We start from the raw sequence: 57,671 nt of genomic DNA, 5'->3' as shown, positions 1-57,671 counted from the left end.
GCCGCGCGCGATGTTCATCCAGGCCGCCGTTCGTGGGCCGCGGCCGCTCGCGGTTCGGCGCCCATCTCGGGTGCCAGCCGTGCCACTTCGTGCTCGACGGAGTCGGGAGGCGTGGCGAGTTGCAGTCGTCGGTCGGCGTCGGCCGACCAGCATCGACCGGGGTGACGGTCGGCGGGTCCGGGTGCGGGCACACCGAGCCGAGTGCGGTCGCTCGCCTCCGACACGGTGCCGACCAGGCGATCGCCCGAGAGACGCACCAGCGGTCCGAGGTCGTCGACCCGGGTGGTGATGCACACGAGGTTGACGCCGAGGGCCGGGCCGTCGCTGCCGATCGTGGCGAGCGTTTCGAGCACGTCGTCGCGCTGGTCGTCGGGGAGCCAGCGGATGAGCCGTGCGAGGTCGCCGATCACGAGCAGCACCGCGGCCTCCTCGGCCAGTTCGCCGCTTCGTCGCATCTCGAGCAGTTCGGCGACGGTCGAGACGACCCGCTGCGCGGCGTGGTGTTCGTCGGTCGACACCGCGGCGACGGTGTGCGGCAGCGCGTCGTACGCGCGGCGTCGCTGCGGGAGCGGCTCGATCACGAAGACGCGCAGGTCGTCGGTCGAGAGCCGCGCCGCGATTCCGACGGCGAGCAGGTCGGCCAGTTGGGTCATGCCCGAACGGGGCGAACCGATGGCGAGCAGCGAACCGTGCGGACCCGGCGCCCACCAGTACGCCTCGTTGTCGGCCTGCTCGGGCCGGTCGAGGAGCCCGAGAGGAATGCCGTCGCCGTCGTGTGTGGCGAGCAGGCTGCCGAGGTCGACCGACGTGGGCAGTGGCGGCGGGAGCAGACCTCCTTCGGGGAGCCCGCTGCCGTCGTCGAGCGTGGTGGTCTCGGCGGCGATCCGCTGCGCGATCTGTTGCGTCGCCGGGTCGTACTGATCTGACGAAGCGGCACGCGGCGCGCTACGTCCGACCCGACGTTCGAGCGGGGTCATCGCTCGGCCGTGGACGCACGGTCGGATGAGCAGTGCGTTGGCGTCGAGGATCGGTGTCACGTCGAGTTCGCTCGGTCCACCCAGGCGGGTCGGGGCGACGAAGCGGACCTCGGCATGCTCGCTGGTGACCGTGCCTCGCGGTTCGTCGGCCGAGCCACCGACGTCGATCGTGATGCCGCAGCGGTTGCGGATCGAATCGGGGAGCGACGCGACCGGGTGTTCGGTCGTGATGAGGAGGTGCACGCGAGAGAGCGACTCGGCGAGTTCGAGCATGCCGGTGAGGAGGCTGTTGGGCACCACACGGTCGTCGCTGCCCGACGGCTGCGGCGTGGTGAAAGCGTCTTCGATCACCACGAGGACCTCGAGTCCCGGCTGCTGGGTGAGCACGTGCGCGACCCGGTGGACGAGGCGGGCCGGGTCGTCGGGGGTGGAACGGTCGACGTGTCCGGCGATGTGAGGGATCTCGCCGTGCCACGATGGACGCCGGGAGCCGACCGTGAGGACCGACAGTTGCTCGGTGCGGCGCACGGCGGTGGCGCCGAGGATGGCGGCGGCGACGAGCGTGTCGTGCGTTTCGCGGTCTGGCGCGCTCACCAGCGTGACCCTCGACTCGGCGAGGTCGACTCGCACGGGACGGCGTTCGGCGACCACCGAACCGATGCCGGCGGGACCGGACTGCTCGACGAGGCCGAGCGCCACGGTGAGGCCGTTCGCCTGCGCGTCGGTGGCGGCCTGGATGTCGATGAGTTCGGCGAGCGATGGCGGCGCGAACCGCGTCGGAATCTGCGGCGGGCGGGTGACGTCGAGGTCGTCGAGCGGTGCCAGCGATCGTGCGATCTCGGTGGCGAGCACCGGTTCGACGAACGCCGGGCGGATGTCGGAGACCTCTTCGGGGGACTGACCGATCCGCAGGTGCAACGTGGCGAGCGACCCGTAGAGCGACGTGCTGCCCAGGTCGTCGCCGGCGTCGGCGACCACGTCGACCGGCAGCCGTTCTTCGACGAGCGCCGAGCACATGCCCGGCGCCTCGTGCATGCCGCCGCACAAGGCGATGATTCGAAGGTGGGCCGGTGGGTCGACGAGCACGTTGCGCAGCGGCGAGTCGCGACGGCTCCAGAGGCTGATGTCGTCGAGGACGAGCAGCGTGGTCACGGCGGCCGCGGTGACGCTGCTCGGCGCCGTCCAGCGGTTCGGGGTGCCGTCGTCGGACGCAGCGGCCGCTTCGCGGCGTGCGCTGAACGCGTCGACCTGGGGGCGTCCGGTGATCGATGCTGCCCAGGTCTCGAGGTCGAGCCGTTCGGCGAACAGCGCCGGGGGAGCGCTCGGGTCGCCGTGTCGGAGGTGTGGCAGCCACTTCGCCCAGTCCCACTGACCGAGCCGTTCGGGCGTGGAGGCGATGACGATCTCGAGGTCGGATGGCCCGTACTGCGTGGCGGCTTCGACCAGCAGCGTCCGGGCGAGGCCGGCACCGAATCGGTCGGAACCGACGAGCGCCGCACCTCGATGCCGGAGGAAGTCGACGACGGCGACGGTGTGGTCGTCGGGCAGGATGCCGAACGGCAGCGTGTACGCGCCCGGATCGGTTCGGCGGCGCGCCCAGAGCCCTTGCCCGGCCGACGCCGCGCGGCGTTTCGCCGACACGGCCAGCAGTTCGGGGATGCCTGCGATGCGGGGTTGTCGCTGGAACGGGACGGCGCCTCGGTGGTCGGGGTCGGGGAGGGTGCGGCGCGGCGGAGCGAGTGCCGGGTTCTCCAACTCGAAGAGTCGACCGCCGACGCTCAGTCGACCGGATGTCCACGGCAGTTCGCGGTCGAACAACTTCTGGTCGAGCGTCGGCGTCATCACGCCGAGCGCACCACCCACGCGCGGTCCCGGGGTGACCTCGACCGAACCGTTGCGTTGGACGTCGATCTCGAAGGCCTCGGTCTCGACCGGTGCCTCGATCATCTCGGAGGCGTTGAGGCGCCGTCCGGGTCCGATCCGGAATCGACCCGACGACAACGAGCGGATCGACCCGGCACCGCGGCCCGTCAACTGCTGCAGGTTGACGCGGACGTCATCGGGCTTGGTGTCGTGCGGATCGGGGGCGTTGGCGTCGATGACCGATCCGACCATCAGGCCGAGCGAGGTGAGCGTCTGCGACGCGTTGACCGTGCGGTCGTCGACGCGGGCCACCGCCGGCGGTGCCTGACCGGTGACCGCGGTGATGAGGTCGCCGAGCGTGGTGGTGCCGGGTGCCGAGACGATGTCGATGTCGGCATCACCATGGGGAGTTCGCACCACGACGTCCATCGACTGAGAGACTACGAGGATCCGGGGTGCCATGGAGGCTCATGCGATGTTCGAGCACGGACGAGCAGAATTTCTCGAGAAATCGCTCAAGTCGGCGCGACGAGATGCCGATGGGAGGGACGTGGGGATCCATCCGCCTACCCCGCTGCCAGTTCAAGCCACACCGCCCGGCGTAGCGTTGAGGGCGCCATGCCCATGACGTCGACGCCGAGCACTGTCACCTGGAAACAGGTCGTGGCCGCGATGGTGGCCACCGTGATGTGCTTGAGCGCGCTCGTGGTGGTGTTCCGCTCCGACGGTCTGCCGGCGGTCGACGCCGCATCGTCGCGAGCCACACGCTGGTTCGTTCACGAACCGAGTGGTCGTGCCGTGCTGGTCGACGGTTTCGGCGGCCGTGCACTCGCCAGTCGAGAGGCCGGTGTGCCCGGCGACGATCTCTTCGTCGCGGAAGGTGGTGGACAGGCCTACCTGCTCAACGACACCACCGGCGAAGTCCGCTCGATCGACACCGCCGAACTCCGCCTCGGCCCGCCGCAGGGACTGGCCTCGCTCGGCTCAGGGCTCGCCATCGCCCGCTCGGGAGCATCGGGACTGCTCGTCGCGAACCCGCTCGCCGGTGAGGCCACGCTGTCGCCGGCCGGCGCCGACTCCGTCGAGATCGCGTTCGACGCCGACCAGATCGCCGGCGTCGAGACCTTCGGCACCATCGCCCTCGGACCCGACGGATCGGTCTGGACCCTCGTCGACGGCACCCTCGATCGCGCCACGTCGGCATCGACCACCTCGGAGGACCTCGGCATCGCCGGCGGTCCCGACGGCGGATCGCTGTCGCTCGTCGGCAACCTGCCGCTCGTCCTCGACCGGGAAGGACGCCGTGTGCGTCTCGGCGGCGGCTCCTGGCAGGAGTTGCCCACGCAGATCGACGGCAGCGAGATCGTGCTGCAGCAGCCCGGACCGCAGCACTCGTGCGGCTGGGTCGGCGCCGACGACGACCTCTGGTGTGTGAGCGAAGACGGCATCGAGGTGTCGTCGACCGTGCCCGGCCTCGACGTCGACGGCAGCAGCCTGCTGGGCATCGCCGGCGATGCCGCGGCGCTCGTCCGGCGTGGTCCGACCCAGGTCGTCCAGTTCGACTGGCGCAGCCAGGAGATCCTCGACTCGCAACCGGCCACGGTGCTGAGCGACGCCGTTCTCAATGTCACCGTCACGACCGACATCGTGTGGGTCGACGACACCAACGGTGATTTCGTGTGGACGGTGCACCCGTGGGGCATCCAGCGGGTCAACAAGAACGATGCATCGCTGCTCGTGCTCGGGGCCGACGGCGACGTCGTGCAAGACGGCGATTCGGCCAAGGGCGACTCGGCCGGCGCCGACGACGGGGTCAGCACCACGCCCGACCTCCTCGAAGCCGACAACAACGGCACCGACGACCCGCCGCGAGCGGTCGACGACCAGGTCACCGCACGTTCCGGCAACTCGGTGCCGATCGCCGTCACGGCCAACGACTACGACCCCGACGGCGAAGCGATCGCGATCGTCGATGTGGCCACCCCTGGTCATGGCCTCGTCGAGATCGGCACGGCGTCGACCATCGTGTTCACGCCCGACGCCGGCTACGTCGGCCTCGATCAGTTCGAGTACACGATCGCCGACGGCGACGGCACGCGCGCGTCGGCGACGGTCAGCGTCGAGCTCCTGCCGCCCGGCGCGACCAACCAGTCGCCGATCGGTGCGCCCGACACGGCGCAGACCGGTCCCGGTCGCCCGGTCGTGGTCGAGGTGCTGCTCAACGACGTCGACCCGGAGCGCGACTCGTTGCGTATCGACACGTTCCTGCCACCAGCGAGCGGCGGCGATGTCGCCATCGTCGAAGGTCCGTCGGGCGCACCGGCGCTGCAGTTCACCCCGACCAACGGGTTCGAAGGCACCGCGACATTCTCGTACCGGCCGATCGACACGTTCGAGGCCGTCGGCGAAGACGTCGAGGTGCGTGTCGAAGTTGCCCGCCTCGGCGACGACAACCGTCCCCCCGTCGTGCGTCCCGACGCCGTTCGCACGCGTCGCAACACCGAGACGCCGCTCCCGGTGCTCGTCAACGACAAGGATCCCGACGGCGACCCGCTGTCGCTCTCGGTGGTTCGCCCGCTGCCCGACGGCCTCGACGTCGTCGTGCAGGGAGAACAGCTGGGCATCACTGCGCGAGCTGGTGCTGCCGACCAGGTTCCGTTCCAGTACGAGGTCGACGACGGCAACGGCAACGTCGTGCGCGGTGCCGTACTCGTGGTCGTGATCGACGACATCGAACCGAACCGGCCACCCGTCGTCTCCCCCGACATCGAGACCGCGGTCGTGGGTCAGACGATCCTCATCGACGTCACCGCCAACGACTCCGATCCCGACGGTGATCCGCTCGCCGTCGTCGCCACCAGCCAACCCGAGGGCCGGGGGACCGTCGCGTTGGCTGGTCGCAACCAGGTCGAGTTCATTGCGGCCGCGTTCGACGACGAGGAAGAATCCAACGCCCGCTTCACCTACACGGTGTCGGACGGCAACGGTCACGAGGTGGTCGGCGACGTCACGGTGACCGTGTTGGCGCAGGCGCTGCCCGAGCCTCCGTACGCCCAAGACGACTCCACGTTCACCTTCATGAACGAACCGGTCACGATCGACGTGCTGCGCAACGACGGCGACCCCTCGGGTGAACGTCCGACGCTGATCGGCCGACCCGGCTGTCCGGGAGGCGGCGTCGCCACCGTCACCGCCGACAGCCAGGTGCGGTACGACCCGCCGGCGAACGGCACCGGGGCCTACCGGTGCACCTACGAAGTCACCAACACCCAGGGGCTGCGCGACTCGGCGGCCATCATCATCTCGGTTCGCGAACCCGAGGTCACCAACGAGCCGCCGCGAGCCCTCGACGATCTCGTGTTCGTCGAGGTCAACGACTCGATCCCCGTCGACGTGTCGGCGAACGACACCGATCCCGACGGCAGCGACCTCGCGCTCAAGGTGACCTCGTCGACTCGCCCGATCGTCGGCTCCGCCGTGCGCAACGGCAACGTCATCACCTACACCGCCGGTCCCAACGTCGGAACCGCCACGATCGAGTACCAGATCGAAGACGAAGGCGGAGCGATCGCCACCGGCTTCATGCAGGTTCGGATCACCGAGGTGCAGAACCTCGCCCCGGTGGCGCGGATCGACACGCGGACCATTCCCGGTCCGGGCGTGCCGACCACGATCGACCTGCTCGACAACGACAGCGATCCCGACGACACCCCCGGTGGCCTCACCCTCGAAACGGCGTCGCTCACCTCGGGCGGCGGCACCCTGTCGCTGGTCGGTGGTGGAGTGGTCCAGATCAGCCCCGCCCCCGACTTCGTCGGAGCGATCACCGGCGTCTACTCGATCAGCGACGGCGACGGACTCACGTCGTCGTCGTCGTTCACGCTCAATGTGCTCGAACCGATCAACCGCGCACCGCTGGCAGCCGACGACGCTGCCTCGGTGGTCAACGGCGGCTCGGTCACCACCCCCGTGCTGTTCAACGACAGCGATCCCGACGGTGACTCGTTGAGTCTGTCGATCATCGGCGGCCCCGACCCGGCGCTGGGGTCAGCCAGCGTCACCGGCGATCAGAGCATCTCGTTCAGCGCGACCCCCGGCCAGTCGGGCGTGGCGATCGTCAACTACCAGGTCAGCGACGGCGAGCTCACCGACACCGCGTCGTTGCGCATCTCGATCGCCTCGTGCGCTCAATCGGCGCCGACCGCCGGCGACGCATTCCTCGAAACGGGCTACCAACAACCCATCGCCATCAACCTCGCCAACTACGCGAGCAACGGAACCGTCACCGAGGTCAACGGTCCGCCCACGTACCAGAACGGCACGTACACGCCGCCCGCCGGTACCAACGGCAACATCACGATCACCTACGCCGTCGTCAACGACTGCCGTCAGCGGGCCACCGGCACCATCACCGTCGACGTCAACCAGGATCCGGTCGGGCAGAACCAGTCGGTCACCCTCGGACGCGGCGAGGTCCGTGAGATCCCGGTCGGGGCAATCGCCAGCGACGACGAAGGGCTCATCATCTCGGGTTCGAGTGGTGCGCCCGGCTGGGTCACCACGGGGCCCGACCGCGTCGTGATCGCTCCGACGCAGGCCGTCGCCGACGGTGCGTACTCGTGGTCGGTCACGGTCACCGACCCAGGTGGTCTCACGGCCACGGTCGGTCTCACCGCGGTCGTCACCAACGAAGGCCCGCGAGCCGAGCCCGACACGATCGACGTCTCCGGTGGCGCCGCCACGGTCGACATCGTGGCGAACGACTCCGACCCCGACGGCCCCAACAGTGCGCTGCGAGTGCAGTCGGTGCCGTCGAGCATCACGTTCACCAACGGCAGCACGGGGACGGTGGCGTTGCAGCCCGACGGTCGCAGCATCAGAGTGACCCCAGGGTCCGGGCGAGGTCAGGCAACCTTCCAGTACACGATCGTCGACGGGTCGGGCGCGCTGTCGGCAGCGGCGACCGTCACGGTCAACGGTCAGGCGGTCAACCGGCCGCCGGTCGCGATCGACAAGACCGTCTCGGTGCTCGTCGGCATCCCGACGCCGATCCTGCTCGAGGCCAACGATCCCGACGGCGACAGTTTCACGGTCGAGAATCTCAACGATCCGTCCGGCATGGTCGTCCTCGGTCCGATCGGTCTGATCATCGACGTCCTCGCCCTCGAGGTCGGGACGTTCAACGTGACCTTCAACGTGGTCGATTCGCACGGAGCGGTGTCGGGAACCGCCACCGTCACGATCAACGCGTCGTTCCCGTTGGTCACGACCACCACCACGACGACCACGACGACCACGGTCCCCGTCGACACCACGACCACGACGGTGCCGGTCGACACCACCACCACGACCACGTCGAGCACCACGACCACCACGGTCGCGCCGACCACCACGACGACGACCACCACCACGACGGTGGCGCCGACCACGACGGCCCCACCGGATCCCGGCGGCTAGCGCCGGTTCGTTGCCGGTCTCAGCGAGTTGGAGACCGCCGAGGTGTTCGAGGTTGCGCAGGGAACAGTGAAGGCGCGCACCTCGCAACGCGCTCGGTCGGCTCCGACACGTTTTCGATTTCGGCGGATCAGTGGAGGACCGAAGTCGAAGGCTTCGTCGAGCTCGCCGACGCGCTCGGCTTCGTCAACATGGGAACCTGACCCTGGTCCGCGGTGTCGGAACAGACATGGCACCGAAATCGCACGACCGAATCGCCCGACTCACCGCCACGCTCGCGACAGTGATCACTCTCCTGATCTGCGTCAGCGCGCCCGCGTCAGCTGGAGGCTGGGCCGTTGGATCGCTCGACGCCGTCCCGGCACCGTCGGCGGGTGAAACCGTCGAGATCGGTTTCACGATCCTTCAGCACGGCGTCACCCCCGCTGACCTCGCCGACGATGTCGGCATCGAGATCATCGGTACGGACGGCATGGTCAGCTACTTCGCTGCCGAGCAAGACGACACCGTCGGTCATTACACCGCGTCAGTCACGTTCCCGACCACGGCGGGCGAGTACGAATGGAACATCCGCATGGGCTGGTTCGGTCCCCAAGAACTCGGAAGCCTGAACATCGCCCCCGACAACGACTCCACAACGATCACGACGGCGTGGCCGACGGTCAGGTGGATCATGGTGGCGCTCATCGTTGCGCTTGGCGCCGTGGCTGTCTCCAGTCTGGCAATGTCGCGTCGAAACACGCCAGCAGTTTCGTCGTGAGCCGAGTCGGCCAGTGGTCCGCCCCGGCCCCCGCCGAAGCTCGACCCGACGGAGCCCGGGGACCTGATGCGAGCGATCTGGAGCGTGTGGCCGAGCGCCGACGTGCCGATCCAGCCCAGGTCGACCCGCTTCACCGCAAGGGTGATCACGGGCGCGAAGTCAGATGGCGACGACGTCGACCAGCCCGTCCAGCGCCGCGAAGTCGCTGGGGTTCCGCGTGTAGAGCGGGACCTCGACCGAACACGCGATCGCTGCGATCATCAGGTCGACTGCCCGTGCTCCTCGGGCGTTGCCACCGGCAGTCGTGACTGCCGCATAGACCCGCCCATACGCGCGGGCTGCGTCAGCGTCGAACGGCAACGGCGCAAACGCTGCCTCGGTTCGCTGCAGTCGGTCTTGGCGTCTCGCTCGTTCCGCCGGGTCCGTGGTGGCGTGGGGGCCGGCGGCGAGTTCGGCCATGGTGAGCGCGGTCACGGCAACCTCGGCCGGGAGCACGCTGACGTCGATGGTGTCGAGGTCGATGACGACCGACGTGTCGACCACGCCGCGAGCCACGCGCTGGTCAGGCACGCGGTTCGATGCTCTGGTCGGCGACTGCGTCGAGGTCTCGTCGGAACTGTTCGCTGTCGACGCCCGGAGCTGCCTGGAAGAGCTGGGCAATGGATGCTGCCGTCACGAACCGAAGGCGACGAAGTGGAGTGAGTTCACCGACCGGGACGCCGTTGCGGGTGACGACGAAGGACTCGCCCTGGTCGAGGCGGCGCATGATCTCTCCGCTGCCGTTGCGCAGTTCTCGTTGGGTGACCACCTGGCTCATCACGACATCGTAGCACGACGTGCTACAACGGCTCGGAAGGGTTCATCGGGGTACCGATACACCCCGCTCGGGAAGCGGCCGGTCAGACGGGCGAACGGGTCGAGCTGCGCAGGCTCCGAAGGCTGAGTCGCCAACGAATCCGCTGCCAACGCGTTCGTTCGGCTGCGAGCGAGTGCTCGACCTGGCCCAGGCAGGCGTTGGCGTCCTCGGCGAGCAGATCTGGTCGCGCGGGTCGACCGAACGTCGCAGCGCTCGCCAGCACGGCGAGCCGATGCAGTTCGCGATCGGCGGTCGGAGCGAACTCGACGCCGCCATCGGCGATCTCGTTGTTGGTCGCCGCCGGACCGATCGACATGCCGGCGTCGACGAGTTGGTTGGTGGCCACCGTCCACGCGCCGCGGATCCGGGTGTCGGGCGGACCACTCAGGCGTCGGCGTCGACGGCGCCACTTGACGCCCAGAATCAGCGCGACGAGGAGGAGCAGCGGCACGAGCAGCGCACCGACCACCGCCGCGGCCTGGAGACCGACCCGAACGACCGTCGGCAGCGCGTCGTCGTCGGTGGCGATGTCGTCGGCCTCGGTCACCACCGGGTCGTCGGTCGACTCCGGCGGGGGAGCGATCGGAGGTTGCGGCGCGGCCGGAGTCTGGACCTGTTCCTCTGGCGGCTCCTCGGTGGCCTCCGACACCTCCTCGTCGGGAACCGGGTCGAACGCCAGCCACTCGCCATCGACGCTCACCTCGGGCCACACGGCCGCATCGCTCGACGACAACACGATCGACGCGCCGTTGTCATCACGCTCCACACGGTCGGGTGAGACCTCGAAGCCGGTGGCGACTCGGGCATCGACGCCCAGCGATCGAGCGAGCAACACGAACGAGGTCGCGAACTGCTCGCTGTTGCCGCGTCGCGTGTCACGGATGAAGCGGACGATGAGCGTTCGCTGCAGACCGCCACCGGAAGCGACGGGGTCGAGCAGGAAGTCGTTGCGCATCGCCGACTCGATCAACTGGAGCCGGCCGAGCACGTCGGCCGGTGGCGCCCCGTCGGCCTCGTCGGCGATGATGGCCTCGGCGAACTCGGTGAGACCCGACACGGTCTCGTCGAGCTCGCGTGTGCCGATCGATCCCGGCGCCACCGCGGACGGGCGTGGCTCGACCCGCGCGCTGAAGCGCACCTCCTGCCCAGCCGTCGGGCGATCGGCCAAGCGCACGATGGTGCGGTCGGGATCGGTCTCGATCGCAGTGTCGACGGTGATCGCTCCACCGGGCAGCGGAATCAGTTGGAGATCGTCGTCGAGGAAGCTGAGGGTTCCGGAGATCGCGTCGTCGGCGTCGGGAGCGAGGCGGCGACCGATCGGTCGAAGTGTGAGCGCCGGCGCCCACCGTCGCCCGTCGTACGCGACGAGCGCAGCGGTTCGCCAGCGCGCCGGGGCGGCATCCGTCCCATCGATGCGGATCTCGTGAAGGTCGACCGGTGGGTCGATGTTCTGGAGTGCGAGCGTCGCCTCGATCGGATCGAGCAGGGTGAGCGCACTCTCGGGTTGGTCGTTGCGTCGCGGGTCGGCGCGGTCGGCGAAGGCGAGGGGGAGTGCGATCGCTGCCGCGAGTCCGACGGCGATCGCCGTCAGCGGAACGAGCCGACGCTCGCCGGCGAGCAGCGTCCATCGTTCACCCAGACCGAGCTCGGGACGGAACAGGGCGAACACCGCGGCCAGCAGCCCGATGGGCACGAGCCAGTGCAGCCCGACGCCGTTGGGCGCGCTGAGCGCGATGACGAGCACGTGCGCCACCCCCATCGGCATCAGCGGTACGAGGTGCAGCCGACGGAGCCGGGCGAGTTCGGCCGCGACCCACACGAGCGCACCGACACCCATCGCCGTCGTGGCGAGCAGGTCGGGACGAATCGGACTCGGCCAGTCGGTCGAGAGCAGCCGCTGCGGCCCCGACGAGAACGCGACGCGCACGTCGGAGCCGTCGCCGCCGTCGAGCAACGCAGCACCCGCGACACCGCCGACCAGGGCGACCAGACCGCCGACGACGCGCGCCACCGCGTTGCGCTCGAGCAGCGCGAGCGCGACGAGCGCCACGGCCGCCGGAGCGATCAACAGTTCCCAGCGAACCTGGTCGAAGATGTCGCCGGCGGCGATCGCCAGCACCACGCCCATCAGACCGAGCACCACCACACGGAGCCGCAACACACCCATGCCGATCAGCTCCAGGCCCGCCATCGGTTGACGAAGTCGGCGGCGTCGATCGCCGCGAGTGCGATGCCGCTCTGCGCTTCGGCACCCTCGCCGATGCGTACCGTCGCCATCTGTTCGATCGACGGCACGCGGCTCGACGGCCCGGTCGGGCCGGTGACCATCACGATCGACGTGTGGTCGAACCCGTGCGCGAACAACGAGGGAAGCTGCAACAGGTCGTCGCCGTTCGACCGCTGCACCGGCGTGAGCAGATCGAGCACCTGGGCTTCCTCGACGAGCGGCCTGGCGACGCCCGGATACTGGCGGTGCGTGGTGCGCACGACGACGTCGAGGTCGGAGCGCAACGCATGGACCGCCATGGTCGCGGCCACGTCGACCGCTTCCTCGAAGTCGTCGTCGCTGCAGGTGTCGGCGCCGGTGTCGAGCACGATCGTGAACTCGGGGCGCCGCACCTCGACGTTCTCCCTCACCATCAGGGTGCCGGTGCGAGCGGTCGTCGGCCAGTGGATCATGCGGGGGTCGTCACCGGCGACGTACTCGCGCATCGACACGAACCCCGACATCGGGTCGGTCGCCGCCCGTCTGATCACCGACTCGTTCTCGACGACGCGGGCCGTGCCCTGCGGGCCGACGAGGTCGTACACCTTCGGATGCACCGTGACCGAGGTGGGTGTGGCCGCATCACGCTCGTCACGCCACCGTCCGATGGCCAGGTAGAACGGGTCGATACGGACCACGTCGAGTGGACCGACCGGAAAGACGCCGCGACGGCGCGTCGGGATCGTGGCGTGGACGTCGTCGACGCGATCGGGTCCCACCGGGTCGATGGTCATCTCGGTCGTCTGCTCGTCGCACCGATCGATCAACGTCGCCCGCGACGACCGGTACTTCGTGTCGTTGCGAACCCGGTACGTGAGCCGGATCGGGTCGCCGCGCGGCACCCGGATCGTGTCGACCCGGCGCCGCACCTTGGCACGCAGTGGCCGCTGCGCGATCCAGATCGCCATCGTGAGCACCGCAGCGATCGCGACGGCTCCGATGACGAGTTCTTCGTACCCCCACCACCAGCCGAGCGCGGCGAGGACGAGAGCGACGATCAGCGCGCCGAGGCCCGATCGGGTCAGCACAGCGGCGTCGACCTCACCCGCCGCTGGTGCGCGGAACCGGAACGGAGTCGGTGATGTCGGCGAGCAACGACTGAGCGGTCTGCCCGCGCAGCTCGGCCTCGGCGGTCAACTGCACGCGGTGCCCGAACACCGGCCCGACCAACGTCTTCACGTCGTCGGGGGTGACGAAGTCCCGCTCGTCGGTCGCGGCGAATGCCCGAGCGACGCGCAGGAGCGCGAGGGTGCCGCGCGTCGACACCCCGAGGCGCAGATCGGGATGCGATCGAGTCGCGGCGGCGATCGCCACGATGTACTCGTGGACCATGTGCGCCACCGACAACCCGTCGATCTCGGCGATGATCGCATCGAGTTCGGCGGTGTCGGTGACCGGTTCGAGTTCGTCGTCGCGCTGTGTCCGGCTGAACGATTCGAGGATCGACACCTCGGTGTCCTTGTCGGCGTAGCCGAGGCTCAGACGCATCGAGAATCGGTCGAGCTGCACGTCGGGGAGCGGGAACGTGCCCTGGAAGTCGCGAGGGTTCTGCGTGGCGATCACGAAGAACGGTCGGGGGACCGGGCGTGACACGCCGTCGGCGGTGACCTGCCGCTCTTCCATCACCTCGAGCAGCGCCGATTGCGTCTTCGGGCTGCCGCGGTTGATCTCGTCACCGATCATCACGTTGGTGAAGACCGGACCCTCACGGAAGTTGAAGTGACCGCTGCGCTGATCGAACACCATGACGCCCGTGATGTCGGTGGGGAGCAGGTCGGGCGTGAACTGCACACGTTTCCAGGTGCCGGCGATCGAGTTGGCGATCGACTTCGCGAGGAGGGTCTTGCCGGTGCCGGGCACGTCGTCGAGCAGGAGGTGCCCTTCGGTGAGCAGGCAGCACAGCGCGAGCCGGATCTCGGCGCGCTTGCCGCGGATCACCTGATCGATGTTGTCGATGAGCGCATTGACGACAACTGAGGTGTTCCCTGCCACAGCCCGAGTGTAGATGGTGGGCGTCGGGCACCGACGGAGCCTCGATTCAGTCTTGCTGTGCTCTTGACAATCGTTCGAGATACGCGGCGACACCGTGATCGTCGTGGGCGCCGATCACCTCGTCGGCGGCGTCGCGCACGCTCGGGTCGGCGTTCGACACGGCGACCCCCGTGCCCGCCCACTCGATCATGGTGAGATCGTTGAGCTCGTCGCCGATCGCGATCACGTCGGTGCGCGCGACGTCGAGATGGGCGCACAGCCACCGCAGCCCGGCTCGCTTGTCGGTGCTCGCCGGGCCGATCTCGACTGCGTCGGCGCCCATGTGCCCGACCGCGAACGGTTCGTCGGTCGAGCGGGCGTTGACGATCGGTGGGAGCCGTTCGAGCAGTGTGTGCGCGTCGATCTCGGCGTGGAAGGCGAACAGCTTGAATGCGGCCGTGCCGCCGAGTGCCAGGACGTCGGGAATCGGCGCGTCGTGCACCGCGGCGGGCATGCGTTCGGCGAAGCCGGGTTCGTGCGCGAATCCGGCGTCGGTCGCATAGGCGAAGCCGTAGCCGGGCTGCGACGCTCGGATGTCGACGACCATCCGGCGCGCTCGGTCGGCGTCGAAGCTCAGGAGGTGGAGGAGTTCGGGGTCGCCGTGCTCGTCGGCCGGGTACGTCGAGATCAGCGAACCGTTGGTGGCGACGACGTGCGACACGGCGCCGCCGAGCTGATCGACGAACTCCGTGACGAGGTGTGGCGGGCGCCCGGTGGCGATGACGACTCGATGGCCAGCGGTGCTCGCGGCGTGAACCGCGTCGGCGGTACGTGCGGTGAGGCGACCGGAAGCGTCGAGCAGCGTGCCGTCCATGTCGATGGCGATCAGAGCCATGGTCAGTCCCAGTCGATGCGCACGTTGGCGTAGGCGTCGCGCAGCACGGCGGCGAGTTCGGAGCGGCGCGGTGGCCGCGGCTCGACGCGATCGAGCTGCGGGATGTCGGGGAGCGACGCGCCGTCGGGGAGCGACAGGTACTCGGCGATCGGGTCGATCACCGGTTCGGGTTCGGGCACGCGGTCGCGGGCCGATCGCGCCCGGTCGACGCCGTCGCGGACGAGTTCGAGATGACGCTTGCGGCGAGGCGCACGATCGCGATCGACGTCGGTCTCATCGTCGTCGGACCCGTCACCGTCATGGTCGGCCCCGTCACCGATGTCGTTCGGCCACGGTTCGTCGTCGCCGCCCACGTCGGTCGCCTCGTCGACGTCGTTGCCACGCCAGTCGTCGAGCAACACCGGCTCCATGAGGAGTTCGTCGGCGAACGTGAACATGGCGGCGATGACGTGCTTGCACGCGTAGTCGTCCCAGTTGTCGTCGTCGGGGCACGTGCACACGGCCCGCACGTCACGCTTGAGCGGCATGCCGTCGCCCTGGCTCACCTCGAGTTGTGCGATGTACGGGGTCGACCGTGAACCCTGGACCTCGCAGGTGACCACACCGGGTTCGATGACGATGTCGAGCACCGAACCGTCACGGGCGTACTGCTTGCCGCGACGCAGACGCGCCGGGTCGCTCATCTCGGCAGCGAGGACCTTCATCATCGTCGACTGGAGCCGGCCGGGCTGCTGGGCGCCGAACGGTTTGCGCGGTCTGCTCATGATCCGTCGGCCTCCAGTACGACGAGGTCGCGGAGATCGTCGGTCGAGAGTTCGGTCATCCACGAATCGCCCTCGCCGGTACCGATGACCTGCTCGGCGAGCTTGCGCTTGTCGTCGATGACCTGACTGACCTTCTCCTCGATCGTGCCTTCGCACACGAGCTTGTGGACGTTGACCGTCTGGGTCTGGCCGAGTCGCCACGCTCGGTCGGTGGCCTGATCCTCGACGGCGGGGTTCCACCAACGGTCGTAGTGGATGACCTGGCTCGCGGCGGTGAGGTTGAGGCCGGTGCCGCCCGCTTTGAGCGACACGAGCAACAGCGGGGCGCCCGAGCCGTCTTGGAACTCGTCGACCATCTGGTCGCGCTTCGATCGAGACACGCCGCCGTGGAGGAACGGCGCCTGGAACGTGAACTGCTCGGCCACGTGGCGCTGCAGCAGATCGCCCATCTCGCGGAACTGCGTGAAGACGAGCGCCCGCTCACCGTTGTCGAGCAGATCGGTGACCAACTCGTCGAAGCGCGTCAGCTTGCCCGAACGCCCGGCGAGACGAGAGTTGTCTTTGAGCGCGTGCGCGGGGTGGTTGCAGATCTGCTTGAGCCGCATCAACGCGGCGAGCACCAGACCGCGGCGACGCATGCCCGAGGTCTGCTCGGCGTCGTGGAGCAACTGATCGACGACCTGCTGGTACAGCGTCGCCTGCTCGCGTGTGAGCTTGGCGTAGGCGATCTGCTCGATCTTGTCGGGCAGGTCGGGGAGCAGGCGCCGGTCGGCTTTGGTCCGGCGCAGGATGAACGGCCCGGTCACCCGACGAAGGCGAGCGGCGGCGTCGGGATCGTGGTTGCGTTCGATCGGCGACGCATAGGTTTTGCGGAACCGTTCGAGCGAGCCGAGCATGCCGGTGTTGGTGGCGTCGAGGATCGACCACAGCTCGCTGAGCCGGTTCTCGACCGGGGTGCCGGTGAGCGCGAGTTTCTGATCGGCGCGGAGCTGGCGAACCGCTCGCGCCGCCTTGGTGTTCGGGTTCTTCACCATCTGTGCTTCGTCGAGCACGACGGTGGTCCAGTCGATCGCCCCGAGGTGTTCGAGGTCGCGGGGGAGCAGCCCGTAGGTGGTGATGACCAGTTGGCGCTCGGGGTCGACCGCGAACATCTGGTCGGGTCCGTCGTCGCCGACGTTCATCGCGGCGGCGATCGCCTCGATCTGCTGGTTGCGAGCGTTGCCGTGGTGAACGGTGACGTCGAGCTTCGGCGTGAACCGGTTGGCTTCGGTGCGCCAGTTGCGCACGACCGACAGCGGGCACACGACGAGGTGCGGGCCGGGGCGTTCGAGCAGGTGGGCCAACGTGGTGGCGGTCTTGCCGAGGCCCATGTCGTCGGCGAGCACACCGCCGAGACCGAGCTTGGCGAGGAACTGCATCCAGCCGAGCCCGCGCCGTTGGTAGTGACGCAGTTCGCCGACGAAATCGGATGCTTCGACGACCTCCTCGAGTCGCTCGTCGGGCAGGCCGTCGAGCAGATTGCGCATCCAGTCGATCGCGTTGGGGCCGAGGTCGCTGAAGTCGCTGCCGATCTCGGTGCCGTCGACGGTGTCGCCGGTTTCGCGGATCGTGATCGTGGTCTCGTGCTCGGTCGCGTCGTCGTCGTTCGCCAACTGCAGCAGCTCGAGCGGCGTCACCTTGCTCTTGGTGGCCTGGAGGTCACGGACCTTGTCGCGTTTGCGGCGGAGTTCGTCGGCGTTGATGCGCACCCACCGTTCGCCGGTGTGGAGCAGCGTGGCGCCCGCCTCCTCGGCTCGGGTGAGTTCGGCTTCGGAGATCTCCTCGTCACCGACCACGAGTTTCCACTCGACGAGCGCCTCGCGGCCGAACTGCTTCTTGCGATCGTCGGCCGGTGACGGCGTCGCCTCGCCCGTCACGCGCGTCGACTGGCGGATGAGCTTCTCCGGGCCGATCAGGTCGATGCCCAGTTTCTCCAACTCGAACGGAGCAATGTCGATGAAGTCTTCGGCCGCGTCGAGGTCGAGGTCGACCCCGGTGGGTTCGTGTTCGAACGCGAGATCGGCCATGCCGGGAATCACGGGCGCGACACGGGTGACGAGGTCGGCGATCAGGTCGGTGAGCACGTCGAGGTGTTGTTCGCCGCCGGCGACGTCGATCGCCGTCGGGCTGCGCTCCCACACGTCGTTCGCGGTGCACCAGCGCAGCGAGTCGGAGTCGTCGACCAGTTCGATGCGCACCTCCCAGTCGTCGTGTGGGTCGTCGGACATGAGGAGTCGGAGACGGGGGATGAGGACGGGTTCGCCGTTGAGACGTTGGCGATGTCGATCGAGCTCGTCGCGCAGGTGGCCGATCGCCACGTCGAACTCGTCGGTGCCGCCACGCACGACGTGATCGGGCTTCGACAGTGCGCCAAAGGTGGCGCGGAGCGCTTGGATCGGCGGCTTGCGTTGGCGCCCGAGGTCGGCTTTCCACCCGTTGTTGGCGAGCGTCGAGCGGGCGATGCCGTCGACGAGCAGATCGAAGATCTTGTGGGTGTCGTGCCCAGACCCCGCGGTGCACACGTAGGGCTTGGCGGCGTGAAGGGCATCGAGCGTGCCGACGATCGCGGACGGCTCGCCAGGACCATCGCTGAGCGCCGGAACCCACCGGGCCACGGTGAACGGCCCCTCGTCGGTGATGATCGGTGTGACGCGCCCCGTCGACACCGTGCGGCGAGCCAGTTCGGCCATTCGTGCGAACCAGGCGACCGAGTCGGACACGAACTCGGGTTCGTCAGGCAGTTCGGAGAGCCAGACGGCGATGCCGAGCGGATCGAGCTGCACCGACGCGGAGGTGATCGCCGGCTGACCCGGCAGATCGATCGAGATGCGGCCGAGGGCACCGTACGAGATCGGCGAATCGTGCCAGCCCGTCCGCATGCCGTCGGCGCCCACCTTGCGGAACCCGGAGTACATCCAGGCCATCGAGGCCGTGTCGAAGCCGTTCCATCCCCAGATGTGCAGCGCTCCCGAGCGCCACGTGGCCTGCGCCACGTAGGGCGGCCGGTGTCGGGAACGATGCATCACCTGACCACGCTACCGAGAGGGTGTCACGACGTTCCCGCGGCGGCATCGACACGCGAGCATCGACCGATCGGCGAGGTTCTACAATCTCGACGTGCCGTTGGTGGGCGAGCTTCCGTACCGGCCGTGGGCGCAGCGTGGCCAGGTCGTCGAGGGCGAGTTCCGCTGGCGTCTCGGCACGCATCCGCTCGACCTGGCGAACTGGATCGAGTGGGGGCCCGACGCACCGGGCTGGATCGACGAGAAACCGGCCCTGCTCGCCGCCCACCGCGACACGGTGTTCTCGGTGCTCGACGGCATCGAGCCCGAGGCCGACGAGGTGGCGACAGCGATCGCTCACCACGTCGGTGCCGACCTCGACACGTCGATGCACCCGCTCGAGGCGGCGGCGCGTCTCGTCCCCGACGACCTGGTGCTGATGGTCGAGCGCGACGATCGATTCGTGTTCGGAGGCGGTTCGGTGTGTTTCCCCAACCGGTGGGACCTCCCGTCGAAGATCGGTCGCACGATGGCCGAGGTCCACGCGCCCGTCGCCGACCTCAACCGGCAGCTCGAGCCGGCGATCGACGCGTTCTTCGACCGGCTTCGGCCCGAACGGTCGTTCTGGCGGCTGGGCTGGGGACTCATCGACAGCCCCGACGGGTTCGAGCCGCCGCGCTCGTCGCCCCGACCGTCGGTGCATCCCGACGACGACGATGTCTACGTGCGCGTCGAGCGCGAAACGCTCCGGCGATTCCCGGTGACGAACTGCGTGCTGTTCACGATCCGCACGTATCTCGCACCGATCACGACGCTGTCGGCCGACGACCGATCTCGCGTCCGAGCAGCGGTTGCCGCGATGGCGCCCGGCGTGCGCGCCTACAAGGACGTCGTCAGCGGTTGAGGACGTCGTCAACGGTTGAGGACGTCGCCGACGGTTGAGGGCGTCGCCAGCGGTTAACGGCTCATTGACGCGACACGACGAGTGTCATCTCCGACGGGCGCGGACTGCGGCCGCACCCGACCCAAGGAGAAACACGATGAAGAAGCACCTGACCTCGATCTCGATGGTGGCCATGCTGACACTCGCCGCATGCGGCGGTTCCGACGAAGACGGAGGCGGCGACGCCGACGGTGGTGGTGATGCCTCGGCGCAACCCGCAGCCACGATGACGTCGGCCGAGATCTGCACCGCCGTCCCCGGCGCCCAGTTCGTGTCGATCGTCGACGATGCGACGGGCGTGATCGACACACCGTCCGGCATCAACGTGGGGTGTAGCTACCAGTTCGCCAACCTCGGGGGATCGGTGCTCGACGCGCAGGTGATGATCGAGAACGAAGGCGGGCAGGCCGGGTACGACGCGGTGGTCGCCGACTGGTCGAGTCGCGGAGACGCGAGCGACGTGCCCGGCCTGGGCGACGCCGCAACGCTGGTCGAGAACGGAAGCAACCGTCGACTGATCGTGCTCGACGACGACCGCGTGCTGGCCATCAACGGGCCGTCGAGGGACTCGTTCCCCTTCACCGTCGACGTCGCCACGGCCATCGCTGCAGGAGCCGCCGAGGCCCTCTGAGCGTGTGGGGGTGCGTGACCCGAATTTCAGGGTCACGCACCGTTCACGCGTCGATGGTTGCTTGAGGGCATGCGCTTCCTCTCTCGTCGCCTCCGGCACCATCGGCACGATCGCAACGATCGGCGAGCACGACTGCTGCTCGTCATGGCGATGGCGATCAGCTCCGTCGTGACCGTCGGAGTGCTCTCTGCTCCGGCGACGCCCGCGCAAGCGGCCGGCCCCGGCGTACTGGCGGTGGGAAGCGGTCACGCCTGTGCGCTTCTGGTCGACGGCACCGTCGAGTGCTGGGGCGAGAACGACGATGGTCAGCTCGGCGACGGCACGACGACGTCGTCGGCGACGCCGGTCGCGGTCGCCGGACTGACCGACGTGGTCGATCTCGGGCTCGGCAACAGCCACAGTTGCGCCGTCAAGACCGACGGCACCGCCTGGTGCTGGGGCAAGGACACCGCCGGCCAGATCGGAGACGGTGGGCTCTCCACCTCGCAGACGACGCCAGCACAGGTCGTCGGACTCACCGACATCGTCCGTGTCGCGGCGGGAGGTTCGCACAGTTGCGCGATCGACAGCACCGGTGACTCGTGGTGCTGGGGGTCGAACTCAGCCGGTCAACTCGGCATCGGAACGCTCGGTGGAGCGGTGGCCACGCCAACGGCGACCGACACGACGAGCGCGTACGTCGCGATCGACGCGTCGACGTTCTGGACGTGCGGACTGATCGCCGGAGGCACCGTCGACTGCTGGGGCAACGATGCCTTCGATCTGCTCGGAGAAGTCGCCAGCGACCAGGCGAGCCCGATCGCCCGCGTCGGGCTGGCCGACGTGACGCAGCTCGCCCTCGGCGAGAACCACGCGTGCGTGCTCGTCTCCGACGGCACGGTGCAGTGCTGGGGCAGTGGAGCCAACGGGGCACTCGGCAACGGCTTCGGAGGAACGGACGGCGCACCCACGACGGTCGCCGGGCTCACCGGTGTCATCAGGATCGCGACGGGTCAAGCTCACACCTGCGTCGTTCTCGACTCCGGACACGGTCGTTGTTGGGGCGAGAACCTCTACGGCCAACTCGGCGACGACAGCACCGTCCCACGGAGCACGCCCGCCGGTCTCGACCTCGTGAGCACCGGCACAGCGATCGCGGCCGGCGGACAGAACACGTGCGTGCTGCTCGCGGACGGCAACGTGCGCTGCGCCGGCCAGAACATCGGCGGTGTCACGGGGACGCCACCGACCTACGAGATCCGAACACCGACGGTCGCCACGACCGCGTCGGCCGACGACGTCGCGACCTCCGGGTTCCACACGTGCATCGCGGTGTTCGACGGCAGCGTCGACTGCTACGGCCGCAACGAGAACGGCCAACTCGGCATCGGTTCGACCGTGTCGCCGATCATCGACCCGACCGAGGCCGGCACGCTGACCAATGCCGATCGCATCGAAGCCGGAACCGCGCACACGTGCGCGCTGCTCACCGACGACACGGTGTCGTGTTGGGGTTTCAACGGTGGCGGCCAGATCGGCACGGGTTCGTTCGGTGGCAACGTGACCGTGCCGACGGCGGTGACGGGACTCACCGGCGTCGACGAACTCTCGACCGGTGGCGAGACGAACTGCGTACGGACCGGCGGCACCGTGTCGTGCTGGGGGCGCGGCAACGTCGGCCAGCTCGGCAACGGCGCGTCGTCGAACTCGGCGTCGCCCGTCGCCGTGAGCTCGCTGACCAACGTGATCGACGTCGACGTCGCCCGCGCCCACGCGTGCGCAGCCAAGAGCGATGGCACCGTCTGGTGCTGGGGGTTCAACGGCAACGGTCGGCTGGGCGACGGCACCACCACCACGTCGAACTCGCCGGTGCAGGTGAGCGGGCTGACCGGCGTGGTCGACGTCGGCGTCGGTGAGACCCACTCCTGCGCCGTCAAGAGCGACGACACGGTGTGGTGCTGGGGCGTCGGCACCTCGGGGCAGCTCGGCAACGGCGCCACGAGCTCGTCGACCACACCGGTGCAGGTCACCGGACTCGGTGCGAACATCGTGGTCGACGTGGAAGCCGGCGAGGCGTTCACGTGCGGCCTTCTGAGCTCGGGCAGCGTGCTCTGCTGGGGTCGCAACGGACTCGGTGAGATCGGCAACGGGACCACGACCTCGAACTTCAGTTCCCCGCAGCTCGTGAGTTCGGTGTCGACCGCAACGGCGATCGACCTGGCCGACAGCGCCGCCTGTGTGCGGTCGTCTGACGGCAGCATCTCGTGTTGGGGCGAGAACGTGTACGGCGCCATCGGACCGGCCAGTTGGGAAGATCGAGTCGCGCCGGCCGTGAGCCTGACGGCCGACGCCGACCAGCCGACGACGACATCGACGACGACCACCACCACCACGACGACCACCACGACGACCACCACGACGACGACCACGACGACGACCACGACCACCGTCCCGTCGTCGACGACCACACCCACGACCGAGCCGGGTACCACGACATCCACCACCGAGCCGGGTACGACGACGTCCACCACGCTGCCACCGGCCGAGACGCCGGCCGTGTTCTCGCCGGTCGCTCCGGCACGATTCGTCGACACCCGCAGCGAGACGTCGACCATCGATCAGGTCCACGCCGCCTACGGTCGCCTCGGCGCCGCAACCGAGCACCGCTTCGACGTGGCAGGTCGTGGTGAGGTGCCCGCCGACGCGGTCGCGGTGGTGATGAACGCCACCGCGATCCGGCCCGGATCGACGGGGTTCGTCACGATCCACTCGTGTCTGGCCGACCGCCCGCTCGCGGCAAGTCTGAACTACACCGCCGGGGTCAACCTCGGCAACGAGGTGATCGCACAACTCGACGCCGACGGCGGACTCTGCGTGTTCACCTCGACCGACATCGACCTCACGATCGACGTCGTCGCCTTCCTGGCGGCCGACTCCCCGTATCGCGCCGTCGAGCCGGCTCGCCTCGTCGACACGCGCTCGGTCGGCGAGACGATCGACGGCAAGTTCGAGGCCGACGGTCGCCGCAGCGGCGGGTCTGAGTACGTCATCGACATCTCCGACCGGGCCGGTGTCCCGGCGACGGCAGCGGCGGCAGCGCTGTACGTCACCGCGGTCAACCCGGTCGGTGTCGGCTACATCACCATCCATCCGTGCGTGCCGACTCGGCCGACGTCGGCGTCGCTCAACTACGTCGCCGGCACCAACCGCGGCAACGAGGTTGTCGCGCCGCTCGACGACGACGGTCGTGTCTGTGTGTTCACCTCGGGCCCGATCGACCTGACCATCGACGTCGTCGGCTACCTGCCGGCCACGACGACCTTCACGGCGCTCGAACCCGCTCGGCTGCTCGACACCCGCACCGCGGCGAGCGCCGAAACGGTCGACGGCATCGCCGAGGGAGGCGGCCCGTCGATCGCGGGCGGCACCATCGAACTCGAGGTCGCCGGGCGCGGTGGCGTCCCCGACGACGCGAGCTACGTCGTGGTCAACGTCACCGCCATTCGCCCACCGGGTGTGGGGTACGTGACGGTGTACCCGTGTCTCCCCACCGCACCCACGGCCGCATCGCTCAACCATGTGGCCGGCGTGAACGGAGGGAGTGAGATCGTGGCCCAACTCGACGCCGACGGGCAGCTGTGCCTGTTCACCAGTGCTGCGGTGGATCTCACCGTCGACGTGGCAGGTGCCGGATGACCTGATCCAGTCGCCCTGCGCCATTCGTGGAAATCCTGATATGATGACACTCAAGATTCATGAGTAGTCATCCAACTATCGACCGTCACACGCTCCGATGAACGATAGAAAGAGCCCAGGCAGCTGGGCAGGAGGGAGCACCACATGGCCATCGACCCGAAGAAGTGGACCGTCAAGTTGCAGGAGGCGTTCGCTGCGGCGATCGACGATGCGAAAGCACGATCCAACCCCGAACTGACCCCCGATCACGTCCTGTCGGCGATGATGCGCCAGGAGGGCACGATCCTCCCGGCGGTGCTCGCCAAGCTCGGCCAGGCGCCACTGATGATCCGCAACCGGGTCGACGACGCCGTCGCCAAGCTCCCCAACGCATACGGCGGCCAGGAGCCCCGCATGTCGAAGGAACTCGACAACAAGGTCGCCAACGCGCAGAAGTACCAGAAGGACTTCCGCGACGACTTCACCTCCGTCGAGCACTTCCTGCTCGCGTGCAACGACCGGCTCGACATCGGCTCCGAAGAGCTCATGCAGGCGCTGCGCGACGTGCGCGGCTCGCATCGCGTCACCGACCAGAACCCCGAGGAGAAGTTCGCCGCGCTCGAGAAGTACGGCCAAGACCTCACCGCTCGGGCCCACGACGGCAAGATCGACCCGGTCATCGGGCGCGACGACGAGATCCGCCGCACCATCCAGGTGCTCTCGCGCCGGTCGAAGAACAACCCGGTGCTCATCGGTGAGCCCGGCGTCGGCAAGACCGCCATCGTCGAGGGCCTCGCCGCACGCATCGCCGACGGTGACGTGCCCGAAGGGCTCAAGAACAAGCGACTGATCGCGCTCGACATCGCCTCCATGCTCGCCGGTGCGAAGTACCGCGGCGAGTTCGAAGAGCGGCTCAAGGCCGTGCTCAAGGAGATCGCCGACGCCGACGGCGAGATCATCACGTTCGTCGACGAGATCCACACCATCGTCGGTGCCGGTGGCGCCGAAGGTGCCATGGACGCCGGCAACATGATCAAGCCCATGCTCGCCCGCGGCGAGCTGCGCATGATCGGTGCCACGACCCTCGACGAGTACCGCCAACACGTCGAGAAGGATCCGGCGCTCGAGCGTCGTTTCCAGCAGGTCTACGTCGGTGAACCGTCGGTCGAAGACACCATCGGCATCCTGCGCGGCCTCAAGGAGCGCTACGAGGTGCACCACGGCGTGCGCATCCAGGACTCGGCGCTCGTCTCGGCCGCCGTGCTGTCCGATCGCTACATCACGTCGCGGTTCCTGCCCGACAAGGCCATCGACCTCATGGACGAAGCAGCCTCGCGGCTCCGCATCGAGATCGACTCGCTGCCGACCGAGATCGACGTCGTGCAGCGACGCATCCTGCAGCTCGAGATCGAGCAGGTCGCCCTCGAGAAGGAGACCGACCAGGCATCGAAGGAGCGCCTCGACGCGCTCCACGAGGAACTGGCTGTGCTCAACGTCGAGGTCGCCGAGAAGAAGAAGGTCTGGGAACAGGAGAAGCAGGCGATCGACGCCATCCGTGAGACGAAGGAAGAGCTCGAAGCGCTGCGTACGCAGCTCGAACGTGAGACCGACCTCAACCTCGCGGCCGAGATTCGTTACGGCCGGATTCCCGAACTCGAGAGTCGTGTTGAGGAAGCCACCGCGCACCTCGCCGAACTGCAGGCCAACGGCGCCATGCTCAAAGAAGAGGTCGATGCCGAAGACATCGCCGAAGTCGTGGCGAAGGCGACGGGCGTGCCCGTCACCCGCCTGATGGAGAGCGAGACGCAGAAGCTCGTCCACCTCGAAGAACTGCTCCACGAGCGTGTCGTCGGCCAAGACGATGCGGTCAAGGTCGTCGCCAACGCGATCCGTCGTTCGCGAGCCGGGCTGTCCGACCCCAACCGGCCGATCGGCTCGTTCATGTTCCTCGGCCCGACCGGTGTGGGCAAGACCGAGCTCGCTCGGGCGCTCGCCGAGTACCTGTTCGACGACGAACGTGCGATGGTCCGCATCGACATGAGCGAGTACATGGAGAAGTTCTCGGTGTCTCGTCTGATCGGTGCGCCTCCCGGCTACGTCGGCTACGAGGAAGGTGGTCAGCTCACCGAGGTGGTGCGTCGCCGGCCGTACGCGGTCGTGTTGCTCGACGAGATCGAGAAGGCACACCCCGACGTGTTCAACACGCTGCTGCAGTTGCTCGACGACGGCCGCCTCACCGACGGTCAGGGCCGCACGGTCGACTTCACCAACGTCGTGTTGATCATGACCTCGAACCTGCCGGGTGATCCCGGTGAGTTCTTCAAGCCCGAGTTCATCAACCGTGTCGACGACATCATCCGGTTCCGGTCGCTGACCGAAGCCGACCTCGAGCGCATCGTCAAGATCCAACTCGAACGTCTGGTGCAGCGTCTGGGTGATCGCAAGATCGAACTCGACATCAGCGACGAAGCGCTCGCGCAGTTGGCTCGAGAAGGGTACGACCCGGCGTTCGGTGCTCGACCGCTCAAGCGGATCATCCAGCGTGAGATCGCCGACCCGGCATCGCTGCTGATCCTCGACGGGTCGCTGCCCGAAGGCGGCACGATCACCGTGTCACCGGGCGACGAGGGCCTCGTCATCACCGCCAAGGCGGCCGATGTCGGCGCGAACGAGTGAGGCCTTGAGCGAATTCACCGCTTCTTGACGATCTCTTGACCCACGACGGGTTCAGAGTGTGTCAAGATGCCTTCATATTCCTTCCGCTGAGGCCCCGGGTTCATCCCCGGGGCCTTTGCAGTTTTCGGGGAGGCACGCAGGACCGATGTGTCAAGCGAGCGCCGCAGCGACGATGTCGTCGTCGCCGACCAGCACGAGGTTGGCCGCAGCGCCGAGCGGGATGAAGGAGTCGTGCGAGGCGACTCGCCGGATCGAACCGACGAAACCCGCGTCGACCAACTCGGCCACGATGCGCTCGCCGACGCCGCCGGTGCGGCGGGTCTCGTCGACCACGAGCACGCGACCGGTGGCCGACGCCTCTCGAACGAGATCGTCGAGGGGCATCGGGGCGATCCAGCGAAGATCGACGACACGCGCGGCCACGCCGTGGTCGTCGGCGAGGCGGCGTTGCGCCTGCAGTGACAGCAGCAGGCCGTTGCCCCACGTGATGATCGTGAGGTCGTCGCCGTCTCCCCACGTGCGAGCGCGGCCGAGCGGTGTCGGCGTCGGATCGAAGGGAGCGAGCCAGCCACTGTCGCCGGCGTCGTGGAGGTCGGTGTCGTGGTAGCGCGCGATCGGTTCGAGGAACACGCACACGGTGCCGTTCGACCCCGCCTCGGCGACGCACGCGGCGAGCATTCCGGCGGCGTCGCTCGGGTGCGCTGGTGACGCGATGACGATGCCCGGGATGTCGCGGAGCACGGCGATCGAGTTGTCGTTGTGGAAGTGGCCGCCGAAGCCCTTCTGGTAGCCGTACGACGCGATGCGGATCACCATCGGGTTCGCGTACTGACGGTCGGAGAAGAACCCGAGGGTCGCCGCCTCGCCGCGGATCTGGTCTTCGGCGTTGTGCAGGTAGGCCAGGTACTGGATCTCGGGGATGGGAAGGAAGCCGTTGAGCGAGGCCCCGAGCGCGAGGCCGAGGATCGACTGCTCGTCGAGCAGCGTGTCGAACACGCGCGCTTCACCGAACCGTTGCTGGAGCCCGCGGGTCACGCCGTACACGCCACCCTTGCGCCCGACGTCTTCGCCGAACACGAGCGTCGAGTCGTCGTCGGCGAGCACCTCGCTCAGCATCCGGTTGATCGTCCGCGCGAGCGTGAGTCCCTCGCCACCGAGATCGCCATGAGGCTCCGAGCGCGAAGTGACCGGCTCGACGGGGCGGGTCACCTGGAGCACGAGGTCGGCGGGCGTCGGCGGTGGCAGTGCGGCCGGCCCCGAGCGGAGCGGACGCATCACCTCGTCGGCGGTCGCGAACTCCGGCTCGGCGCGCAACTCGAGCGCCGTCGCCCGGATCGTGTCACGGAGGTCGAGGTACCACTCGACGAACTCGCCCCCGGTGCACGTGCCGGCGTCGATCGCGAGTCGGGCCGCGCCGACGAGTGGATCGCGGAGCCGATCGGCGGTGAGCTCGGCGGGGGTGCGGTAGGCGGTCTCGACGTCGGTGCCGGCATGACCGAGGAACCGGACCGTGTCGAGATGGATCAGGCCGGGAGCGCCATCGGCGCGCACCGTGTCGACGAAGTCGTCGAGTCGGGGGAGTGCGGCGGCCGGGTCGGAACCGTCGACGCGGATCGACCGGATGCCGGCGCGTCGAGCCGTCGACTCGGCGACCCACCCGTTGGGGCTCGGCACGCTGAGGCCGATGCCGTTGTCTTCGCACACGAACAGCAGCGGCACACGTTTGCCGGCGTGGGCCGACTGACCGGCCCAGTTGATCGCTCCCTGCGCGGTCGAGTGGTTGAGCGACGCGTCGCCGAAGCTGCACACGACGACCGAGTCGGCGGGCCACACCTGTTCCTCGCGTTCGCCGATGCCGAAACTCAGCGCGAGACCGACGGCGCGCGGGAGATGCGACGCGATCGTCGAGGTCTGCGGGATGATCGACAGCGGATGACTGCCGAAGACCTTGTGGCGGCCACCCGAGATCGGATCGGTCGTGCGGGCGAGCATGCCGCGCAGCACGTCGACCACCGGGTCGCCGACGGCGATGCCGTGCTGACGAGCCTGCATCGATCGGGCCATGAAGAAGCCGCCCGAGCGGTAGTGGAGCAGCGCCGGATCGGTCGGCCGAAGCGCGAGCGCGATCGCCGCGTTGGCCTCATGGCCTGCGGAGCCGATCGTGTAGTAGCCGGCGCCGTGCTCGGCGCGCAACCAGCGCGCCGTGTGGTCGACGAGACGGCTCGTGACCTCGGCTTCGAGCAGTGTTGCAGCGGTCAGCGGGTCGACGCCGACCGGGCTGGTTGCGCTGGGTCGGAGTGCGCCGACACGTTCGAGGAGCGCCTGTTCGAGCGCGTCGAGATCGGCTGGGAGCTCGGTGGTCATGCGGGCTCCTGCGGCATGGCCGAAACGCTACTGGATGCTCCGTCGATCGATTCTCGATGCGCGACGCGGTTCGAGGCGGAGTCAGCCGGCTGCGACGTAGGTGAGCGTGAACTCGGCGGGCCGGCGTCGGGTGAGCTCGAGGCGGCCGCCGTCTGACTCGGCGAGCCGGCGGGCGAGGGCGAGCCCGCGTCCGTGCGCCGCCTGGTGGTCGGTGGGCCGTTCGAACAGTCCGGCGACATCGTCGTCGACGACGCCGAGGCCTTCGTCTTCGACGATGATCGATCCGCGCTGCACGAGGATCGCCACCGTGCCGGCTCCGTGGCGAAGCGCGTTCTCGAGGAGCACGTTGACGATCTGGCCGACGAGCCCGGGTGTCGCTTGTACGGCACCGGTCACGCCGGTCGTGACGACGATCTGACGTCGCTGGCTCTCGAACCGGCTGCGCCAGTCGTCGACGTGATGATCGACGATGTCGACCAGATCGACCACGGCCCGTTCACCGGTGCTGCCTTTGCGCGCCACCGTGAGCAGTTCGTCGAGCGTCGAGTTGAGGTCGTGCGTCTGGTCGAGGATGGCCTTCGCTTCGTTGGCGACGTCGGGGTCGGCATGGCGTTCGAGCAGTTCGAGCCGGATCGCGATGCCGGTGAGGCCCGTGCGGAGCTGATGCGTGGCGTCGGCGGTGAAGCTGCGTTCGGCCTCGAGCATCCGGTCGACGCGGCTGGCGCTGAGGCGGAGCGATCTGGCGATGTCGTCGATCTCGTCGATGCCCGACGCGGCCGCCGGCGTCGTGAAGTCGCCGTCGCCGACTCGTCCGGCGCTGCGGGCGAGGCGTTCGAGCGGACGGGCGAGCTGGCGCGCCTGCACCGCAGCGAGCGCAGCGGCGGCGCACAGGGCGAACACGGCGATCACGGCGATGCGTCCGAAGAGGCCGTTCTGTTCCTCGGGTTCGGCGGCGGTGTTGACCACCAGGAACACCGGTGCGAGCAGCACGGCCATCACGACCACGACGACCGCGAGGGTCGACAAGACCATTCGGCGCCGCATGTCAGCCGGCCTGGTCGGAGTCGGTGCTCTCGCTCGGCTCGAAGCGGAAGCCGACGCCGCGCACGGTGACGATCTTCGACGGCGGATCGGTGCGGTCGAGGATCTTCTTGCGCAGCGTCGAGATGTGCGTGTCGAGCGTGCGAGTCGACCCCCACCAGTTCTCGTCCCACACGGCAGCCATGATGTCGTCGCGCTTGAAGGTCACGCTGGGTTGGCTCATGAGGAGTTCCATCAGGTCGAACTCCTTGGTGGTGAGTTCGATCTCGGTGCGTTCTCCTGTGGCGGAGTCGGTGACGTGGCAGCGACGGCTCGACGTGTCGAGCTCGATCCCAGCGCCGACGAGCGGGCCACCGGGTCGAGCCATCGCTCCGGTGTTCTCGGCGACGCGGAGGCGGGCCTTGATGCGCGCGACCAGTTCGGCGAGGCGGAACGGTTTGGCGATGTAGTCGTCGGCGCCGGCGCCGAGCCCGACGATGACGTCCATCTCCTCGGCGCGCGCCGTGAGCATGATGATCGGCAGTCCGGGATGATCGACGCGAAGACGCCGGCAGACGTCGAGCCCGTCGAGGTCGGGAAGGGTCAGGTCGAGCAGGACGAGATCGGGAGCGGCCAGGGCCACCGCATCGAGGGCGGGCTGGCCGGCCGAGACGTGGGTGACGTCGAGGCTCTCGGCGCGCAACACACGGATGAGGGGCTCACTGATCCGTTCGTCGTCTTCAACGAGGAGCACCGCCGTCATGGCTCACGATGGTACGCGTTCCCTCGTTGCAAGTCGGCGATCCGCGCGTGCTGGAGGGGTCGCGCGGCCGACAGCCGTCGATCGTGCTCAGCGGTTGCGGAGATGGAGGGCCGCGGCGTGCGCCGGGAATCCCTCGTGGTCGGCGAGCGCGATGACCGACGGTGCCATGCGGGCGGCCGCTCGTTCGTCGGCGCGGGCGATGGCGGTGCGCTTCAGGAACGTGTCGGCGGTGATGCCCGACGACACGTGAGCGAAGCCGCTCGTCGGCAGCGACGCCGGGCAGCCGATGACGAAGTTGCCGGCGCTGAACGGTGTGTGCTGGCCGATGAGGATCTCGCCGGCGTTGACGAGACCGTCGACGACGCGATCGATCTGGTCGTCGGCGACGGCGACCTGGAGGTGTTCGGCGGCGAACTCGTTGGCGATGGTGACGGCGACGTCGAGATCGTCGACCACGATGCAACCGCCGTTGGGACCGAGCGACGCCCGCGCCGCGGTGGCGCGCACGTCGGGGAGTTCGGCGATCTGCCGGTCGAGTTCGGCGTCGGTGGCGTCGGCGAGGGTTGCCGACGTCGTGACCAAGACGACCGACGAGTCGGTGCCGTGCTCGGCTTCGATCAACAGGTCGGCGGCGAGCCGCACCGGGTCGGCGGTGTCGTCGGCGACGACCATGCTCTCGGTCGGGCCGAGCAGCATCATGGTGGCGACGCCGTGGCGCTGCATCTCGACCTGCGCGATCGTCACGGCGGGCGAGCCGGGTCCGACGATCTTGCGGACTTGCGGAATCGACTCGGTGCCGAAGCCGAGCGCGGCGATGCCGGCCGGGCCGTTGACGCGGAACACGTTGCGGATGCCGAGCTTGCGACACACGACGAGCACGGCGGCGTCGACCTCTCCCGAACCACCGGGGACGGGCGGCACGACGAGGGCCAGTTCGGGCACGCCGGCCACCACGGCCGGCACGGCGAGTTGGTAGGCGACGCTGGGGTAGCTCGCCTTGCCCGACGGGGTGAACAACCCGGCGGACGTGATCGGTGTGATCTTCTCGCCGACCGTCAACCCCGGCTCCGACTCGAAGCTCCAGTCGGCGGCGCGAGCCATCTGCTGCTCGTTGAAGTCGCGCAGGTGGGTCATGGCGTCGTCGATCGCGGCGTCGACCGCGTCGCTGACCGCAGCCGAATCGAGTTCGTCGTCGGTCACACGCAGACCCTCAGGTGTGACGTCGATGCCGTCGAACGTGCCGAGCGCGTCGCACACCGCGGCGTCACCGCGCTCGCGGACGTCGTCGATGAGTTCGCCGATCGAAGCGCGCAGCGACGGTTCGAAGATGTCGTCGAGTCCGCGATGCATGATCGAGGCACGCGCCTCGGCATCCATCGACGACCAGACCTGACGACGCATCACGCTCACCCCTCGCACGCTATCGACGCCCTCCTCGTGTGACCGGACGGTTTGTCTCAGAGACAAACCGTCCGGGTGCGTCATCGGGTGTCTGACACCGAATGACGGGCCGGTCGCAGCTAGAGGAGTTCGCCGATGGCGTGGATCACCAGGCCGGCGAGGCCGCCGACGATCGTGCCGTTGATGCGGATGAACTGCAGGTCGCGGCCGACCTGGAGTTCCATCTTCTCGGCGGTCGACTCGCCGTCCCACTTGGCGACGGTGGAGGCGATGATGTCGCTGACCTCGGCCCGATAGTTCTCGACGAGGTAGCCGAGCGCCCGTGCCACCCACTGGTCGACCTTCCTCTGGAGCTCCGGCTCCGCGGCGAGGCGCTGACCGAGACGATGCAGGCTGTTCACGAGCCGCAGACGAAGCTCGCTGTCGGGGTCGTCGGCGGCGGAGATCATGCCGCGCTTGGCCTCCGACCAGAGCGAGTCGATCCACTCGCGAACATCGGGATGGTCGAGGAGTTCTTCCTTCAGCGCTTCGCCCTTGGCGAGGAGTTCGGGTTCGTCGCGCAGTCGAGTGGCGAAGGCGACCACACGCTTGTCGACCGTGGCGCGGATCTCGTGCGAGGGGTCGCTGCGCACGTCGGTGAGGAAGCGGCCGACGGCGTCGTAGATCTTGGCGAAGACGCGATCGTCGATCGGTTCGGGAACCCACCACGGCGACTCCTCGTACAACCGATTGCGGAACGTCTCCTGGTTGTCGTCGAGGAACCCGGAGATGCCGACGAGCACCGCATCGAGCAGCCGCTGCTGGTGGCCGCCCTCGACGGTGAGGTCGATCGCCTTGCCGAGCAGCGGCGTCACCGGCGTCGCACGCACTCTCGATTCGATGAGGTGTTCGAGACCCTTCTGGATCTCGGCGTCGTCGAGTACTTCGAGTCCACCGCGCAGCACATCGGCCACGGCCTCGCCCGCCCGCTCGGCGTTGTCGGCGTCGGCCAGCCACTCACCGGCGCGGCGACCGATGTCGGCGCCGCGCAACCGCTCTTCGATGACCTCGGTGGTGAGGAAGTTCGACTCGACGAAGTCACCGAGGCTGCGGCCGATCTGATCCTTGCGCTTCGGGATGATCGCCGTGTGGGGAATCGGGAGGCGAAGCGGATGACGGAACAACGCGGTCACCGCGAACCAATCGGCGAGCGCACCCACCATCGCTGCCTCGGCGACGGCCCGGACGTAGCCGACCCACGCCCCGCCGTCGTCTTCCGCCACCTTCGCGATCACGAAGATGATCGCCGCGACGACGAGCATCGAGGTCGCGACCCGCTTCATCTGCCGGAGGTCGCGTCGCTTCTGTCGATCGTCGGCGGAATCCGCGAACGGCGGTCCGGTCGTGTCGGTCGCCGCATGCATCGGCGCGACGTTACCCACGCCCAGCCGATCGAGTCGGCCAGTCGTGGGTCAATCGGCGGGCGTGAACGGCTGGTCGCCGACCTCTGCTTGGAGTCGCTCGAGTTCGGCCATCAGCTCGGCGGTGATCGCCTCGGTGCCCGGCGCGCCGTGGATGTTGTCGACCTCGAGCGGATCGGCGACGAGATCGAACAGCTCCCACTCGACCGGATTCGCCGGACCGCGCGCACCGGGTTGGTCGAGCGGGTCGTTGTAGTAGCAGATGAGCTTGTGCGTCCTCGTCCGCACGCCGTAGTGAGCGGGCACCGCGTGGGCACCGTCGTTGTGCATCCAGTATCGGTAGTACATCGACTCGGGCCAGTCGTCGGGTGACTCGCCACGGAGGAGTGGCGCGAACGAACGGCCCTGCACGTGATCGGCAGGTTCGACACCGCACAGGTCGAGCAGCGTCGGGCCGAAGTCGACGTTGACGACGATGTCGTCGCACACCTGCGCGGGTGCGACGGCGGCCGGGTAGCGGACCAGGAGTGGCATCGCGAGCGACTCCTCGTACATGAGGCGCTTGTCGAACCAGCCGTGGTCACCGAGGAAGAAGCCCTGATCGGACGTGTAGACGACGATCGTGTCGTCGGCGAGGTCGTTGTCGTCGAGGTAGTCGAGCATCCGGCCGACGTTGTCGTCGATCGACGCCACCACCCGCAGATAGTCCTTGATGTAGCGCTGGTAGCGCCAGTCGATCTCCTCGTCGAGCGTGAGCCCCGGCGGCACCGTCGCCTTGAGGTCGACGATCGGGTCGAGGTCGAGCATGCGCATCTTCACCGCCTGCACCACCTCGGCTCGACCTTCGAGCGTGTCGCGGAACGTGTCGGGATACGGGATCTCGACGTCGTCGTACATCGTGAAGTGTCTGGCGTCGGGCTCCCACGTGCGGTGCGGCGCCTTGTGATGGCAGAACAGCGCGAACGGCCGATCGGGGTCACGACGATCGAGGCGACGAAGGCAGTCGTTGGTGATCAGGTCGGTGACGTAGCCGCCGCGCTCGACGATGCCCTTCTCCGAATCGATGAACACCGGGTTGTGATAGTGGCCCTGCCCGGGGAGGACTCGCCAGTGGTCGAAGCCGGTCGGGTCGTGGGCGTCACCGTGGCCGAGGTGCCACTTGCCGAACATCGACGTCTGGTAGCCGGCGGCCTGAAGCGCCTTGGGAAACGTCCACAGCGAGTTGTCGAGGTGGGTGGCGAGCGTGGTCACTTCGTTGACGTGGTTGTAGGTGCCGGTCAGGATCGCGGCTCGGCTCGGCGCGCAGATCGAGTTGGTGCAGAACGCCGCGTCGAACCGCATGCCGCCCTCGGCGATGCGATCGAGGTGCGGGGTCTCGTTGATCCGGCTCCCGTAGGCCGAGATCGCGTGGGCGGCGTGATCGTCGCTCATGATGAACAGCAGGTTGGGTTGCTTCGGCGCCATGTCTGTGTTTCTAGCCGCGACCGCCGCGTCTGCGAGGCACGCCGGACTTCGCGGTGAGCGATCGAGGTCGAACACGCGCCCACTGCGCCCGGCGATCGGGCTCGAAAGAACGGGATGGGCCATCCGGCGCTGCGGCGAGTACGATCTCGTCACGTTCCGTTGTGACCAATCAGTAGTCACACATCCAGCCCACCCGCGGGGAGCGTCATGCCCGTCACCGTCGTCGTCGGAGCCCAATGGGGCGATGAAGGCAAAGCCAAAGTCATCGACCTCCTCTCGAAGGAGCACACCTACGTGGTGCGCTACCAGGGCGGCCACAACGCCGGCCACACCGTCGTCGTCGACGGCGAGAAGTACGCCCTCCAGCTGATCCCGTCGGGGATCCTGTACGAGCACGTCATCCCGGTCATCGCGAATGGCGTCGTGGTCGACCTGCCCACCCTGTTCAGCGAGATCGACATGCTCGAAGCACGCGGCAACTCGTGCGCCGACCTCAAGGTGTCGAGCCGAGCTCACCTCATCTTCCCGTGGCACCAGGCGCACGACGCGATCGCCGAAGCCATGCGCGGCGACGACAAGATCGGCACCACGCTCAAGGGCATCGGCCCGGCCTATGCCGACAAGGCGCGCCGCGTCGGCATCCGCGCCGGCGACGTCGTCGACCCCGAGCGATTCGCCACGCTGATCCGCGAGCGGGCCACCGCCGAGAACAAGCTCATCGCCGAAGCCGGTGGTGACGAACTCGACGTCGACGACATGGTCGCTCGATACAGCGAGATGGGCGCACGGCTCAAGCCGTACGTCGCCGAGACGATCAGCCTTCTGCACAACGCGCTCGCCGGTGGAGCGCACGTGTTGCTCGAAGGTGCCCAGGCCACGTTCCTCGACCTCGACCACGGCACGTACCCGTACGTCACGTCGTCGAACCCGACGGCCGGCGGCGCCTGCGTCGGTTCAGGCCTCGGCCCTCGTGACCTCGACCGAATCGTCGGCATCACCAAGGCGTACACGACCCGTGTGGGCGCCGGCCCGTTTGTCACCGAACTCTTCGACGACGACGGTGAGACGCTCGGCCGCGTCGGCAAGGAGTTCGGCACCGTCACCGGTCGCGCCCGTCGCTGCGGCTGGCTCGACCTGGTGATGATCCGCCACGCGGTTCGGCTCAACTCGCTGACCGAACTGTCGCTCACCAAACTCGACATCCTCGACGGATTCGACACCGTCAAGATCTGCACCGGCTACTCGTATCGAGGCGAAACGGTCACCGACTATCCCGACCGATACGACGTGCTCGAAGAGATCGAACCGATCTACGAAGAGCTCCCGGGTTGGAAGACCTCGCTCAGCGCGGCACGTGCCGCGGGAGAGCTTCCCGCTGAAGCGAAGGCGTTCATCGAGGTCGTCGAACGCGAGGTCGGCATTCCGGTGCGCGTCGTGGGCGTCGGAGCAGAACGCGACGACTACCTCATGTGGGAAAGCTGATGTCGTTTGCCTCGGTCCAGGTCCAAAGGAAACAAGCATGATCCCTCGCTATTCGACTCCCGAAATGGATGCGGTGTGGTCCGATCCGGTGCGCTTCGGACGCTGGCTCGAGGTCGAACTGCTGGCGACCGAAGGCCACGCCGAAGCCGGCGTCGTGCCCGCCCAAGCCGCCGCCATCTGCCGTGCCAACGCGCCGGTCAGCGACGAAGCGTTCGTCCAGAAGATCCACGAACGCGAACAGATCACCGACCACGACGTCGCGGCATTCGTCGATGTGGTGCAGGACGCGATCAACGATCCGGCAGGGTCATGGATCCACTACGGGCTCACCTCGTCCGACGTCGGTGACACCGCCCTGTGTTGGGCGATGCGCGATGCCGCCGATCTGATGATCGAGGCCGCCACCGACCTGTTGGCCACGCTCGTGCGGATGGCGCGCGAGCACGCGGACACGGTGATGATCGGCCGCACCCACGGCATCCACGCCGAGCCGACGACGTTCGGTGCCAAGGTCGCACTCTGGGCGCTCCAGGTCGATCGCGATCGTGCCCGTCTGCGCGCTGCTCGCGACGCCGTCGCCGTCATGAAGCTGAGCGGAGCGGTCGGCACGTACTCCAACATCCCGCCCGAGGTCGAGGCGTTCGTCGGCGACAAGCTCGGTCTCACGCCGGTGCCGGCCACGCAGGTCGTCGCCCGTGACCGACACTCCGAGTTCCTGTACGCGTGCGCCTCGATCGGCGCGACCTGCGAGCTGATGGCGGTCGAGTTGCGTCACCTGCAGCGCACCGAGGTGCGCGAAGTACAAGAAGGGTTCAAGCCAGGTCAGAAGGGCTCGTCGGCGATGCCGCACAAGCGCAACCCGATCTCGGCCGAGACGATCTCGGGCCTGTCTCGGGTGCTTCGATCGAACCTGCTCGCCGGTCTGCAGGACGTGGCGCTCTGGCACGAACGCGACATCTCGCACAGCTCGGTCGAGCGGGTCATCCTGCCCGACTCGTCGCAGCTCGCGTACTACGTGATGCGTCGCCTCAAGCGGCTGCTCGACGGGCTCGTCGTGATGCCCGAGCGGATGCAGGCCAACCTCGACGCGAGCTACGGCCTCGTGTTCAGCCAGCCGGTGCTGCTGTCGCTCGTGCAGAGCGGCAAGACGCGCGACGAGGCGTATCGCATCGTGCAGCGCAACGCCATGCGGGCGTGGGACGAAGGTCTCGACTTCCGGACGCTGCTCGAAGCCGACGACGAGGTCGACAACTCGGTGCTCGACGACGCGTTCGATCTGCGTCGCAGCCTGAGCAACCTGAACATCGTGTTCGCGCAGCTCGACGGATTGGAATGACGCCGACCTGGTTATTTCCATCCCGGATGGAAATAACCAGGTTGTCGGTCAGTCGCTGCGGCTGATGCCGGCGCGCTTGAGGACCGAGGCTTCGACCCCGACGTCGCGCCAGCTCGCGTAGCTGATCTTCTTGCTCTCGCTGTAGCTCTTGGCAGCGCCGACGAACGCGTCTTCGAGCGCTTTCATGTCGACGGTCTTCGACATTGCGTCGAGTTCGTCGGTGAGATCTCGCCGCTTCTGGATCATCAAGAGCTCGTCCATCGGGTTCGCATCGGCGATGGTGGCGTCGATCTCGTCGAGTTGTGCCTTGATGGTTTCAGGCGTGCGTTTGCGGCCTCGCTTCGGCTTCGTCGCGCGCAGACCTTCGAGGTATTCGCGAACGATCTTTCCTTCGGCGCGTCCCTTGGCGAGTGCAGCTTTATGTGAATCAGACATCGGAGTCTTTGGTGCCATACGGCCCAGTGTATGAAATGCCGACTCAAAGGCAATAGCGTTGAAAACAATGTTCGAATTGTCTCAACACGGTCACGATGTTCACGTCGGTTCCGGACCGCAATATCCGTGGGGCGGCCTCTACGGCGGTCAGATCGTGGCGCAGGCATTGCGAGCGGCGACGATCTCGGTCGACGAAGAACTCGAACCGCACAGTATTCGCGCCTATTTCATTCGGCGGGGCGACGCATCCGAGCCGATTCGATATGAGGTCGACCGCATCAGAAATGGGCGCAGTTTTGCCACCAGGCGTGTTGTGGCGCGTCAAGCAGTCGGTGCAATTCTCAACGCCGAGAGCTCGTTTCAACGCCCCGAAACATCGCCGACGGTGCAGACCGTCTCGATGCCGAAAGTACCCGAACCGGCGTCGCTGACCGCCGAATCGTGGACCGATGCATTCGACCGAGTCGACGTGCCCATCGACGCCGTGAGCGCGTCGCAACGCGACGGCGGAGGGCGCGTCGTCACCTGGATGAAAGTGACGAATCCGATCGGCGATCCCGCCGACCGAGCATCACAACTCATTCACCGCTGCTGGTTGACCTACCTGTCCGATGACCTGCCGACCGAGTCGGTGTTGAACATGCACCCGATTTCGTCCGAAGAGGGCGCCGAGGAGTTCCGCTTCGCAGCGAGTCTCGACCACACCGTCTGGTTCCACCGGCCGGTCGTCGCCGACGAATGGCACCTCTACGACTTCAGCTGTCTCCATCTGGTGAGCGGCCGGGGTCTCTCGCTCGGCCACGTGTTCTCACCCGACGGCGCGCACGTCGCCACCGTTGCCCAGGAAGTGCTCGTTCGCGACAGCCGCAATCGAGGGTGACCGCGAGCTGCGACACTCGTGGCATGAGTTCGTCACCGCCGATCAGCGTCTTCGACATGCTCAAGATCGGCGTGGGCCCGTCGAGCTCGCACACCCTCGGTCCGTGGTGCGCCGCTCAGGCGTTCGTCGATCGACTGCGCGACCGCGGTGGCCTCCACGCCGTCACGTCCGTCGAGGTCGATCTGCTCGGCTCGCTCGCCAAGACCGGTCGAGGCCACGGCACCGGCATCGCGATCATGATGGGGCTGAGCGGACACGACCCGGTCACCTGCGACGTCGACATCGTCCAACAGCTCGGACCCGAGTGCCTGGCGTCGGGGCGCCTGCTCCTCGGCGGTGAGCACCCGGTGCCGTTCGTCCGCGAACGCGACCTGCACTTCCTGCAGACGGAGTCGTTGCCCGCACATCCCAACGGCATGCGGTTCACCGCCACACTCGCCGACGGGCGCGTCGTGACGCAGACCTCATACTCGATCGGCGGCGGCTTCGTCGAGCACGAGCACCAGCACGACGACGGCGTCGACACCGGCACGTCGTTCGGTGGGGTCGAGGCCATCGCCGAACTGCCGTACCCCATCGACTCGGCGAGCGATCTGCAGCGCTGGGCCGACGACAGCGGCGGCACCATCGCCGAGGTCGTGCGCGCCAACGAACGTTCGTGGCGACCCGACGACCGGATCGACCGCGACCTCCTCGCGATCCGCGACGTGATGCTCGAGTGCGCGTTCCGCGGCTGCCGCACGCACGGCACCCTGCCAGGCGGCCTCGACGTCACACGTCGAGCGGCGCGACTCCACGACGACCTGATCGGCCCGGCATCGGCGTTCGAGTCGGCCACCGACTGGTTCGACGCCGTTCGCTCGGCCCCCGCCGAGTTCGACGACACCGTCGCGTGGATCAGTTGTTTCGCGCTCGCCATCAACGAGGAGAACGCGGCATTCGGTCGAGTGGTGACCGCGCCGACGAACGGCGCCGCCGGCGTGATCCCGGCCGTGATGTTCCATCACCTGAAGCACCTCGACCCCGACGGTCTGTCGGGTGGCGACCCCGACGCCGAGGCGATCAGGTTCCTGCTCGTTGCCGCCGAGATCGGAGCGATCTTCAAGAAGGGCTCCACGATCTCCGCGGCGATGGGCGGTTGTCAGGCCGAGATCGGCGTGTCGTCGGCGATGGCGGCCGCAGCGCTCACCGAGTGCCGCGGTGGAACGGTCCGGCAATCGTTGATGGCCGCCGAGATCGCGATGGAACACCACCTCGGACTCACCTGCGACCCGATCGGCGGCCTCGTCCAGGTGCCGTGCATCGAGCGCAACGCGATGGGTGCGATGAAGGCGATCAGCGCGTCGCGCCTCGCCCGAGCGAGCACGCCCGAACTCGCCCGCGTGTCGCTCGATGACGTGATCGACACGATGTGGCAGACCGCGCAGGACATGCACGCCGACTACAAGGAAACGGCCGAAGGAGGCCTGGCGACGCGCATCCCGGTCAGCGTCGTCGAATGTTGATGGTGGGGCCTTCGGCCCCGGCGGCTTCGCCGCCTTCAGCGACTTCGTCGCTGCCATCAAGTCCTCGGGCTGCGCCCGAGCGGTCGACTGCGTCGCCCGTCTCCGCAGGCTCGTCGTCTTCAGTGGCTTCGTCGCTGTCGTCGGGTTCTCGGGTTGCGCCCGAGCGGTCAGCTGCGTTGCCCGTCTTCGCAGGCTTGGGCGCTCCCGTCGTTGGCGGCGCGTTCGAGCCCTGGCAGTACCTTCTTCTTCGTGAGTGAACTTCCGGGATTGAGCCCGACCCTCGACACGCTTCGACGCCACGTCATCGAACACTCGGTGAAGACCGGTGAGTTCGTCCTCAAGTCGGGCGCGACGAGCAACTGGTTTCTCGACACCAAGCAGACCGCGTGTCGAGCCGACGGCATCCTCGCGGTCACCGACGCACTGGTCGAGGTGCTCGGCGACGACCTCGCGTCGATCGACGCGATCGGCGGCCTCACGATGGGCGCCGACCCGATGGCGTACGGCGTCGCCGCCGTTCTCGCCACACGCGGCCATTCGTTGCGCAGCTTCAGCGTGCGCAAGGAAGCGAAGCAGGGCGGGATCACCGGACGCATCGCCGGGGCGCTCCAGCCCGGTGATCGCGTGCTGGTGACAGAAGACACGACCACGCGCGGAACGTCGCTGATCGAAGCGGTCGACGAGATCGCCGCGTTCGGTGCCGAACCGGTGTTCATGAGCGTGATCGTCGACCGCGGTGGCACGTGCGCGGCGATGGCCGACGAGCGCGGCATCGCGTATCGCCCGCTGCTGACCGCACCAGATCTGGGTTTCGGTTTCGGCACCTGATCCTTCGACGAACCGCGGCGGTGAGTTCGCTCCTCGACGCGGTCGCGACCCGGGCGCAGCTCGCAACCGACCCCAGCCGACGCCCGTGACGCGCGCATCGGCTTGACGACTGGGCATCGGTGCAGAATCATCGGAGGTGTTCGCATGTTGTCGGCGCATACTCTCCGGCCCGGTGAATCACGCCGGACGTCGATTCGGTCGATCAGGTAGGAGCAGGACCATGGAGAACTTCTGGAGGAACACGGGCGTTCAGCTCGGAAAGCACTGGAAGATCGTTGCTGTCGTTCTCGCGGTGGTCACCGCAGCGCTGTCGATCGGATTCACCCGCGTCGAGTTCGCCACCGGACAGGACAGCTACCTCAACCCGGACTCGCAGATCGCGATCGACAACGTCGAGTTCCAGGACAACTTCGGCGGCGAGACGATCATCCTGTTGTTCACCGCCGAAGACGATGCCGACGTCGACGTGTCGAAGCTCTTCGAAGGTTCGAACCTCGAGACGCTCGAACGCCTCAACGACGAGCTCGCCGAGGTGCCGGCCGTCTACTCGGTCGTCACACCGCTCACGTCGCTCACGTTCAGCTCCGAGCTCGTCGGCGGTCCGGCCGGATCGGCCGCGCTCACCGGCGCGCTGAGTCGTGACGAAGCCGGCTCCGAGGCGCGCACCGCCGACATCGGCATCGCGCTCGCGCGACGCGGCGCCGCCGGCGAACAGGTCATCGGCAACCCGCTGTGGAACCAGCTGCTCATCTACGGCAACGACAACTTCGAGGTCGTCGACGGTGAGGTCATCGCCCCCGACGCCGATCAGCTCGTCATCCGCAAGTCGCTGCAGGGCACGTTCCCCAACGCCCTCGACGACGACGGCAACCTCAACGGACCGCTCAACGGCACCGCGGTCGGTGGCATCATCCTCGACGGCAACATCGACCTCGACACCCAGTCGTCGACGACCGAAACCGTGCTCGACATCCTCGAGCGCGCGCAGTTCGAGGGGTTCGACCTCACGGTCACCGGCTCGCCGGTGTACCTCGCCGAGATCAACGACTACCTCCAGGGCGGCATGCTCACCCTCGGCCTGGCCGCCCTCGCGGTGATGGCGGTCGTCCTCGGCCTCATCTTCCGCGTCCGGTGGCGCCTGCTCCCGCTGCTCGCCGTGCTCATCGGCGTGCTCTGGACCTTCGCCCTCATGGGCCTCTTCGGCATCGACCTGTCGCTCGTGACCATCTCGGGTCTGCCGATCCTGATCGGTCTCGGCATCGACTTCGCGATCCAGATCCACAACCGTGTCGAAGAAGAAGTGGTGCTCGACAACGACGAGCACCCGATCTCCGAGACGGTCGCCAACGTCGCGCCGCCGCTCATCGCCGCCACCGTCGCAGGCGTGCTCGCGTTCCTCGCGCTGCGCATCTCGAAGGTGCCGATGATCCGTGACTTCGGCGTGTTGCTCGCGGTCGGTGTCGTCGTCCTCGTCATTCTCGGCATCGTCGTCCCGGTCGCCGCGCTCGGCATTCGTGAGTGGGTCAAGCCCACCGAAGACCGGGGCGAATCGCTGGTCGAGAAGCTCGTCGTTCGCCTGGGTGGCCTGCCGACCAAGTTCGGTCTGCCGCTCGTCGTCGCCGCACTCGCCCTGTTCGTCGGCGGCGTGCTCGTTGAAGGCGAGACCAAGATCCAGTCCGATCCCGTGAAGTGGATCGACCAGAGCAGCCAGACCGTGGCCGACATCGAAGAGCTCGAGGTCGCCACCGGTTTCGGCTCGACGCTCGGCATCCTCGTCACGGCCAACAACGTCTACGACCAAGACGTCGTCGACCTGATCCACGAGTTCATCATCGACGCCGAAGCTCGACCTGACGTCGTGTCGTCGTCGAGCCTCGTCAACACGATGGCCAAGATCATCGACATCGACGGCGCCACGGTGATCGCCCCGTCGACCCAAGACATCGTCAACGCCGACACGACGTTGCAGAGCGACGACGACGCCGACGTTCGCACGACGCTCGCCAACATCGAGCGCGTGCTGGTCAACCCCGACCGCACGGCGACGCAGATCAACCTCCGCCTGGCGCCGGCCAGCCTCGACGAACGCGCCGTGCTCGTCGAATCGCTCGCCGACGATCTCGACGCTCGCATCGACGCACTGCAAGCCACGCTCGACGCCGACAGCTTGCTCCTCGCCGATCTTCCCGATGGGCAGACCGCGGTCCGAGCGACCCCGGCCGGCCTGGCGACCGTCGGCATCGGCCTGCTCGAGAACCTGTCGGCCAACCGCGCCAACCTCACGTACCTCGCGCTCTGTCTCGCCGGACTGTTCCTCGTGCTCCGTTTCCGGTCGGTCACGCGGGCGTTGCTCGCCCTGGTTCCGGTGTTGCTCGCCGTCGGTGCTTCGTCGCTGATCGTGGCGTTGATCGGCTTCGAGTTGAGCCCGCTCACCACCGTGGGCGGTCCGCTCGTCATCGCGACGTGTGCCGAGTTCGCCGTGCTGATCCTCGGCCGATATCTCGAGGAACGCCAGACCGGCCTGACGCCGCGCGAGGCATCCGACAAGGCAGCGGGTCGCACAGGCCGCGCCTTCTTCACCTCGGCCATGACGACCATCGGTGGCTTCGCCGTGCTCATCGGATCGGCGCTCCCGCTGCTCCGTGACTTCGGCATCATCGTCACGATGAACGTGGCGATCGCGCTCCTCGCAGCGCTCGTCGTCATGCCGCCGCTGTCGGTCTGGGTCGACGAGCGCGGCTGGCTCGGAACCCAGGAGCAGGGCGCGATCGACGGCTCGGTCCGCCTCGCGGCCAACGTCCCGGGCGGCCAGATGGTCGGCGCCGGCGTGGGCGTGGTCGCGCTCGCCGCTGGCGTCGTCGGTGTGTACTCGACGGCCGACACCGAGTCGGGCGAAGCGAGCACCGCATCGTTCACCGCGGTGCCGTTGCCCACGACCACGACGACGACCACCACGACGATCGCTCCGCCGCCCACCACGGCGCCTCCCGAGGGTGAGGAGCCCGCCGGACCGCTCGTCGACCCGTCGGGCTTCGGCGACGAGCGCCCCGAAGGCCTCGTCGGCGGCACGCTCTTCGATCTGCTCACCGGTGACCAGGTCGGAGTTGCGCCGAACGTCGCGAACTGTGCAATCGAGACGCTGGCATCGCGAACGAGCGACGACGAACTGCTCGCGCTCGGCGCGGCGACCGCCGAACCGGCTGCTGCCGAACTCATCGCGCAGGCTGCGCGTGACTGCGGCATCACCGAGAACCAGATCGAGCGCGCCATCGCGATCCAGCGCAACGAGGAGCCGCCTCCGGTCGAGGACGCACCCGAGACCACGGTCGCGGCCGAGCCGGAGGAGCCCGCCGGGCCGGAGATCGATCCGTCGGGCTTCAGCGTCGACCCGCCGACCGACCCGATCCAGCAGATCGTGTTCGACCTGCTCGTCGGCGGGAACGGCTACACCGGCCAAGGCATCGACCCACAGGTGGCGAACTGTGCCATCGAGACGACGCTCGCCGACAACGATCCGACGATCTTCACCTTGCTCGCCGCACAGGATCCTGCCGCCGTCGAGTCGGTGAAGACCTCGTCGGCCAAGTGCGGCATCGAGCCCGCCGTGGTCGACGGCGCCGTCGCCGAGTTCGCCGCGAGCTGACCCTCGCCCACCACAGGGCGACCCCTACCCAGGCCAGCAACCACCGCGCCCCCCAAACGGCGATTTCCGCCCAGGCCAAATGTCGTCGCGTGAGGGTGATTTCTGCCCAGGCTCAAAGTGGTCGCGTGAGGGTGATTTCTGCCCAGGCCAAATGTCGTCGCGTGAGGGTGATTTCTGCCCAGGCTCAAAGTGGTCGCGTGGGGGTGATTTTTGCCCAGGCCAAATGTGGTCGCGTGAGGGTGATTTTTGCCCAGGCTCAAAGTGGTCGCGTGAGGGTGATTTCTGGCCAGGCCAAATGTCGTCGCGTCGGGGTGATTTCTGGCCAGGCCAAATGTCGTCGCGTGGGGGTGATTTTTGGCCAGGCTCGATGTGGTCGTGTGGGGGTGATTTTTGGCCAGGCTCGATGTGGTCGTTGTGGGAGGATCGGGTGATGGGGGCGTTGGGAATCGAGGAGCTGGGGCATCCGTGGCGGGTGGTGTTCGACGAAGCGTGGGCGTCGTTCCGCTCCGGCAACTACGGCATCGGTGCAGCGCTCGTCGACCCGGGCACCGGCGACGTCGTGTCGACCGGTCGCAACCGAGTCACCGAGCAGCAACCGGCGTCGCGCACGATCGGCGGGAACTTTCTCGCACACGCCGAGATGAACGCGTTCGCCGCGATGGAGCCGTTCTTCGCCCGCGGGTTGCACCTCTACACCACACTCGAGCCGTGTCTGATGTGCTCGGCCACCGCGATCCAGCTCAACGTCGAGCACGTCCATTTCGCCGCCCACGACGAGTTCTTCGACGACCTCGACGGGCTCTGGCAACACCACGAATACACACGCACTCGCAAGCCGGGACGAACGGGTCCGCTCGATGAAGCGATCGCTCGATTCGCCCGACTGCTGCCGATGACCTTCACCCTCGCCGAGAGCCCGGAGAGCAACGCGGCGATCGCCGCCAGGCGCGACACCCCAGAACTCGCGGCGGTCGCCCAACGACTCGCCACTGCGCCAGAACTGGCCGAGGTGCGCGAGGCGGACTCGGTGTCCGACGCCTATCACGCGATCGCGAGCGAGCTGGCGAGCTGGTAGGTCGGAGAAGAGCTGGTAGGTCGGAGAAGAATCGAACCGATCGGCCGCCGGGTGCTTGACTGTGGGCTATGAGCGATCCGTCTGCATCCACCCAAGTGTCCGAGTCCGTTCGCGTGGAGCGAGACGGCGACGTTGCCCTCGTCATCGTGAACAACCCGCCGGTCAACGCGTTGAGTTGGCACGTCCGGCAGGGCCTGTTCGACGGCATCACGCAAGCCACCGAATCGGGAGCGTCCGCCATCGTCGTCATCTGCGACGGCCGCACGTTCATCGCCGGCGCCGACATCAGCGAGTTCGGCGGCGGCGCCCCGCAAGCCGTCGGGCTGCAAGAAGTGCAGTCGGCCATGGAGGACGCGCCCGTTCCGGTCATCGCCGCCATCCACGGCACCGCCCTCGGCGGCGGCCTCGAAGTCGCCCTGTGCGCGCACTACCGCGTGTCGGTCGCGTCGGCGAAGTTCGGTCTGCCCGAAGTCAACCTCGGTCTGCTCCCCGGCGCCGGTGGAACCCAGCGCCTACCGCGCCTCGTCGGCGTGCCCAAGGCGCTCGAGATGATGACGACGGGTCGTCACATCAGCAGCGCCGAAGCCAAGGAGGGCGGCCTGGTCGACGACGTGGTCGACAGCGACAGCCTCGACGACCTCCGAGCCGCAGCCGTTGCGTTCGCCAACAAGGCCGTCGACGAAAACATGCCCCGCACCCGGGTGCGCGACCGCAACGAGTTGGTCGAACAGCACAAGGGCGACGAGCAGACCTTCGCCGACTTCCGCAAGGGCATCGCCCGCAAGACGCGCGGGTTCCTCGCTCCCGAATACAACATCCGGTGCATCGAAGCAGCGGCCAACCTGCCTTTCGACGAGGGCCTGAAGGTCGAGGGCAAGCTCTTCATGGAGCTCATGACCGGCCCGCAGTCGGCGGCCCAGCGCTACTACTTCTTCGCCGAACGCGCCGCGAACAAGATCCCCGACATCCCGAAAGACACGCCGCTCATCGACGTCCAGAAGGTGGGCGTCCTCGGTGCGGGCACGATGGGTGGCGGCATCGCGATGAACTTCGCCAACGTCGGCATCCCCGTCACCATCGTCGAGCGCGACCAGGAATCACTCGACCGTGGACTCGGCGTCGTTCGCAAGAACTACGAGCGTTCGCGCTCGACCACGCCCGAGCAGGTCGAGGAGCGCATGGCGCTCATCACCGGTTCGACCGACAAGGCCGACTTCGCCGACTGCGACATGGTCATCGAAGCCGTGTTCGAAGACATGGACCTGAAGAAGTCGATCTTCAAGGAGCTCGACGAGATCTGCAAGCCGGGTGCGCTGCTGGCGTCGAACACGTCGGCACTCGACGTCAACGAGATCGCAGCGGTCACCAGCCGCCCCGAGAGCGTCATCGGCATGCACTTCTTCAGCCCGGCCAACGTCATGAAGCTGCTCGAGAACGTGCGCGGCGACAAGTCGTCCGACTCGGTCGTGGCCACCACGATGGCGATCGGCAAGAAGATCAAGAAGGTCAGCGTGATGGTCGGCGTGTGTCCGGGCTTCGTGGGCAACCGCATGTTGTTCATGCGCGGTGCCGAAGCCGAGCGGATGCTGATGGAAGGTGCCACCCCGGCCCAGGTCGACAACGTCCTGTACGAGTTCGGTTTCCCGATGGGCCCGTTCTCGATGAGCGACCTCGCCGGCCTCGACATCGGCTGGAAGGAAGAGACCTCGTCGTCGTCGACGATTCGCGAGATCCTCTGCGAGAACGGCCGTCGCGGCCAGAAGAACGGACGCGGGTACTACACCTACGATCCCGACACGCGCGCCGCCACGCCCGACCCCGAGGTCGAACAGCTCATCAAGGACTTCGCGATCAGCAAGGGTCACGAGCAGCGTGAGGTCTCCGATCAGGAGATCCTCGAGCGGCTGCTCTACCCGATGGTCAACGAAGGCGCGAAGATCCTCGAGGAGAAGATCGCCATCCGCGGCAGCGACATCGACGTGGTCTGGGTGAACGGCTACGGCTGGCCCGTCTACCGCGGCGGTCCGATGCACTGGGCCGACAGCGTCGGCCTCGCCGAGATCGTCGAGAAGATCAAGGGCTACAGCGAGTCGCTCGGTGGCAAGCACTGGACGCTCTCGCCGCTCCTCGAGCAGCTCGCCACCGACGGCGGACAGCTCCAGACCTACACGAGCTGACTCGTCCCCGGCCGGCGGTGTCACCGTCGGCCGGGAACGCAGCACCGGGCCGATTCGACCGGACGCGTTCGTTCGGCGGAGCGGAAGACGAAAACGACGAAGGCCCCACCCGATCGGGAGGGGCCTTCGATGTCGTGGTCTCGACCGGCGTCGATCCGGTGACCTCTCACTTTTCAGGCGAGTCGGGTCGCCCTCGGTGAGATAGCCATCGATGGAACGAGACGCAGGATGAACGCAGGGGCCTAGCCAACCTTGCCGCGAGGGCCGCACCTTCAGACGCGAGCGGGGCGCGCCCGACTACGAGCCCTTGCCACATACCGCCTCGCCGCCGCGAGTCGGAGTAGGCACGCTGTCCAGAGACGCCGAGGGCGACGAAGCAATCCGGGCCGTATGTGCAGCGAAAGGTACTCAAGCAACGGTTCAGCCCTCTCGGGCAAGAGAACTCGGTCTTCGGCGGCTCCTCTGGACAGGGTGTTTCCGAGCTGTGAGGTCGCGATGTCGGCTCGCGGCCAAATCTCAGGGTTCAACAACGTCTCCCTGAGCGTCGGGATGTCTTTGCTCCGTCGGTCCAGTCTGTCGGGGCCGTATCGGTTCTCGAAAGATGAAACTGCTGATTCGCCTAGTTCGCGTGCGAAGCGTGACCACAAGACCCGCTCCGGCACCGGTAGAACGCTGACGAGACGCACCGCCGTGGAGATGGCGGACTGATAGTTCCGCTCAGCGCGATCGAACTCAGATTCGACTTCGTAGTCAACGATCGATGGCGGTGTGCTGATGCGGACGATCACATTGTCGTACAGACGCATCCGTACATCGGCCCGATGTCGGGCGGTCTGAATCGCCCGCGACCCGGTGTACGCGCCGCCGCCGACGCCAACGAACGCTAGGAGAACGTCACCGAAGTTGATCGTGAAGTCCCAGAACTCGCCATTCACCCTCACATGCTACGCAGCACGCTTGTCACCGGCATGAGCGATGACACCCTCGTGTAGCTCGGGGCGACTCGCGCTATCTGACGGGCGAACCGAGTCGATGCACGTCGCCGCGTTCCTCAACTCGCTCCCGACCGATGTCGTCGATGATCTGTACAACAAGGTCGTTGATAGCGGCGTACGTCCTCACGAGATCCTCGCCAGTCGCCGCCAGATTGTCGACAGGGCTGCTGACGATTTGTAGCAGTTGGTCGAAAGGCTGGCGAACGAAGGGGTCGGGGAGTCGATCGAGCAGCGGGTTGATCTCGTTGCTGATGGCTTGGTGGAAGGGAGCGACGACGTTGGTGCTGAACGTCGATCTGGACATATCCAGGAAGTGCAAATTTTTTGGGCCGTCAGCGAGGTGTGACAGGACTGGCACGAATGCGCGGGTCACGACGGCGTCGATGTCGCGCCATATGGCCAGGCGGTCCTCGCGTGCCACACGTTCGTCAGCGTTGCGTTCGAAGCGCTCCTCGCGCTTGTCGGCGACGGTCTGACGGCGGTGTTCGGCGGCTTCTTCGAACGTGAGGACGGCGCCGCCTAGGACGGCGCCTGAGATGAGCGCGCCACCGATCTCTCGGAAGGCATCGCCATCGAGCAGAGCGACGAATACGACACCCAAAGTGAAGGCCGACACGAGGGAGAGAGCAGAGATGACCCGGAGATACTTGAGAATCCATGTCGTTGCGTCGTGCAGCTTCCCCATCCCCAGTAGACACTAAAGCAGTGTTGACAGCGCGGCTATTTGTCGGCGAGAGCCTTGAACCGGCGCCGCTCGCCACGCAGGCGGGCGTCCGGCCACCGATGCATCTTCCCTTAAGCCATCGATGAAGGCGATCAGACTGGTGGCATGCCCGAATCGCACAGACTGCTCGCACTGCGGAGATGCGGAATGAGAACGCCGCCGAGACGGTCCCGCAGTACGGACCAGTGTCCTCGTGCGGGGTACTTGCGGGCGAGCCTAGGAACAAAAGAAGCCCTGGCGGATCGGCGAGCGATCTGCCAGGGCTTTCGTTGTGGTCTCGACCGGCGTCGATCCGGTGACCTCTCACTTTTCAGGCGAGCGCTCTGCCAACTGAGCTACGAGACCAAACCAGAGGTTTCCCTCCGTATGTAACAAAAGCCACCCTCCGCAATCCGCTGACGGATCTTGGTGAGTGGCCCCTGTTGGCGGTCCCGACGGGATTTGAACCCGCGACCTCCGGCTTGACAGGCCGGCGTGAACTCCTGACTTCACCACGGGACCAGTTGGTATTCCCAGCAGATGTCAACCTGCCTTGTGTATGTGTAGTGCGTTACCGCACCGCACCCCCAACGGGATTCGAACCCGTGCCGCCACCTTGAAAGGGTGGTGTCCTAGGCCACTAGACGATGGGGGCCTATTCGAGGCGTGGACCTCTTCTCGTTGAGAGCAACAGGAATCTAACAGCGGCGGTCGGGCGTTCCACGCGCGATGTCGCGAAACGCGAGAGATCCGCCGTGAGCCGCTCTCGGCTCACGAACCGACATGCGACCGAGCGACGGAACGTGGGTGAATGTGAACAGTCACGAGCGCCCGCGCGTGCACGCATCGTCGGCGCGACCGTTGCGTCTATCGTCGCCTCATGCGACTCAGAGGACGGCGGGGGAAGGCGAACCGGCTCGCCATGGCGGTCGGGCTCGGCTATCTGCTCGGCACGGTGTCGACAGCCGACATCGTCGCTCGTCGCCTCACCGGATCCGACCTCCGCACCGCCGGGACCGGGAATCCAGGAGCAGCCAATGCTCGAAAGGTGCTCGGTACCAAAGCCGGCATCGCGGTGATGGCCGGCGACATCTCGAAAGCGGTCGTGGCGTGCGGGGCAGGTGGCGTCCTCGCCGGCCCGACGGGGGCCCACCTCGCCGGCACGGCATCGGTCGCAGGGCACTGCTACCCGGTGTGGAACGGCTTCCGCGGTGGCAAGGGTGTCGCCGCCAGCGTCGGGCAGTGCCTGGCCACGTTCCCGGTCTACTTTCCGATCGACGTCGCCGTCGCCGCGGCCACGTCCGCAGTCCCGACGTTTCGCCAGCGAGCGTTCGCAGCGACGCTCACCTCGAGCGTGGTCTGGGTCGCCGGCGGGTTCGTGTGGTGGGCCAAGGGCTGGCGCAACGGTTGGGGGCCGAAGCCGACGATCATGTTGCCGATCAGCGCACTGCTGTCGAGCGCGATCATCGCCGAGCGGTTCATCGCCGCCGGCGACGTGAGCGACACGGCATTCGCTGAAGCCTCGACGGCATGATCGGGATCGTCGTCGATTCCAACAGCCAGATGCCGCGCGAACTCGCAGAGCGGCACCGCATCGAGATCGTGCCGCTCGTCGTCACGATCGACGGCGTCGAGCATCACGAAGGCGTCGACCTCGATGCCGACGCGTTCTACGCCGCGTGGAGCGATGGTGCCGCGCCCGACGTCTCCACGAGCCAGCCAGCGCCCGGGGCGTTCGTCGACGCGTATCGACGCCTCGTCGACCGTGGTGCCACCGAGATCCTGTCGATCCACGTGTCGGAGGCGATGAGCGGGACGCTCAACTCCGCCCGCCTTGCAGCACAGAGCATCGACGTGCCGGTCACGCTCATCGACACCGGTACCGCCAGCTTCGGTGTCTCGTGTTGCGCGTGGGCAGCTGCCCAGGCGATCGAGGACGGTGCCGACCTGGCCGCTGCTGCTGGGATCGCCCGCTCCCGGGCCGGGTCGCTGCGAACGTCGTTCGTCGTCGGGGTGCCGAGCCTCGTCGACCGGTCGGGGCGCGCCTCCGGCGTGGGTGTCGAGCAGGCGTCGGAGGGCGGAGTGCCCGTCCTGGCGATGACCGGACCGGAGCTGTCGGTGTTGGTCACCGCGAACGATCTCGACGAGGCGGTGCAGGCGATGGTCGACGACGCGCTGGCGTGGCCGCCGAGCGACGATGCCGGTCTTCGCATCGCGGTCGGCACCTCGGACGCGACGAGCCGGCCGTTGGCGCTCGCCATCACCGACGCCGTCACCGGCGACGACCGAGTGGCCGAGGTACTCCAGTACCGAATCGGCCCGAGCATCGGCGCTCACACCGGCCCCGGAACCGCCGGCCTCTTCGTCTTCTGACCACGCGGCATGCCACCTGCGCGTGGGCGCCAGACGACCATGTGTCGCGCGATAGCGAGCCGGCTCAGACGGCGAGTGGGTTGCGGTCGGTGCGTCCGGCCCGCGTGCGGAGTTCGCTCGGCACGATCGGCACGAGCATCCCGTAGGGCGCTGCGTTGTAGAGGTGGTGGATCCGATGCGCGTCGGCGAGTCGATCGAACACGGCGATCTGGCGGCCGTCGAACCAGCCGACACGACGATGGATGTATCCGTCGTGCACCAGCGCGTACGCCGCGCCGTATGCCGTGATGCCGATGCCGACGGGCACGAGCGCAGCGAAGCCGTCGACGTTGAAACCGACGAAGAACCCGATGTTGACGATCGCCGCGAACACGACCGGGTACCAGTCGTTGCGTTCGAACCGCGACACCCGGGGCCGGTGGTGGCTCCGGTGCAGGAACTCGCCGACGCCGTGCATCACCCAACGATGGGTCGCGGCGGTCAGCGGCTCCATCGCGACGAACGCCACGACGGCGAGCGCGAGTGCCGACCAGGTCATGCCGTCGACGCTATCCGAGGTGGGGGAGGCGGTGCCTGACGCTCCGTCGGATTCTGGCGGCCCTCGACGAGCGTGACACGATCGCGTCATGCCCGAATTCACCACATTGCGAGCCGAGGTCGACGGACGGATCGGGCGTCTGACCCTCGCTCAACCCGACAAGCTCAACCCGCTCGGCACGGTCCCGCTCGCCGAGATCGCCGCAGCCGCCGCCTGGTTCGACACGACCGACGCCTCGGTGGTGATCGTGAGCGGGGAGGGGCGCGGCTTCTCGTCGGGCTTCGACCTCCGCGAGTTCGCGTCGAGCAGCGACGCAGGCGGTGACGCGATGTCGGGACGTGACCAGGCCGACCTCGGGCGGCGCATGGCCGAAGCGATGGAGCGGATGACCGCACTGTCGATCGCCGCGATCAAGGGCCCCTGCGTGGGTGGTGGCGTCGTGCTCGCCGGTGTGTGCGACCTGCGGATCGCCGCCGACGACACGGTGTTCTCGATCCCCGAGGTCGACCTCGGCATCCCGCTGGCCTGGGGCGGTATCCCGCGCCTCGTACGCGAAATCCCTCCGGCGATCGCCCGCGAACTCGTGCTCACCTGTCGGCCGTTCGACGCGGAGGAAGCCCGATCGATCGGATTCGTCAACCGGGTGGTTCCCCTCGACGAGTTGACGGGGACGGTGGAGGAGTTGGCCGCTCAGATCGCGGGCAAGGCGCCGTCGGTCGTGGCCGCCACCAAGCGACAGGTCAACGAAGCGCTCGAGAACGTGGCGTCGACCGTGGGTGCGTGGGCCGACGCCGACCTGCTCGGCGCGGCGCTCCGCGACCCCGAGGCACGCGCCGCTGCCCGCGACTACTTGGCCTCGCGCGCCCGGTGAGCCGCGGCTGGTGAGCTGCGGGTCGGCGACGTCCCGCGGCGACACGGCGAACGATCAGGCGTACAGCGCGAGCGCTTCGGCGATCGTCGACTCGACGACACCTGGCTGGTCGCTGACCGCCGCCAACCACTTGGGACGGAAGATGCTCGACACCGTGATCGGTGCCGACAGTCCGGAGCCCTGGTTGGCGAGCCGCACGAACGACATGGCGTAGTCGCCGGGGCGCAGGTCGCGACCGAGTTCGACCAGCGCGTACGGGTCGGGAGCGATGCCGTTGGTCGGCAGCGCGAAGAAGCTCTGCGAGCTCGGGCCGGTCGGTCCGCCGGCGAGGCCAGGTCCGTCGGTGAGGATCGCGCCGCGCACCTGCGTGGCACGCGCTCCGGCGAGTTGCAGCGCGATGTAGGCGCCGAGTCCTCGTCCGAGCACGGTGATCTTGCGCTCCGGATCTCCGTCGGTGAGGTGGGCGAGCGCATGGTCGGCGTCGGCCATCAGCACTTCGGGGGAGTAGCCGCCGCTACGCGGGACGGTCGACTGGCCGTGTCCGGTGAAGTCGAGCGCGGCGACCGTGCCGGGCCACGCCTCGGCCCAGTGCGGCACCTCGGTCGGCGACGAGTCGCCGAGGCCGTGGAGGAGCAGCAGCGGGTGCGTGTCGGGATCGTCGACGACGCGCAGCAGGTGGAGGGCGAGGTCGATCTTGTTGTGGCGCAGCCAGGCGATCTCGTTCACGACGGTGCTCCGATGAAGTCGAGGACCATCTCGCTGACCCGGTCGGGTTGCTCGATGTGGACGAAGTGTCCGACGTCGTCGAGGATCTCGCAGCGACCGTCCATCGGCATGTACGGCATCACCTTGGGTGGTGGCGTGCCCCAGCCCATCTCCTCCATCTGTGCGCCGAGGATGCCGAGGAAGGGCATCGGGAGCCCGGGCAGGCGCATCAGCGTCCATTCGGGTCGCCAGGGTCCGAATCCGCCGAAGCGCATCGACGGGTCGATTCGCCATCGCCAGCCGTCGTCGGACAGGTACCCGCCGGTGGTGACGAGCCGCCGGAGCCACTCGTGGGGGAGTCGCGGGTTCATCTTGCCGCGTCGTTTCGCGAGTTCGTCGAGGGTGCCGGGCCGTCGTGAATTCGTGGCGGTCTTGCGGCGGTGGTCGAGCCATCCGGCAAGGTCGTTGGCGAGCATGGTGGTGCGCTCGTGTTCAGCGACGTCGGGGATGTTGCGCTTGTACGGGATGCCGTCCATGTTGACGAGACAGCGGAAGCGGTGCGGCTGCGCATCGGCGAGCTGCGTCATGAGCGCACCGCCCTTGGAGTGCCCGATGACGGGGATGGCCCGGCCGGGTGCAACGTGGTCGAAGAGCGCCAGCGTGTCGCGCATGTCGCCGTCCCACGAGTACATCTCGGCGTGTTCGCTGCTGCCGTGCCCGCGCTGGTCCCAGCACACGACGCGCCAGCCGCCGGCGGCGAGTTTGGGTGCGAACACGTCGAAGGTGCGGGCGAAGTCGAAGCCGCCGTGCATCATCATCAGCGGCGGGGCCTCGGGGTCGCCCCATTCGTGCACGGCGATGCTCAGACCGTTGGCGTCGAGTTGCCATTGCCGGTCGGGCCGACGAGCCTCGGGGAACGGTGATTCGCCGTGCTCGTCGAGCTCGATCGAGTCGGCTGGTGTTTCGGTCGTCACCGCGTCGACCGTACCCTCCGGCACGTTCGCGTCTTCAGGCCGATCCGATGAATGTGACGTATCACCTGTGCCACCTATCATCGGGGCGTGATGACATCACCGTCCCCGAGCTTCGCACGCGTCGCCATCGGCCCTCTGCTGCTCGCCGGTGTGCTGGGTGTCGCCGCTGTCGGTTGCGGCACGACCGACGAAGCGTCGCGCGAGACGTTGCCGCCACTGGTCACCACCACCTCGTCCACCGTCCCGGTCGTCACCGACCCGAACGAGGGCAAGGTCGAGTTCTACGAGATCAAGCCGGGAGAGGGACTTGGTCAGATCGCGTTGGCGTTCGAGGTGCCGTTGCAGTCGATCATCGATCTGAACAACATCGAGAATCCCGACAACGTCCCGGCCGGCCTGATCATCCAGATCCCGACCGACGTCGTCCTCATCACCGAACTCCCCGAAGTCACCACCACCCTCCCCGAATAGCCGCCGCATCATCCGGTGTCAGACACCAGTTGACGTGCAGACGGCGATGAAGCGTTGCGGCAGTGAGTGTGCGGTGAGCCGCCAACAGGCCTGGCCGCGAGCGGCCATCAGTTGGATCGTGACCAATGGCCCTGTGCGGTGTCGTGTTCCTTCATAGAATCGAAACATGACCGACGGAGCCTTCTGGCCGAACGCCGACCACTGGAGCGTGAAGATCCCGCTCGACACGCCGCATCCTCGTCTCGACGTGCTTGCCGAGACCGGTGTGGTGGTGTTGAACGATGCGGATTTCGAGTGTCCGGAGTCGGAATTTCTTGCGCTCGAGTACATGGATTGGAAGTCGGGTGGCGACACGAACTTCGCGCCGATCGCGACGGCCGACGGTGAGCTCGATTGTCGTGGGTTCTGGGACAAGGGCAAGACCGACAAGGACGCGGAGTGGACGTCGAACGCCGAGGTCGCCCCGTCGATCAAGAACTACGTCGAGGGGGTGGGCGCGAACTTCGGTCGTGTGCGCACGATCAAGCTCGAACCGCAGGACCGCGAGGCGGCGATCCGCAGCCTGCACCGTGACGACAACAACCGGTTCAACCCCGACGACGAGGGGTGGGTCGTGCGGTCGTGGGTGGAACTCACCGACAATCCCGACAGCTACATGATCCTGATGGACAACGACGAGAACGGTCTGCCCGATCCGGCGACCGAGGTCCGGGTGCCGTTGCACAAGGGCGCGCGGTTCGTGGTCGACACGCAGCGTCTCTGGCACGTGGTGGTCCACAACGGCGATGCGCCGCGCTACGCGTTGATCACGAGTTTCGAGTCCGGTCCGGTCCTCGACGACTGGATCCAGCGCGAGATGCGCACCCCCGCCACCGCCTGACCGCCCGACCGATCGAACCCGTCGCGATTTCAGTTTTGCCCCTCCGATCCGTCATCCGTGACGGATGTGCGGGGCAAAACGTGTGGTGGTGTGCGCGTGTTCGGTTCTGTTGCGGGACGACGTCATTCGTGACGGATCGGAGGGGCAGAACGGGGGCGTGGGGGTGACGTTTGTAGGAAGTCGGTGCTGGGCGTACGACTGGCCGTCAACCTCCCGTACGATGGGGCGGTCATGTCTGTCGGCTCTCGCCCTCTCGTCCCGTCGCGTCTCGCACCGGGCGGCGTTGCGGCCCACGCGCCGCGGCGGACTCCGACCACGGTGTTCGGTGCCTACATCGCGCTGACGAAGCCGCGGATCATCGAGCTCCTGCTCATCACCACGATTCCGACGATGGTGTTGGCGCAGCAGGGTTGGCCGCCCGCTCGGCTCGTGATCATCACGCTGATCGGCGGCACGCTCGCTGCCGGCGGAGCGAACGCGGTCAACATGTACGTCGACCGAGACATCGACGCGCTGATGGAGCGCACTCAGGGGCGCCCGCTCGTCACCGGCATCATCGAGCCGCGCAACGCGCTGATCTTCGCCGTCGCGCTCCAGATCGCCGCCTTCGCCGTGCTGTGGGCCGGAGCGAACCTGC

41 protein-coding genes and 3 tRNA genes (2 of these 44 only partly in view) are annotated in these 57,671 nt (G+C 67.7%); 20 read left to right on the top strand and 24 right to left on the bottom strand.

Translation table 11 applies throughout. The annotated features are described in order from the left end of the window. Nucleotides 1–18: the beginning of a hypothetical protein gene (locus YM304_RS19625; protein ID WP_015443477.1), read on the bottom strand. The gene continues 1,005 nt to the left of window position 1, outside the view; the window shows 18 of its 1,023 coding nt (coding positions 1–18); the start codon lies at nucleotides 16–18; the stop codon falls past the left edge of the window. Continuing rightward, nucleotides 15–3,269: a type VII secretion protein EccC gene (locus YM304_RS25135; protein ID WP_015443476.1), complete on the bottom strand. Its 3,255-nt coding sequence runs from the start codon at nucleotides 3,267–3,269 to the stop codon at nucleotides 15–17. The genes YM304_RS19625 and YM304_RS25135 overlap by 4 nt, the downstream gene beginning before the upstream one ends. Before the next feature lie 189 nt (nucleotides 3,270–3,458). On the opposite strand from YM304_RS25135, the gene YM304_RS19615 reads away from it, so the two are divergent. Both YM304_RS19615 and YM304_RS19610 read left to right on the top strand, forming a co-directional pair. Continuing rightward, nucleotides 3,459–8,297 (top strand): Ig-like domain-containing protein, encoded by a 4,839-nt coding sequence (locus YM304_RS19615; RefSeq protein WP_015443475.1) that lies wholly within the window; start codon nucleotides 3,459–3,461, stop codon nucleotides 8,295–8,297. A 280-nt stretch (nucleotides 8,298–8,577) separates the two neighbouring features. Further along, a complete protein-coding gene (locus tag YM304_RS19610) occupies nucleotides 8,578–9,054 on the top strand; it encodes a hypothetical protein (RefSeq protein ID WP_154723566.1) in 477 nt (158 codons plus the stop codon). 159 nt (nucleotides 9,055–9,213) lie between these two features. Here YM304_RS19610 and YM304_RS19605 read toward each other — a convergent pair whose 3' ends face one another. From YM304_RS19605 to YM304_RS19565, 8 genes are all read right to left on the bottom strand, one after another. Next, complete coding sequence (locus tag YM304_RS19605) at nucleotides 9,214–9,624, bottom strand: type II toxin-antitoxin system VapC family toxin (protein ID WP_041298463.1); 411 nt, start codon at nucleotides 9,622–9,624, stop codon at nucleotides 9,214–9,216. Next, the gene (locus tag YM304_RS19600; RefSeq protein WP_041298462.1) at nucleotides 9,617–9,871 is read right to left on the bottom strand and encodes a type II toxin-antitoxin system Phd/YefM family antitoxin; all 255 of its coding nucleotides are present in this window, start codon (nucleotides 9,869–9,871) and stop codon (nucleotides 9,617–9,619) included. Before YM304_RS19600 ends, YM304_RS19605 begins: the two co-directional genes overlap by 8 nt. 82 nt (nucleotides 9,872–9,953) lie before the next feature. Next, entirely contained in the window at nucleotides 9,954–12,101 is a 2,148-nt protein-coding gene (locus tag YM304_RS19595) for a transglutaminase domain-containing protein (RefSeq protein WP_041298461.1), read from the bottom strand. Then, nucleotides 12,083–13,204, bottom strand: a complete 1,122-nt coding sequence (locus YM304_RS19590) for a DUF58 domain-containing protein (protein ID WP_015443469.1) — start codon at nucleotides 13,202–13,204, stop codon at nucleotides 12,083–12,085. Before YM304_RS19590 ends, YM304_RS19595 begins: the two co-directional genes overlap by 19 nt. 13 nt (nucleotides 13,205–13,217) lie before the next feature. Further along, complete coding sequence (locus tag YM304_RS19585) at nucleotides 13,218–14,168, bottom strand: AAA family ATPase (RefSeq protein WP_015443468.1); 951 nt, start codon at nucleotides 14,166–14,168, stop codon at nucleotides 13,218–13,220. A gap of 46 nt (nucleotides 14,169–14,214) precedes the next feature. Then, on the bottom strand, nucleotides 14,215–15,042 hold the full coding sequence (locus tag YM304_RS19580; protein ID WP_015443467.1) for a Cof-type HAD-IIB family hydrolase: 828 nt from the start codon (nucleotides 15,040–15,042) through the stop codon (nucleotides 14,215–14,217). A 2-nt stretch (nucleotides 15,043–15,044) separates the two neighbouring features. Then, complete coding sequence (locus YM304_RS23230) at nucleotides 15,045–15,806, bottom strand: SWIM zinc finger family protein (protein WP_015443466.1); 762 nt, start codon at nucleotides 15,804–15,806, stop codon at nucleotides 15,045–15,047. Further along, a complete protein-coding gene (locus tag YM304_RS19565; protein ID WP_083908492.1) occupies nucleotides 15,803–18,868 on the bottom strand; it encodes a DEAD/DEAH box helicase in 3,066 nt (1,021 codons plus the stop codon). The genes YM304_RS23230 and YM304_RS19565 overlap by 4 nt, the downstream gene beginning before the upstream one ends. Before the next feature lie 94 nt (nucleotides 18,869–18,962). On the opposite strand from YM304_RS19565, the gene YM304_RS19560 reads away from it, so the two are divergent. The 4 genes from YM304_RS19560 to YM304_RS25695 all read left to right on the top strand — a co-directional run bounded on the left by YM304_RS19560 (nucleotide 18,963) and on the right by YM304_RS25695 (nucleotide 26,751). Beyond that, nucleotides 18,963–19,751 (top strand): heme-dependent oxidative N-demethylase family protein, encoded by a 789-nt coding sequence (locus tag YM304_RS19560; RefSeq protein ID WP_015443464.1) that lies wholly within the window; start codon nucleotides 18,963–18,965, stop codon nucleotides 19,749–19,751. A gap of 136 nt (nucleotides 19,752–19,887) precedes the next feature. After that, nucleotides 19,888–20,421: a hypothetical protein gene (locus YM304_RS19555; protein WP_015443463.1), complete on the top strand. Its 534-nt coding sequence runs from the start codon at nucleotides 19,888–19,890 to the stop codon at nucleotides 20,419–20,421. 69 nt (nucleotides 20,422–20,490) lie between these two features. Beyond that, nucleotides 20,491–24,096, top strand: a complete 3,606-nt coding sequence (locus YM304_RS23225) for an RCC1 domain-containing protein (RefSeq protein ID WP_015443462.1) — start codon at nucleotides 20,491–20,493, stop codon at nucleotides 24,094–24,096. A gap of 144 nt (nucleotides 24,097–24,240) precedes the next feature. Continuing rightward, the gene (locus YM304_RS25695) at nucleotides 24,241–26,751 is read left to right on the top strand and encodes an ATP-dependent Clp protease ATP-binding subunit (protein ID WP_015443461.1); all 2,511 of its coding nucleotides are present in this window, start codon (nucleotides 24,241–24,243) and stop codon (nucleotides 26,749–26,751) included. Between the two features lie 150 nt (nucleotides 26,752–26,901). Here YM304_RS25695 and YM304_RS19540 read toward each other — a convergent pair whose 3' ends face one another. The 6 genes from YM304_RS19540 to YM304_RS19515 all read right to left on the bottom strand — a co-directional run bounded on the left by YM304_RS19540 (nucleotide 26,902) and on the right by YM304_RS19515 (nucleotide 35,163). Next, complete coding sequence (locus tag YM304_RS19540) at nucleotides 26,902–29,115, bottom strand: thiamine pyrophosphate-dependent enzyme (RefSeq protein WP_015443460.1); 2,214 nt, start codon at nucleotides 29,113–29,115, stop codon at nucleotides 26,902–26,904. 81 nt (nucleotides 29,116–29,196) lie between these two features. After that, nucleotides 29,197–30,147 (bottom strand): sensor histidine kinase, encoded by a 951-nt coding sequence (locus YM304_RS19535; RefSeq protein WP_015443459.1) that lies wholly within the window; start codon nucleotides 30,145–30,147, stop codon nucleotides 29,197–29,199. A 13-nt stretch (nucleotides 30,148–30,160) separates the two neighbouring features. Then, nucleotides 30,161–30,898 (bottom strand): response regulator transcription factor, encoded by a 738-nt coding sequence (locus YM304_RS19530; protein ID WP_015443458.1) that lies wholly within the window; start codon nucleotides 30,896–30,898, stop codon nucleotides 30,161–30,163. Between the two features lie 87 nt (nucleotides 30,899–30,985). Beyond that, a complete protein-coding gene (hisD, locus tag YM304_RS19525; RefSeq protein WP_041298459.1) occupies nucleotides 30,986–32,299 on the bottom strand; it encodes a histidinol dehydrogenase in 1,314 nt (437 codons plus the stop codon). A 119-nt stretch (nucleotides 32,300–32,418) separates the two neighbouring features. Continuing rightward, nucleotides 32,419–33,702, bottom strand: coding sequence for a DUF445 domain-containing protein (locus tag YM304_RS19520; protein ID WP_041298458.1), 1,284 nt, complete (start codon nucleotides 33,700–33,702; stop codon nucleotides 32,419–32,421). A gap of 48 nt (nucleotides 33,703–33,750) precedes the next feature. After that, nucleotides 33,751–35,163, bottom strand: a complete 1,413-nt coding sequence (locus tag YM304_RS19515; protein WP_015443455.1) for a sulfatase family protein — start codon at nucleotides 35,161–35,163, stop codon at nucleotides 33,751–33,753. Between the two features lie 207 nt (nucleotides 35,164–35,370). On the opposite strand from YM304_RS19515, the gene YM304_RS19510 reads away from it, so the two are divergent. Then, nucleotides 35,371–36,645 carry an adenylosuccinate synthase gene (locus tag YM304_RS19510; RefSeq protein WP_015443454.1) on the top strand — a complete coding sequence of 425 codons (1,275 nt, stop codon included), beginning with the start codon at nucleotides 35,371–35,373 and terminating at the stop codon, nucleotides 36,643–36,645. A 37-nt stretch (nucleotides 36,646–36,682) separates the two neighbouring features. Next, on the top strand, nucleotides 36,683–37,981 hold the full coding sequence (gene purB, locus YM304_RS19505; protein WP_015443453.1) for an adenylosuccinate lyase: 1,299 nt from the start codon (nucleotides 36,683–36,685) through the stop codon (nucleotides 37,979–37,981). Nucleotides 37,982–38,029: 48 nt separating this feature from the next. On the opposite strand, the gene YM304_RS19500 is transcribed toward purB, so the two are convergent. Continuing rightward, the gene (locus tag YM304_RS19500) at nucleotides 38,030–38,434 is read right to left on the bottom strand and encodes a hypothetical protein (protein WP_154723565.1); all 405 of its coding nucleotides are present in this window, start codon (nucleotides 38,432–38,434) and stop codon (nucleotides 38,030–38,032) included. A gap of 49 nt (nucleotides 38,435–38,483) precedes the next feature. Between YM304_RS19500 and YM304_RS19495 the strand changes: the two genes are divergently transcribed. From YM304_RS19495 to YM304_RS19470, 6 genes are all read left to right on the top strand, one after another. Next, nucleotides 38,484–39,296: an acyl-CoA thioesterase gene (locus YM304_RS19495; RefSeq protein WP_015443451.1), complete on the top strand. Its 813-nt coding sequence runs from the start codon at nucleotides 38,484–38,486 to the stop codon at nucleotides 39,294–39,296. Between the two features lie 23 nt (nucleotides 39,297–39,319). Then, nucleotides 39,320–40,801, top strand: coding sequence for an L-serine ammonia-lyase (locus tag YM304_RS19490; protein WP_015443450.1), 1,482 nt, complete (start codon nucleotides 39,320–39,322; stop codon nucleotides 40,799–40,801). A 249-nt stretch (nucleotides 40,802–41,050) separates the two neighbouring features. Continuing rightward, entirely contained in the window at nucleotides 41,051–41,629 is a 579-nt protein-coding gene (pyrE, locus tag YM304_RS19485) for an orotate phosphoribosyltransferase (RefSeq protein WP_015443449.1), read from the top strand. A 172-nt stretch (nucleotides 41,630–41,801) separates the two neighbouring features. Then, nucleotides 41,802–45,272, top strand: coding sequence for an efflux RND transporter permease subunit (locus YM304_RS19480; protein WP_154723564.1), 3,471 nt, complete (start codon nucleotides 41,802–41,804; stop codon nucleotides 45,270–45,272). A gap of 430 nt (nucleotides 45,273–45,702) precedes the next feature. After that, the gene (locus YM304_RS23220) at nucleotides 45,703–46,347 is read left to right on the top strand and encodes a nucleoside deaminase (RefSeq protein WP_015443446.1); all 645 of its coding nucleotides are present in this window, start codon (nucleotides 45,703–45,705) and stop codon (nucleotides 46,345–46,347) included. Nucleotides 46,348–46,415: 68 nt separating this feature from the next. Next, the gene (locus tag YM304_RS19470) at nucleotides 46,416–48,524 is read left to right on the top strand and encodes a 3-hydroxyacyl-CoA dehydrogenase NAD-binding domain-containing protein (protein WP_051071515.1); all 2,109 of its coding nucleotides are present in this window, start codon (nucleotides 46,416–46,418) and stop codon (nucleotides 48,522–48,524) included. Between the two features lie 1,008 nt (nucleotides 48,525–49,532). On the opposite strand, the gene YM304_RS23215 is transcribed toward YM304_RS19470, so the two are convergent. The 4 genes from YM304_RS23215 to YM304_RS19440 form a co-directional block, all read right to left on the bottom strand. Beyond that, the gene (locus YM304_RS23215; protein ID WP_015443442.1) at nucleotides 49,533–50,204 is read right to left on the bottom strand and encodes a hypothetical protein; all 672 of its coding nucleotides are present in this window, start codon (nucleotides 50,202–50,204) and stop codon (nucleotides 49,533–49,535) included. A 311-nt stretch (nucleotides 50,205–50,515) separates the two neighbouring features. Beyond that, a tRNA-Phe gene (locus YM304_RS19450) sits at nucleotides 50,516–50,588 on the bottom strand. Between the two features lie 78 nt (nucleotides 50,589–50,666). After that, nucleotides 50,667–50,744, bottom strand: a tRNA-Asp gene (locus YM304_RS19445). A 60-nt stretch (nucleotides 50,745–50,804) separates the two neighbouring features. Then, nucleotides 50,805–50,877, bottom strand: a tRNA-Glu gene (locus YM304_RS19440). Nucleotides 50,878–51,102: 225 nt separating this feature from the next. Between YM304_RS19440 and YM304_RS23210 the strand changes: the two genes are divergently transcribed. Next, the gene (locus YM304_RS23210; protein ID WP_083908486.1) at nucleotides 51,103–51,756 is read left to right on the top strand and encodes a glycerol-3-phosphate acyltransferase; all 654 of its coding nucleotides are present in this window, start codon (nucleotides 51,103–51,105) and stop codon (nucleotides 51,754–51,756) included. Next, nucleotides 51,753–52,595: a DegV family protein gene (locus YM304_RS23205; protein WP_015443440.1), complete on the top strand. Its 843-nt coding sequence runs from the start codon at nucleotides 51,753–51,755 to the stop codon at nucleotides 52,593–52,595. The genes YM304_RS23210 and YM304_RS23205 overlap by 4 nt, the downstream gene beginning before the upstream one ends. Nucleotides 52,596–52,659: 64 nt before the next feature. Here YM304_RS23205 and YM304_RS19425 read toward each other — a convergent pair whose 3' ends face one another. After that, complete coding sequence (locus YM304_RS19425) at nucleotides 52,660–53,133, bottom strand: sterol desaturase family protein (protein WP_015443439.1); 474 nt, start codon at nucleotides 53,131–53,133, stop codon at nucleotides 52,660–52,662. Between the two features lie 88 nt (nucleotides 53,134–53,221). Between YM304_RS19425 and YM304_RS19420 the strand changes: the two genes are divergently transcribed. Next, on the top strand, nucleotides 53,222–54,004 hold the full coding sequence (locus tag YM304_RS19420) for an enoyl-CoA hydratase/isomerase family protein (protein ID WP_015443438.1): 783 nt from the start codon (nucleotides 53,222–53,224) through the stop codon (nucleotides 54,002–54,004). 54 nt (nucleotides 54,005–54,058) lie between these two features. On the opposite strand, the gene YM304_RS23200 is transcribed toward YM304_RS19420, so the two are convergent. Together YM304_RS23200 and YM304_RS19410 are read right to left on the bottom strand one after the other, a co-directional pair. Further along, nucleotides 54,059–54,730 (bottom strand): alpha/beta hydrolase, encoded by a 672-nt coding sequence (locus tag YM304_RS23200; RefSeq protein WP_015443437.1) that lies wholly within the window; start codon nucleotides 54,728–54,730, stop codon nucleotides 54,059–54,061. Next, the gene (locus YM304_RS19410; protein WP_015443436.1) at nucleotides 54,727–55,683 is read right to left on the bottom strand and encodes an alpha/beta fold hydrolase; all 957 of its coding nucleotides are present in this window, start codon (nucleotides 55,681–55,683) and stop codon (nucleotides 54,727–54,729) included. The genes YM304_RS23200 and YM304_RS19410 overlap by 4 nt, the downstream gene beginning before the upstream one ends. A 90-nt stretch (nucleotides 55,684–55,773) precedes the next feature. Between YM304_RS19410 and YM304_RS19405 the strand changes: the two genes are divergently transcribed. The 3 genes from YM304_RS19405 to YM304_RS19395 all read left to right on the top strand — a co-directional run. Next, entirely contained in the window at nucleotides 55,774–56,154 is a 381-nt protein-coding gene (locus YM304_RS19405; protein WP_041298454.1) for a LysM peptidoglycan-binding domain-containing protein, read from the top strand. Between the two features lie 166 nt (nucleotides 56,155–56,320). Beyond that, the gene (locus YM304_RS19400; RefSeq protein WP_015443434.1) at nucleotides 56,321–57,034 is read left to right on the top strand and encodes a hypothetical protein; all 714 of its coding nucleotides are present in this window, start codon (nucleotides 56,321–56,323) and stop codon (nucleotides 57,032–57,034) included. Nucleotides 57,035–57,265: 231 nt separating this feature from the next. After that, nucleotides 57,266–57,671, top strand: partial view of a heme o synthase gene (locus tag YM304_RS19395; protein WP_083908616.1) — the 5' end (the start) only. Its footprint extends 548 nt past the window's final position; the window shows 406 of its 954 coding nt (coding positions 1–406); it begins with the start codon at nucleotides 57,266–57,268; its stop codon lies beyond the right edge, outside the window.

It is taken from the genome of Ilumatobacter coccineus YM16-304, assembly GCF_000348785.1.
Lineage (GTDB): Bacteria > Actinomycetota > Acidimicrobiia > Acidimicrobiales > Ilumatobacteraceae > Ilumatobacter_A > Ilumatobacter_A coccineus.
Note: the sequence above shows the minus strand (reverse complement) of the source record. Positions and strands in the feature narration are given on the sequence as shown.

Coding starts and splice junctions, on each gene's coding strand:
- YM304_RS19495 (WP_015443451.1), top strand. CDS start 38,484: ATGTTCGAATTGTCTCAACACGGTCACGATGTTCACGTCGGTTCCGGA.
- YM304_RS19595 (WP_041298461.1), bottom strand. CDS start 12,101: ATGGCGGGCCTGGAGCTGATCGGCATGGGTGTGTTGCGGCTCCGTGTG.
- YM304_RS19425 (WP_015443439.1), bottom strand. CDS start 53,133: ATGACCTGGTCGGCACTCGCGCTCGCCGTCGTGGCGTTCGTCGCGATG.
- YM304_RS19520 (WP_041298458.1), bottom strand. CDS start 33,702: ATGCATGCGGCGACCGACACGACCGGACCGCCGTTCGCGGATTCCGCC.
- YM304_RS19535 (WP_015443459.1), bottom strand. CDS start 30,147: ATGGTCTTGTCGACCCTCGCGGTCGTCGTGGTCGTGATGGCCGTGCTG.
- YM304_RS19580 (WP_015443467.1), bottom strand. CDS start 15,042: ATGGCTCTGATCGCCATCGACATGGACGGCACGCTGCTCGACGCTTCC.
- YM304_RS19510 (WP_015443454.1), top strand. CDS start 35,371: ATGCCCGTCACCGTCGTCGTCGGAGCCCAATGGGGCGATGAAGGCAAA.
- YM304_RS19405 (WP_041298454.1), top strand. CDS start 55,774: ATGACATCACCGTCCCCGAGCTTCGCACGCGTCGCCATCGGCCCTCTG.
- YM304_RS23215 (WP_015443442.1), bottom strand. CDS start 50,204: ATGGGGAAGCTGCACGACGCAACGACATGGATTCTCAAGTATCTCCGG.
- YM304_RS19600 (WP_041298462.1), bottom strand. CDS start 9,871: ATGAGCCAGGTGGTCACCCAACGAGAACTGCGCAACGGCAGCGGAGAG.
- YM304_RS25695 (WP_015443461.1), top strand. CDS start 24,241: ATGGCCATCGACCCGAAGAAGTGGACCGTCAAGTTGCAGGAGGCGTTC.
- YM304_RS23225 (WP_015443462.1), top strand. CDS start 20,491: ATGCGCTTCCTCTCTCGTCGCCTCCGGCACCATCGGCACGATCGCAAC.
- YM304_RS19555 (WP_015443463.1), top strand. CDS start 19,888: ATGAAGAAGCACCTGACCTCGATCTCGATGGTGGCCATGCTGACACTC.
- YM304_RS19490 (WP_015443450.1), top strand. CDS start 39,320: ATGAGTTCGTCACCGCCGATCAGCGTCTTCGACATGCTCAAGATCGGC.
- YM304_RS19565 (WP_083908492.1), bottom strand. CDS start 18,868: ATGCATCGTTCCCGACACCGGCCGCCCTACGTGGCGCAGGCCACGTGG.
- YM304_RS19420 (WP_015443438.1), top strand. CDS start 53,222: ATGCCCGAATTCACCACATTGCGAGCCGAGGTCGACGGACGGATCGGG.
- YM304_RS23230 (WP_015443466.1), bottom strand. CDS start 15,806: ATGAGCAGACCGCGCAAACCGTTCGGCGCCCAGCAGCCCGGCCGGCTC.
- YM304_RS23210 (WP_083908486.1), top strand. CDS start 51,103: ATGCGACTCAGAGGACGGCGGGGGAAGGCGAACCGGCTCGCCATGGCG.
- YM304_RS23220 (WP_015443446.1), top strand. CDS start 45,703: ATGGGGGCGTTGGGAATCGAGGAGCTGGGGCATCCGTGGCGGGTGGTG.
- YM304_RS19530 (WP_015443458.1), bottom strand. CDS start 30,898: ATGACGGCGGTGCTCCTCGTTGAAGACGACGAACGGATCAGTGAGCCC.
- YM304_RS19470 (WP_051071515.1), top strand. CDS start 46,416: ATGAGCGATCCGTCTGCATCCACCCAAGTGTCCGAGTCCGTTCGCGTG.
- YM304_RS19400 (WP_015443434.1), top strand. CDS start 56,321: ATGACCGACGGAGCCTTCTGGCCGAACGCCGACCACTGGAGCGTGAAG.
- YM304_RS25135 (WP_015443476.1), bottom strand. CDS start 3,269: ATGGACGTCGTGGTGCGAACTCCCCATGGTGATGCCGACATCGACATC.
- hisD (WP_041298459.1), bottom strand. CDS start 32,299: ATGCGTCGTCAGGTCTGGTCGTCGATGGATGCCGAGGCGCGTGCCTCG.
- YM304_RS19500 (WP_154723565.1), bottom strand. CDS start 38,434: ATGGCACCAAAGACTCCGATGTCTGATTCACATAAAGCTGCACTCGCC.
- YM304_RS19615 (WP_015443475.1), top strand. CDS start 3,459: ATGCCCATGACGTCGACGCCGAGCACTGTCACCTGGAAACAGGTCGTG.
- YM304_RS23205 (WP_015443440.1), top strand. CDS start 51,753: ATGATCGGGATCGTCGTCGATTCCAACAGCCAGATGCCGCGCGAACTC.
- YM304_RS19540 (WP_015443460.1), bottom strand. CDS start 29,115: ATGACCACCGAGCTCCCAGCCGATCTCGACGCGCTCGAACAGGCGCTC.
- YM304_RS19515 (WP_015443455.1), bottom strand. CDS start 35,163: ATGGCGCCGAAGCAACCCAACCTGCTGTTCATCATGAGCGACGATCAC.
- purB (WP_015443453.1), top strand. CDS start 36,683: ATGATCCCTCGCTATTCGACTCCCGAAATGGATGCGGTGTGGTCCGAT.